The sequence below is a fragment of the Pseudomonas sp. WP18 genome, from assembly GCF_036689585.1.
Taxonomy (GTDB): domain Bacteria; phylum Pseudomonadota; class Gammaproteobacteria; order Pseudomonadales; family Pseudomonadaceae; genus Aquipseudomonas; species Aquipseudomonas chlororaphis_E.
Map to the genome: position 1 here is coordinate 4,049,495 of NZ_CP144758.1, position 56,443 is coordinate 4,105,937.

Here is a 56,443-nt window from a genome sequence, read left to right on the forward strand (position 1 = left end):
ATCGGCGTCGGCCGTACTGTCGACCGTGTGCAAGTGGATCGCCATCGCCGCCGCATAATCGAAGGACCGCAGCACCCCGCTGACGTCCTTGTACGGGCTGTGCTTGCCCCGACGCTCATGCAACGGCCGCGCCGGCTCGCCTTCGAAGTCGATCAGGTAGGCATCGCCCTTGATCACCAGCACCTGCCCCAGGTGCAAGTCGCCATGCACGCGGATACGCAAGCCACCCACCGCCTTGCCTGCCAGCTCCTGGACATGGGCCAGGACGGTTTTTTTGTGCTCCAGCAGGCGTGCGACCATGGCCTGGTCGGTGGGGTTCAATTGGCCTTGGTGCTGCTTGAGCAGGCGCAGGGCATGTTCCACCTGGGCAGCCACATCCTTGCCAATGGCCTGGGCTTCCTTGGCCGTGGTGGTCTGCGCGGTGAAGTCCGGGTCATCGGTCGGCTGGGCCAGCACCTGGTGCATTTCTCCCAGCCGCTGGCCGAGCATGCCGGCGAAGTCCTTCAACTCGCCCAAGGCGTTGTAATGCTGCTCCTGCTCGGACACGGCGTCCGCTAACTCGTCGCGCAGCGCACGCTCCAGGTTGTTCTGGGTCCACTCCCACGCGTCGCCCTGGTTGTTCAGGTAACCCTGGGCGATCATCAGCAGCGCGTCTTCGCCCTCGGCGTCGCGACGTACCACGGAACCGAGCAACGGCGAAATGTTGCTAAAGCCCGCAGCGGTCAGATAGGCGCTCATTTCCAGTTCCGGGTGGACGCCCGAGGCGACCTTGCGGATCAGCTTGAGCACCAGGCTGCCACCGACCACCACAGAACTGTTGGATTGCTCGGCGGACAGGTAGCGCACCTCCGGTTCGTCACCCAGGTTCAAAGCCGCCAGGCCTTCGGTGGGTTCGAAACGCAATTCGCCTTCGGCGCACGGCAGCACCGTACCAGCCTGCATGTTCTGCAACACCGCCCGGATGAAGCTTTCCAAGCTGAAGGCATCGGTGATCAGCCCGACCTGGCGGACCCGCCGAACCCGCGACAATGCCAGTTGTTGCGGCAACGCCGCGCCCACCTGGTCTTCGGCCAGCAGCCCGAACGGCAGTTGATAACGCAGGGTCTGGCCGCCGCTGGTGACGTCGATCTCACTGAGCAGCACCGGATGCTGCGGGTCACCGAAACGCACGCCATAAACGATGTCGACCTTCTCGATGGCGCTGTCCTTGCCGGCGAACCAGCGCCGGTTCTGCAGCCAGCTCGGCAGGATGCTTTGCTCCAACGTGGTGCGCGACGGCGCTTCGAGCAACTCTTCCAGGCGTTTTTTCAGTACCAGGGTGGTGAAGTCCGGCAGGCTCTGGGCCGGCTCGACGTGCCAGCTCGGCATCTGGTTTTCCGCCGCCAGGGCGAACCAGTAAAAACCGTACGGCGCCAGGGTCAGCAGGAAATTCAGCTGGCCGATGGGCGGGAACGCATTACCGCCGAGCATCTCCACCGGCACCATGCCGGCGTAGGCCGACAGGTCCAGTTCGGCCGCCTGGGCACTGCGTGACACGTTGGCCACGCACAGGATGATTTCGTGCTTGCCATCGGGGCCGGTGTATTCGCGGGTGTAGGCCAGGATCCGGCGGTTGCTCGGCGACAGCATCTTCAGGGTGCCACGGCCGAAGGCCTTGGACTGCTTGCGCACCGCCAGCATCCGCCGGGTCCAGTTGAGCAGCGAATGAGGGTCGCCGGCCTGGGTCTCGACGTTGACCGACTGGTAGCCGTACTGCGGGTCCATGATCGGCGGCAGCACCAGGCTGGCCGGGTCGGCGCGGGAGAAGCCGCCGTTGCGGTCGATCGACCACTGCATCGGCGTACGCACGCCGTCGCGGTCGCCCAGGTAGATGTTGTCGCCCATGCCGATCTCATCGCCGTAGTACAAGGTCGGCGTGCCGGGCATCGACAGCAGCAGGCTGTTGAGCAGTTCCACGCGACGCCGGTCGCGCTCCACCAATGGCGCCAGGCGCCGGCGGATGCCCAGGTTGATGCGCGCGCGCCGGTCAGCCGCGTAGTAGTTCCACAGGTAATCGCGCTCCTTGTCGGTGACCATCTCCAGGGTCAGTTCATCGTGGTTGCGCAGGAAAATCGCCCACTGGCAATTGGCCGGGATCTCCGGCGTCTGGCGCAGGATGTCGGTGATGGGGAACCGGTCTTCCTGAGCCAGCGCCATGTACATGCGCGGCATCAGCGGGAAGTGGAACGCCATGTGGCATTCGTCACCGTTCAGGCCCTGGGCATCCACATCGCCGAAATACAACTGAGTGTCTTCGGGCCACTGGTTGGCTTCGGCCAGCAGCATCCTGTCGGGGTAGTTGGCATCGATCTCGGCGCGGATCAACTTCAGCACGTCGTGGGTTTCAGGCAGGTTCTCGTTGTTGGTGCCGTCACGCTCGATCAGGTACGGAATGGCATCCAGGCGCAGGCCGTCGATGCCCATGTCCAGCCAATAGCGCATCACCGACAGTACCGCCTTGATCACCTGCGGGTTGTCGAAGTTGAGGTCCGGCTGATGGGAATAGAAGCGGTGCCAGAAGTACTGGCCGGCCACCGGGTCCCAGGTCCAGTTGGACTTCTCGGTGTCGAGGAAGATGATCCGGGTGCCGTCGTACTTGTGGTCGTCATCGGACCAGACGTAGAAGTCCCGCGCCTTGGAGCCGGGCTTGGCCTTGCGGGCGCGCTGGAACCAAGGATGCTGGTCGGAGGTGTGGTTGATGACCAGCTCGGTGATCACCCGCAGGTTGCGTTTGTGAGCCTCGGCAATGAACCGCCTTGCATCGGCCATGGTGCCGTAGTCGGGGCTCACGCCACGGTACTCGGCAATGTCGTAGCCGTCGTCGCGCCGTGGCGACGGGTAGAACGGCAACAGCCAGATGGTGTTGACGCCCAGGTCGGCGATGTAGTCGAGCTTCTCGATCAGGCCGGGAAAGTCGCCGATTCCGTCATTGTTGGAGTCGAAATAGGACTTCACGTGGACCTGGTAGATCACCGCATCCTTGTACCAGAGCGGGTCTTTGATAAAGGTGGCAGACCGGGGTTTCTTCGCCATTTGCAACTCCTGATCAATTCAATAAAGCCGCTGGGACGGGCTTGCGAGGTCTTTGTGGCGAGGGGATTTATCCCCGCTGGGTTGCGAAGCGACCCCAAAAAAGCTCAATGCAATCTGGCTGACACACCGAGGTGCCTTGCTTTGGGGCTGCTTCGCAACCCAACGGGGATAAATCCCCTCGCCACAGTTAAATCCCACTTGGCTCACAGGCTTGTTTGCCTCAAGACACACTGATGCGCCAGATCCCGAACGGCTGGTACCCTGGGTCGATGCGCATGAACTGGTACTTGCCATACCAGGTCCAGCGATGCCCGTTCATCAAATCCTCGCCCTGGGTCTGGGCATCGTCCGGCAGGCCCATTTCCCACAGCGGCAACTCGAAATTGGCTTCTTGCGGGTTGTGCGGGTCAAGGCTCACCGCCACCAGGATGAAATTGCTGCCGTCGGGCGTGCGCTTGCCGAAATAGAGGATGTTGTCGTTCCACGCGTTGTAGACCGTCAGCCCCAGGTGCGTATGCAGCGCCGGGTTCTGGCGGCGGATGCGGTTGAGCTGGGCGATCTCGGCAATGATGTTGCCCGGCGCGGTGAAGTCCCGGGGGCGGATCTCGTATTTCTCCGAGTCGAGGTATTCCTCCTTGCCCGGTACCGGCGCCGACTCGCACAGTTCGAACCCCGAATACATGCCCCACAAGCCCGAGCCCATGGTCGCCAGGGCGGCACGGATGAGAAAACCGGCGCGCCCGGAGTGATGGAGAAACGCCGGGTTGATGTCCGGGGTATTGACGAAAAAGTTCGGCCGATAGCATTCGCGCAACGGTGACTCATTGAGCTCGGTGAAATAGGCAGCCAGCTCAGCCTTGGTATTGCGCCAGGTGAAATAGGTGTAGCTCTGGGAATAACCGACCTTGCCCAGGCGTGCCATCATCGCCGGGGTAGTGAACGCCTCGGCCAGGAACATCACCTCCGGGTACTGGGCCCGGACATCGGCGATCAGCCATTGCCAGAACGGCAACGGCTTGGTGTGGGGGTTGTCGACGCGGAAAATCTTCACGCCCTCGTTGACCCAACCGACCACGATGTCCCGCAACTCCAGCCACAGGCTGGGAATCGCATCCGCCGCATAGAAGTCGACATTGACGATGTCCTGGTATTTCTTCGGCGGGTTCTCGGCGTATTTGATCGTGCCGTCCGGGCGCCAGCTGAACCAGCCCGGATGCTGCTTGAGCCAGGGGTGGTCCTGGGAACACTGGATGGCGAAGTCGAGAGCGATTTCCAGGCCGTGGTCGGCGGCGGCCGCGACCAACCGACGAAAATCCTCGCGGGTCCCCAGTTGCGGGTGGATCGCCTCGTGCCCGCCCGCCTCGCTGCCGATGGCATAAGGACTGCCCGGGTCCTCGGGGCCTGCGGTGAGGGAGTTATTGGGCCCCTTGCGGAAACTGCGGCCGATGGGATGGATGGGCGGGAAGTACAGCACGTCGAAGCCCATGTCCTGGATCATCGACAGCCGTGAGTGCACGTCGTTGAAAGTGCCGTGGCGCTTGGGGTCATCGGTGATCGAGCGCGGGAACAGCTCGTACCAACTGGCGAACTCGGCCAGCGGACGCTCGACGTCCAGGTGGTATTCGGGGCTGAGGCTCAGGTATGGCCGGTGGTCGGCCTGGGCCATCAGGTCGGCGCTGCGCGGCGCCAAAAACAACGCCACCTGCTCCGCCGGCAACAGGCCGGACAGCTCATCGTGCAGCGCGCTCAACTGGTCGCGCAACTCGCCGTCACTGCGCTCGGCCGCCAGGTGCACATGATTGCGCCCTTCCTGCAGTTCGAGGGCGATGGGCACGCCGGCGCCGTACTTCTTCTCCAGCTCATAACAGAAGCTGGCGTATTGATCGAACCAGGCCTCGATGCAAAACACGTAGCGTCCCTGCTCCGGCACAGTGAACTGGCCGCGCCATCCGTTGTTGCCCAGATCAGTCATGACCTCGCTGTTCCAGCGTTCCGCTTGCAGCGACCGCCAGCGGATGCGCACCGCCAGCTTGTCGTGTCCGTCGGTGAACACCTTGCTGGTCACCGTTACGTCCCGCCCGGCCACGACCTTGGCGGCAAACTGTCCGCCATCGATCGTCGGCATGGTGTTTTCAATCGCAATCCTGGGCAACAAAAGGGCCTGGGACAATGGCAGGTGCGGGTTGTACACAAGGTCGGTCGGCTGTTCAGCAGTCATCGAGCATCGCTCCTTTTACGCCCAATGGACGCGCTTGTGGCGGTAAAGGCCCAACGGGTCCCGTGAAAAAACTCACTTAAACTCCGAACCGAATCGACGGCCAAAAGTTCAGCAAGATTTGGCCCGCGATGCGCTGGGGATAAAACCCGGCGCAAGGGGGTCAACAACCATAAGCACGACTCAAGCCATCTGTATTACGGAGACCCGTCCTGATGAATATTCCGATCCCGGCCGAAACCCCGGACCCCAATATCGACGACCCCACCCTGCCCCCACCGGGGCCTGATCCGGAGCCCATCCCCGAGAAAGACCCGCCGCTGGATCCCCAGCCGCCGTTGGGCGACCCACCCAGCGAGGCGCCCCCGGAACGGGTTTGATGCTCAAGCTTAGTAGGAGACTTGCGAGAGCGAGCCTGCTCGCGATAGCGGTGTAGTCAGTTGAGGTGAACGCTGGCTGGTCGGACGCCTTCGCGAGCAAGCTCGCTCCCACGGGGATGCGTTGGTATCCGTTCCTAGGCTCTGTCTGAAAAGCCTGGATACTCGTTCATGCTGCGTTGAAAACCGGCTCGGAATGCTCATTTACTCCAGTAAAGTCGAGCGCGACCCCGGCCGTTCCTCGCCGGTTTTCGCCTTGCCTGACCTTCGCCTCAAGACTTTTCAAACAGAGCCTAAGGTTGGTCGTCGTTTTCCAGTGCCCGGACAATCAGCGGCATCACACTGAAGATCACCAGCGCCAGTATCGTACTCACCACGGCCGTGGCTTCGCGGCCCAAGCCTGCGGCGACGCCGATGGCCGCGGTCATCCACAGCCCCGCGGCGGTGGTCAGGCCCTTGACATGGCCGACATCGCCCTCGGTGTTCTTCAAGATCGTACCGGCGCCCAAAAAGCCGATGCCGGCCACCACCCCCTGGATGACCCGGCTCATGGCGTCGGCCTGGGAGCCGGACAGTTGCGGCACCAGGACAAACAGCGCAGCGCCCAGCGCCACCAGCATATGCGTGCGCACACCGGCGGCCTTGCCCTTGTGTTCGCGCTCGAAACCCAGGATGCCGCCAAGCAGCGCGGCCATCAGCAGGCGCACCGTGACGCGGGTCATCTGTTCCACATCGGCAATGTCGGCGAATTCCGCTTGCAGGGTCATCCAGATTCGTTGCCACCAGGTTTCCATCGACCACGCTCCTTCCATTCGTTAAACGATGGACCGCAAGCGGCGCCAGAGGTGCGCCCGACCGCTGATCCGGCGCAACGAACCCTGCGTACCGCCAGGCGCCTAACGCACAAGCCCCCAAGAAAGGAGCACCACCATGACTGTGCGAATCGTTGACCAGACCTGTTACTTCGACACCCCCAACGGCCAGGAACAACGCGCCGCTGGCGAACTGACCATCATCACCTGCGAGGAAAAAGCCATGTCGGCGGTCGATCTCAATGGCGCCCGGGTCTACATCACCGAGGCCGAAGCCGATGCCCTGACGGTGGCCGGCGCGGTGGACGGGCGCCAGAACCTCAAGGCGACCGACAGCGGTTCGGTGATCTAGCCAACCTGCCGTACTGCTCCGAGGGGGTCTGCCCGATCCCCGGGGCAGGTACATGTTTGTCAGTTCGCTCCTGCATCAAACTGTCGCAGGGCCTGGCTTCGAGGGCATCTGATCCGGTTTTTATCGATTCACCTGAGTCTGTTATGCAAACAGTTCGATGGTCATAGTGCCCCGGCCAGATAACGGCTGATGAGCGACCGACCATGAGCGATAGAATCCCCGTCCAGTTGATACAGACCTTCGAACCTGCGCCGGCGAAGATAAAGGCCAGGACCACCGACAACCTGATCCACACCCGCAGCTTCACCGGTTTGTTCCGCACCTTGCGCCTGAGCGGCGCGGGCGTGCTGTTCCTGCTGTTCTTCGGCACGGTGTGGCTGGACTGGGGCGGCCGCCAGGCGGTGCTCTGGGATCTTTCCGAAAGCAAATTCCATATTTTCGGCGCGACCTTCTGGCCCCAGGATTTCATCCTGCTGTCGGCGCTGTTGATCATCGCCGCCTTCGGCCTGTTCGCGATCACCGTGTTCGCCGGTCGCGTGTGGTGCGGCTACACCTGCCCGCAGAGCTCCTGGACCTGGATCTTCATGTGGTGCGAGAAAGTCACCGAAGGCGAACGCAACCAGCGGATCAAGCTGCAGGCCGCGCCCTGGGGCCTGAACAAACTCCTGCGCCGTTCGGCCAAGCACACCCTGTGGCTGGCCATCAGCCTGCTCACCGGGTTGACGTTCGTCGGCTATTTCACCCCGATCCGGCCGCTGGCCGAAGCGCTGCTGACCCTGCAGATCGGCGGCGTCAGCCTGTTCTGGGTGCTGTTCTTCACCGCTGCCACCTACCTCAACGCCGGCTGGCTGCGCGAGGCGGTGTGCATGCACATGTGCCCCTACGCGCGCTTTCAGAGCGTGATGTTCGACAAGGACACCCTGACCATTTCCTATGACGCCGCCCGTGGCGAGATCCGCGGGCCGCGCAAGCGCGACGTGAAGCCGGCCAACATCGGCCTGGGTGACTGCATCGATTGCCAGATGTGCGTGCAGGTCTGCCCCACCGGCATCGACATCCGCGACGGCCTGCAAATGGAATGCATCGGCTGCGCAGCCTGCATCGATGCCTGTGACTCGATCATGGACAAGATGGGTTACGCCCGCGGGCTGATCAAATACACCTCCGAGCATCAGTTGCAAGGTGGCAAGACCCATCTGCTGCGGCCACGCCTGATCGGCTACACCGCCGTGCTGCTGGTGATGATCGGTGCACTGGCCGTGGCACTGGTGGAGCGGCCCATGGTGTCCCTGGACGTAAGCAAGGACCGCGGCCTGTTCCGCGAGAACAGCCAGGGCCAGATCGAGAACATCTACAGCCTGAAGATCATCAACAAGACCCAGCAGCGCCAGGCCTACACCCTGTCGCTGCAGGATGGCGAAGGCTTCACCTTGCAGGGCAAGACGCACCTGAGCCTGGCGCCGGGTGAGATCGTCGACGTGCCGGTGTCGGTGGCGATGCTCAGCGAGCGTCCGAGCAGCAGCTCCCAGGAATTGACCTTCAAAGTGACCGACAGCGACGAGCCGCGCACCCACAGCGTGGCCAAGAGCCGTTTTGTCGCGCCGATGAACCGGTGAGGCGATAAGATGCCCGACGCACAGCTCCAGTCTGACCTCGAACCGCTGCACAATGGGCTCGCCATGAAACGCTACGAGAAATTCGCCGACGACATCGCTGAACTGATCCGCTCCGGCATGCTGGGGCCGGGCCAGCGAGTGCCCTCGGTGCGTTACGCCAGCCAGACCTACGGCGTCAGCCCGTCCACGGTGTTCCAGGCGTATTACCTGCTGGAGCGACGCGGCCTGATCCGGGCCCGGCCACGCTCGGGCTACTTCGTCAATGCCCATGCGCCGACGCCGTTTTCCGAGCCGGCGATCAGCAGCCCCGTGCACGAGTCCACCGAAGTCGACGTCAGCGAACTGGTGTTCTCGGTGCTGGAATCGATCAAGGACCCGACCACGGTGCCCTTCGGCTCGGCGTTCCCCAGCCCGACGTTGTTTCCGCTGCATCGGTTGTCGCGCTCGCTGTCCAGTGCCACCCGAGACATGGACCCGCGAGTGGTTGTCACGGACATGTCGCCGGGCAATCCGCAGTTGCGCCGGCAAATCGCCCTGCGCTACATGGTCGGCGGGCTGATGTTGCCGATGGAGGAACTGCTGGTGACCAATGGCGCGCTGGAGGCCCTGAACCTGTGCCTGCAAGCCGTGACCGAGCCCGGCGACCTGGTGGCGATCGAAGCACCGGCGTTCTACGCCAGCCTGCAGGTATTGGAGCGACTCAAGCTCAAGGCAGTGGAAATCCCCGTCCACCCGCGCGACGGCCTTGACCTGGAAGTGCTGGCGCAAACCTTGGAACGCCACCCGATCAAGGCCTGCTGGTGCATGACCAGTTTCCAGAACCCCATGGGCGCAACGCTGCCCGAGGCCCGCAAGCAAGCGCTGGTCGAGTTGCTGCGCCGCCACCAGGTGCCGCTGATCGAAGACGACGTGTACGCCGAACTCTACTATGGCCAACAGGCCCCAAAACCGGCTAAGGCATTCGACACCGAGGGCCTGGTGATGCATTGCGGCTCCTTCGCCAAGAGCCTGGCACCGGGCTATCGCATCGGTTGGGTCGCTGCCGGGCGCTATGCGCAGAAGATCGAACGGCTCAAGCTCATGACCTCCCTGTGCGCCTCGATGCCGGCCCAGGCGGCCATCGCCGACTACCTGCAACACGGTGGCTACGACCGTCACCTGCGCAAGTTGCGTTATGCCCTGGAAGAACAGCAAAGTGCGATGCGCGCCGCCATCGCCCGTTATTTCCCGGCCCAGACCCGCGTCAGCCAGCCGGCGGGCGGCTACTTCCTGTGGCTGGAACTGCCCGAGCAGATGGACTCGCTGAAGCTGTTCCAGATGGCCCTGGCCCAAGGCATCAGCATCGCGCCGGGGCCGATCTTTTCACCGACCCGGCGGTTCAGGAACTGCATTCGCCTGAACTACGGCAGCCCGTGGACCGAGGCGTCGGAAAAGGCCATGGAAACATTGGGGCGGATTATCCGCTCGTTCTGAGATCAGGGTAGCGCCCTTCGCGAGCAAGCTCGCTCCCACAACGGATCGTTATCGCAGACGATCCATGTGGACGCGAGCAGGGTCGCGAAAGCGCCGCAACAGACAGGCTGAGCTCAGCGCCCGCCCCCCAGGTCCACGAACGTCCCGGTGGCGTACGATGCCTTGTCCGACAGCAACCAGATGATCGCTTCGGCCACTTCATCCGGCCGCCCGCCCCTTGCCATGGGGATCGCCGACTCAAGTTTGCTGACCCGGTCCGGGTCGCCGCTGAGGGCATGGAAATCGGTGTAGATGTAGCCTGGCCGCACCGCGTTGACGCGAATGCCTTCGCCGGCCACTTCCTTGGACAGGCCAATGGTGAAGGTGTCCAGGGCGCCCTTGGAGGCCGCGTAGTCGACGTACTCGCTGGGCGAGCCGAGGCGCGCGGCCACCGAGGAGACGTTGACGATGCTCCCGCCCTGCCCGCCATGCCGTGGCGACATGCGCAGCACCGCGTGCTTGGCGCATAGGATCGGCCCCATCACGTTGGTCCGCATGACCTTGAGGATGCGGAACTCGGACATTTCATCGAGGCGAGCCTTCTGGGCGACGGTGCCGGCGTTGTTCACCAGAGCGGTAACGCGGCCCAACTCGGCATCCACCCGGTCGAACAGCGCGATCACTTCGTCCTCGATGCTCACGTCGGCCCGCACGGCAATCGCCTGCACGCCTTTGGCCCGGACCTGTGCGAGCACCTCCAGGGCAGCGCTTTCATCGGACTGGTAGTTGATGCAGATCCGATACCCCAGCTCGGCAGCCAGCAGCGCCGTGGCAGCCCCGATCCCGCGGCCGCCCCCCGTGATGACGATGACTTTATCCACGCTTGCTTCTCCCGTTCCACGGATAGAGGTCCGGCCCAAGAATAGCGTTCACCTCACGCTTTGCACAAACCGTTGCGCTTAGCGAGCCAGGGCGCGCAGGTCCAGGCGTGCGTCCAGCCGTGGCGGGCACCAGTAGTAGCCCCCGGTGATCGGCCGGCTCATGCGATACAGGCCGTCGGTGATGCCGTCCTCCAGGCCACTCATGCGGCGCAATTGCGCCTCGAAGGCATCGAGGGAGAAACCGAACGCCAGGAACATCAGGCCCGCGCGGTCGCCTTCGATCCAGGGCATGGAGCGGCGCACGACGAAAGCCTCGGGCGCGAAGCTCTCCTGGGCAGTGCGCTTGACGTGGGCCGACTCCGGCGCCTCGTCGATTTCTTCGTTGTCGCTCAGGCGCCGGCCCATGATGTTGTCGCGCTCACCGGGCGACATCGCCGCGAAGCCATCCAGGTCGTGCTGCCATTGCTGGATCGCCGCGAAACTGCCCCCGCGCAGGCCGTCTGCCCCTTGGGCCAGGGCGGCCGCGACGGCCGCTTCGTCGTGGGGGTTCTCGGTGCCGTCCTCGTAACCCGTGAGGTCATGGCCGGTCATGTGGCGGAAAGTTTCGTTCATCTGCACCAGGCGCAAGGCCGGGGCCAGCGCCGTCTCGATGGCGCGGCTGCGGTGCAGCAACTCGCCGCGGTCTTCGCCATGCAGCCAGCACCACAGCGCATGCTGGGTGGAGGGGTTGTCGACGCCCACGCCGGCCAGCGCGGGAAAGGCCCGCAAACCTTCGATCTGGGCGCCCAGGGCCTTCACCAGCGGCTCACCAAAGCCGATCACCGCGCGCTCATCCAGCAGCAACACGAGTTTGTCTATCGCAGCCGGCAGTGCCTCGACCGATTCCAGGGCAAAAAACAGATGACGGGCCTGAGGCGGAACAGGGGTGGCGAGAATGCCAGGCTGGTAGTAACTCATGTGAACTCCTTTAGAAAGAGCGCAAGTTTACCCGGCGGCCAGGAATTTGTGTGGTTTGCCATGCATGGCCACTGGCCTGGGATTCGCAGCGATTTCGTAGGATCTTTCCGACGCCCAGGCCAGACAACTCGGAACCACGCCTGGCAACGTCCGGCCACCGATTGCCGAGCCGCGGAAAACGGCCTAGATTGACGCCCCTTCAGGTGCACCCCAGGCACCGGACACCCAAGGAGACGGTCCGACATGCACATGGCCAGATCAACCCTCGCCGGCGCTTTCCTGCTGCTTTGCGGGGCAACCACGGGCTTCGCCCAGGACCGCATTGAAGAGACGGTCAACGCCGCCATCGAGCCCTTGATGAAGCAACAGGACATCGCCGGCATGGCGGTGGCGATCACCCTCGACGGGCAACGTCATTTCTTCAATTATGGCGTGGCCTCCAAGGACACCCGGCAGGCGGTCACCGACCAGACCCTCTTCGAAATCGGCTCGGTCAGCAAGACCTTCACCGCGACGCTCGGCGCCTATGCCCTGGCCCAAGGCAAGCTGTCGCTGTCGGACCCCGCCAGCCGCTTTGCTCCCGAGCTGCGCGGCAGCGCCTTCGACGGCATCAGCCTGCTCAACCTCGCCACCTATAGCGCCGGCGGCCTGCCGCTGCAGTTCCCCCAGGAAGCGGACCACCCGGAGAGGATGTTCGGCTACTTCAAGACCTGGAAACCGCTCTACCCGGCCGGCACCCAACGGCTCTACTCGAACCCCAGCATCGGTTTGTTCGGCTACCTGGCAGCCCGCAGCCTGGGCCAGCCGTTCGAGCAAGCGATGGAGCAGACGCTGATGCCGAAGCTGGGCCTCACGCACAGTTATGTACGGGTACCGCCAGACCAACTGGAGCGCTATGCCCAAGGCTACGCGAAGGATGGCAAGCCCGTGCGGGTCGGGCCGGGGGCGCTGGATGCGCAGGCCTACGGGGTCAAGACCAACTCAGCGGACCTGATTCGTTTCGTCGAGGCCAACCTGCAGCCGGAAAAACTGGACGCCGACCTGCGCCAGGCCATCGCCACCACCCACAGCGGTTTCTACACGATGGGCGGCATGACCCAGGGCCTGGGCTGGGAGTTCTACCCCTACCCGGTGACACTGGACGCACTGCTGGCAGGTAACTCAGTGGAGGTCGCCATGCAGCCGAACAAGGTGCAGCCCCTCGAACCGCCCCGCCCGGCGCCGGACGATGCCTGGATCAACAAGACCGGCTCGACCGGCGGCTTTGGCGCTTACGCGGCGTTCGTGCCGGGCAGGCACATGGGGATCGTGTTGCTGGCGAACAAGAATTATCCGATCGAGGAACGGGTGAAGGTTGCGTATCGGATACTGACGGCGCTGGATAAGCAATGATCGACCGTGGCGAGGGAGCTTGCTCCCTCGCCACAAACAGAAGCCTATGGATCTGTCATCAATCATCCAACGGCTTCGGCGCCGCCGCAGGTTTGCTCGCCTTGCCAGGCTTGGCGCCTTTGGCATCCTTGGCCGGGGCTGCTTCTGGCGCGGGAGGAGGAGGTGTTGGGGCGGCCGCTTCCTTTTCCGCGGCCGGCAGTTTGTCGACAGTGTCGAAAACGTCTTTGAGCTCGATCGCCCCGGAATGCTCAAGCTTCTTTTCCCCGTCCTTGCCCACCAGGATGATCTTGGTCTGGGCACCGGCGCCCAGCTTGAGTGAACGGATCAGGGACATGGTGCTTTGCGGGTCCAGGTCCTTGCCGTCCCGCTGGCCGATGGTGTTGAGCACCGTGTAGAGCACCATGTTGCGCTCTGCAAAACCTTGCTTGCCGGCTGGTTCTTCCAACGCTTTCTTCAGGCTGACCCAGGCCGGGTCTACCGTGCTGGGCGCGATGACGATCAAGGGGCGGGTCCTGCCCACCTCCGCCACCAGGGGTGAGTCGCCATCAGCGGCGAACAGCGGGCTGGCGACGGCCAGCAAGGTAGCGAAGGTCAACGACCGAATGAGCATGCGCCTCTCCTTTTGATATCTACGCTGTACTGATTGCGCATGGCGGCAATTGTTCCGCGAGTCGGCCAATACTGCGCCCGCCTGTGTTGAAGCTTAGGCCAGCGGGTTCATTGCGCAACTGAGTGCGAAGCCGGCATGGACCGGCCAGCATGGACCGCCAGGGAAGAAACCCTGTGGGAGCGAGCCTGCTCGGCAAAGCGGTGTGCCGTGCAGGCACGTGCTCACCGGCAGGCCTCAGAACGCCAGCTTGAACCCGATCATCGCCAGCATCACCGCCAGGCACGGGCGCAGCAGTTCATCGGAGATACGCCCCGACAAATGACTGCCCAGGTAGATCCCCGGCAACGAGCCGACCAGCAGGAAACCGAGGATGTGCCAGTCCATGTTGCCCATGCTCGCATGGCCGAGGCCAGCGACCAGGGTCAGCGGCACGGCGTGGGCGATTTCGGTGCCCACCAGGCGCTTGGTGACCAGGAAGGGATAGAGGATGAACAGCGCGACCGTGCCCAAGGCACCAGCACCGATGGAGGTCAGCGCAACCATGGTGCCCAGGATCAGGCCGGTGATGACGGTCAGCACGTTGAGGCGCGAGCCGGACGGGTTGTAGTGACCGCCAGCGCGGTCGTGGGCGAATTGCAGCAGGCGCTTCTTGAACAGGATCGCCAGGGCCGTGGCGAACAGCACGAAGCCCAGGGCCTGCTTGATCACCGCGTTCATGGCGTCGGGCGAGCTGTGCAGGCTGCTGAGAAACCACAGGGTCAAACCGACCGCCGGCACGCTGCCCAAGGTCAGCCAACCGGTGATGGCCCAGTCGATATTGCGATTTTTGGCGTGGACCAGCACACCGCCCGACTTGGTAATGGCCGCGTACAGCAGGTCAGTGCCCACCGCCGTCGCCGGGTTGATGCCAAACCACAGCAGAATGGGCGTCATCAACGAACCACCGCCGACGCCAGTCATCCCGACGATGAAGCCGACCACCAGGCCCGCTACGACTAAACCGACATTACCGAAATCCATCAAACCCGTCTCAGCGCAACCGCGTGGAAAATCTGGCCGCGAGCATAGCGATTTTTCTTATAACCCCCTATATCGATGTGATCTATCTTTATTCCTTTTTTAACGGTCGCTATTGAACCGGCAGGAAGTTCAGGAACAGCAGGCTCTGGGCATAGTTGAGCCCGATCCGGCGATAGCGCTCGTCCAGCATCTGCGTCAACAGGTCCAACCGCGCGACAATTTTCCCGAACTCCACGGCAAAGCTCAGGTTGCTGCCTTCCTCCGAGATCTCGTTGGAGAACAGCAGCGGCTTGCCGTCCTTGCCTTGGCGCTGGCTCAGGATCCAGGTGGCTTTCTCGATGTTGCGCGCGGCATTGCTGACGAAGCGCGGGTCGATGCTATCGGTCATGTAGAACTCGAGGCGATTGCCATGGGCCGTGACCAGCATGCTGCCGATGGCATAGATGAAGGCCCCGACCCGGTCCCCGAGAAATTCCGGACTCATTGCATAGCTCAACGCCGCCAGATCCTTCTTGCCTCCCAGGGTCGGCAAGGGCTGCTGCTGCTCGATGGCCATGCGCACCTGTTTTTCAGCGGTACGAGCGTCGAGAAAGCCCGACTTGCGCAGTTCGTCGGGGTTGCGCAGGTACAACTTGCTCATCAACAGGTAAAGGCTTTGCAGGTTGTCATGCATCGCCAACGTCGCCATGCGGTCGACGCTGGTCTGCAGGAACTCCTGGGGACGGGTGTTACCCAACTGCGTGACCATGTCCTGGCCTTGCTGGTGGCTGCAGCCGCTGAGCAGGGCCAGCACACTGATCAACACTGCTGCGCTGCGTCGTCGCAACGCACGCATCGAATAAAAAGCACCGGCCATCGAATCTCGGTCTGGGCAGGGGGACGCGGCGGGGGTCGCCGCTTCCAGGCCATGGATAGAGCGACAAAAACCGTAAAAGTGCAGTGGACGGTGCAACACCGTCCTCTGAAGGAAATCTCCCAAACGTCAATTAGTCTTACTTTTTAATTGATAAATCCCAATTTTTGGCTATAAATCCAGTTTCCATCGACAAATAGAAAGACTACTGAACAGCAAAGCCTTCATCGTCGTCCGACCAGTAACGGACTCGACCCGCGTTCAAAACAACAACAAAACAACAGGAAGGAAGGTCAAACCATGCTTGAATCCAGACATCTGCTCACGGCCCTCGGAGTGTCTCTGATGATCGCCACCTCTGCCTCCCAGGCCGCCGGCCTGACTCAACAGCGCGCAGCGTTCGGCAAGACCGACGACGGCACGGCCGTGGAAAAATTCGTGCTTCGCAACAGCCACGGCATGGAAGCCACGGTCATCACCTACGGCGGGATTCTCCAGTCGCTGATCGTGCCGGACAAACACGGCAAGCCCGCCGACGTGGTGCTCGGCTTCGACGATGTGCAGGGTTACCAGAAGAACGGCAACGTCTACTTCGGCGCAACCATCGGCCGCTTTGGCAACCGCCTGGCCGACGGGGCCTTCGAACTGGACGGCAAGCGTTATCAAGTGCCGCAGAACGACCACGGCAACGCGTTGCACGGTGGCCCGCAAGGGTTCGACAAGCGGGTATGGAAAGCCGAACCCCATGAGGGCAAGGATTCGGTGGGCGTGACCCTGACCTACCTGTCGGCGGACGGCGAGATGGGTTTTCCCGGCGCGCTGAAGACCGACGTCACCTACAGCCTCAACGAAAAGAACGAATTGCGCATCGAGTACAAGGCCACCACCGACAAGCCGACGGTGTTGAACCTGACCAACCACAGCTATTTCAACCTGGCCGGTGCCGGCAACGGTGACATCCTGAAACAGGTCGCCACCCTGCACGCAGCCCGCTACACCCCGGTGAACGGCAAGCTGATCCCCACCGGCGAACTGGCCCCCGTGGCCGGCACACCGATGGACTTCACCCAACCCACCGCCATTGGCACCCACATCAAGGCCGATCACCCACAACTCAAGTTCGCCGAACCGAAACAGGGCGGCTTTGACTTCAACTGGGTGCTGGACGCCAAGGGGGACGTGGGCAAACTCGCCGCCGATGCCTACGACCCGCAATCGGGACGCTACTTGCAGCTCTTTACCAGTGAGCCTGGCGTGCAGTTCTACACCGGCAACTTCCTTGATGGCACGATCAAGGGCAAGCAAGGCAAGGTCTACCCGCACTGGGGCGCCTTTACCCTGGAAACCCAGCACTACCCGGATGCGCCCAACCAGCCGAACTTCCCGTCGACGCGCCTTGATCCGGGCCAGACCTACACCCAGACCATGGTGCTGAAGTTCTCCACCAAGTAATCCCCCCGCTCGCCCCCATGGGTCCGGCTCAAGCCGCCAACCTGTGGGAGCGGGCTGGCTCGCGAAAGCGGTGGATCAGCTCGAATCGATTTTGGATGTACCGCCGTCTTCGCGGGCAAGCCCGCTCCCACAGGGAAGAGGCGTTGACCGCAACATTCGCCACCGCCTGAATCACCTTTGTGGGAGCGAACCTGCTCGCGAAGAGGTCGGCGCAGACAGACCGCTTCGCGAGCAGGCTCACTCCCACAGGCCTTGAACCCTTGGTCTATCCTGCTGCCACATGCCTGACGTTCAACCACACAGGAGACAGTCATGAAGACTCTGGAATTGGCCGGCGTATCCGTACCCGTGATCGGCCAAGGCACCTGGCACATGGGCGAGGAACCGTCCCAGCACAAGCAGGAAGTGGCCGCCCTGCGCCTGGGCATCGAACGGGGGATGACCCTGATCGACACCGCGGAAATGTACGCTGAAGGCGGCGCCGAGGCTGTCGTGGGCGAGGCGATCACCGGCCTGCGCGACCAGGTGTTCCTGGTGAGCAAGGTCTACCCCCACAATGCCAGTCGCAAAGGCATTCCTCTGGCCTGCGAACGCAGCTTGCGACGGCTCGACACTGACTACATCGACCTTTATCTGCTGCACTGGCGCGGGCAGTACCCGCTGGAGGAAACCGTCGAGGCTTTCGAGCGCCTGCGCGAGGAAGGCAAGATCGGCCACTGGGGTGTGTCGAACTTCGATGTCGCCGACCTCGAAGAACTGGCTGCGCCGGCCTGCGCCACCAACCAAGTGCTGTACAACCTGCAAGCACGCGGCATCGAATTCGACCTGCTGCCCTGGTGCCAACAGCGCAGCATGCCGATCATGGCCTACTGTCCGGTCGGCCAGGGCGGGCGCCTGCTCAAGGACAACACCCTGCGCCAGATCGCCGAGCGCCACGGCGCGACACCGGCGCAGATCGCGCTGGCCTGGCTCCTGCGCCAGGACAATGTCATTGCCATTCCCAAGGCGGTGCAGCCCGAGCACGTGCGGCTGAACGCCGAAGCGGCCGATCTGCAACTGGCCCCCCAGGACCTCGCGGCCCTGGACCTGACGTTTGCGCAACCCCAGGGCAAGCAGCGGCTGGCGATGGTTTGATTGGCGGGGCAATCGCGAGACACACAATAGCTCTGTGGCGAGGGGATTTATCCCCGATGGGGCGCGTAGCGCCCCCAAAGAACATCGCAGCCACCTACCAAATAGACGAGTGCTGCGCACTCGAACGGGGATAAATCCCCTCGCCACAGGGTCGGCAAACCAATGAACGTTCTCTAGAACAACCCCATCTGCCCACCCACCAACGTCGAGAAGTCATCGTCCACGAACGGCAGGATCGCGTCCGCCACCGGTTGTAGCTGCTTGCTCACGTAGTGGTCGTAATCGATCAGGGCGCTGCGGGCTTCCAGCGGTTCCGGGCCGGCGACGGTGATGACGTAGTTGATCCAGCCACCATTCTGGTATTGCCGCGGGCGGCCCTGGCGCTGGTTGAACTCGTCGGCCAGCCGCGCCGCACGCACGTGGGGCGGCACGTTGCGTTCGTAGTCGTCCAGCGGGCGGCGCAGGCGTTTGCGGTAGACCAGGCGTTCGTCGAACGCGCCGGCCAGGGTCTGGCGCACGTAATCGCGCACGTAATCCTGGTAAGGCTTGCGATGGAAGATGCGCTCATACAACTCCTGCTGGAACTGCCGGGCCAGCAGCGACCAGTCGGTGCGCACGGTCTCCAGCCCCTTGTAGACGATTTCGTCATGGCCGTCGGCGCGGGTCACCAGCCCGGCGTAGCGTTTCTTGCTGCCCTCTTCCGCGCCGCGGATGGTCGGCATCAGGAAGCGCTTGAAGTGGGTTTCGAACTGCAACTCCAAGGCACTCTCCAGCCCGAACTCGTCACGCACCTGCTCGCGCCACCACTGGTTGACGTGTGCCACCAGTTCGCGGCCGATCTTCGCCGCTTCCTCCTGGCCATGGGCGCGCCGCAGCCAGACGAACGTGGAGTCGGTGTCGCCGTAGATCACCACGTGCCCCTGGGCTTCGATCAACTGTCGGGTGCGCTGCATGATCTGGTGGCCGCGCAAGGTGATGGACGAAGCCAGCCGCGGATCGAAGAAGCGACAGCCACTGGAGCCGAGCACGCCATAAAAGGCGTTCATGATGATTTTCAGGGCCTGGGACAGCGGGGCGTTGTGTTCGCGCTTGGCCGTCTCCCGGCCTTCGGCGACCCGCGCCACGATGGCCGGCAGGCAATGCCGGGTGCGGGAGAAGCGTGCTCCGCGAAAGCCCGGCACCGACTCGCGCTCGCCTGGGTGGCGCAGGCCTTCGATCAAGCCCACCGGGTCGATGAGGAAGGTGCGGATGATCGACGGGTACAGGCTCTTGTAGTCCAGCACCAGCACCGATTCGTAGAGCCCCGGTTGTGAATCCATGACAAAACCACCCGGACTGGCCTCAGGCGGGCGTTGTCCCAGGTTGGGCGCGACGAAGCCCTGGCGGTGCATCAGCGGCATGTACAGATGCGTGAAGGCCGCCACCGATCCGCCGCTGCGGTCCGCCGGCAGGCCGGTGACGCTGGCCCGCTCCAGCAGGAATGTCAGCAGTTCGGTCTTGGCGAAAATCCGTGTCACCAGCTCGCAGTCCTTGAGGTTGTAGCGCGCCAGCGCCGGCTTGTCCTCGGCGAACATGCGGTTGATCTCGTCCATGCGCTGGTACGGGTTATCGATCGACTTACCCTCCCCCAACAGCGTCTGGGCGACGTTTTCCAGGCTGAACGAGGGGAAACTCCAGGTGGCCGAACGCAGCGACTCGATGCCGTCGATGATCAGCCGGCCCGCCGCCGAAGCGAAAAAGTGATTATTGCGCGCGCCATGCTCGCGCCATTGCATCTCTTCACCGCCGCGCCCCAGGCGTAACGGCACGGCCAACCGGCGGGCATGTTCATGCAGCACGCGCAGGTCGAACTGCACCACGTTCCAGCCAATGATGGCGTCGGGGTCGAAGCGGGCGAACCACTCGTTGAGTTTCTTGAGCAGCAGCGTGCGCGATTCGCAGTATTCGAGCTGGAAATCCACGCTGCTGTCGTCGCCATTGGGCGGCCCGAGCATGTAGACCTGGCGCTCGCCGCAGCCTTCCAGGGCGATGGAGTACAGATCCCCCTGGGCGGTGGTCTCGATGTCCAGGGACACCAGGCGCAGCGCCGGACGGTAACCGGGCGCCGGTTTCATCTGCGCCTCCAGCAGCAGGCCATCGGCCCCCGGAGTGCCACCGAACCACACCGGCGCGGTGATAAAGCGCTCCATCAGGTAGCGCTCCGGCGGCCGGATGTCGGCCTCGAACACCTCGACACCGGCACGGCGCAGCGTGGTGTCCAGGCGCATCAGTTGGGCGTGTTGCTGGCAATACAGGCCCAGCACCGGGCGGTGCTGGAAATCCAGCAGGTCCAGGGGCCGCAGCTCGATGTCCTTCTCCCCTTGCAACAGGTCCTGGAGCTGGTCGCGCTGGGCCTGCGGCACGAACGCCACCGACGGCTGCACCGGCAGGCGCACGCGCCGGGGGCCGGCATCGGTGGCCAGCCAGAACTCGACTTCGGTGCCGGCCGGGGTGTCGCGCCAATGCCGGGTCAGGACGAAGCCCTGCTGTAGATCCACCACTGCAACCTCGTGTTCTATGTGAGAAGGGATTCTACCTGTGGCGAGAGGATTTATCCCCGTTGGGGTGCGTAGCAGCCCCATAGGTTCTCTCCTGAGACATCAGGGCCAGGCAGTTTTGGGGGGTGCTTCGCACCCCAACGGGGATAAATCCCCTCGCCACAACCGCGCATGACCTTGCTATTGAGGTGATTTCCCGCTTGCTCTGCGCCGCCGGGTCTACGATTCTTTAAGCACACCTGCAAAAACAACCGAGGCCCACCATGAAAACCGTCGCGCAATTGCTCCGGATAAAAGATGAGAAGAACCAGCAAGTGCACACCATCTCACCGGACGACATGGTATTGCAGGCCCTGATGCGCATGGCCGAGAAGAACGTCGGCGCCTTGCTGGTGGTGAAGAACGGGGAAGTGCTGGGGATCATCAGCGAACGTGACTACGCGCGCAAAATGGTCCTGCACGGGCGATCGTCGGTGGGGACCAAGGTCAGCGACATCATGGTATCCCCGGTGATCACCATCGACCCGCACCAGAACGTCGAGACCTGCCTGAGCATCATGACTGAAAAGCACCTGCGCCACTTGCCGGTGGTGGACGACGGCAAGCTCGTCGGCCTGCTGTCCATCGGCGACCTGGTCAAGGAAGCCATCGCCGAACAGGCCGACCTGATCCGACAACTGGAGCAGTACATCCGCGGCGAATGACCGGTCGCAGCAGGGTCAACACGCTGGGAGCGAGCGGGCTCGCTGCCAGCGTCACTGCCACAGCTTGCTGATTGGCCGTTCACTTCTATATTGAAGGGGTTGCCTCTGCCCGAGCCTCTCGATGGCCACCTCCGCCCGACTGATCATCTGTGAGCATTGCGATGCGGTGTACGAGCCGGTGGTCCTCGTGCGGCATCAAAAAGCCTCGTGCGTGCGCTGCCACGCGGTCATCCAGCGCTACAACGGCCTGAGCATCGAGCAACGCCTGGCCCTGACCCTCACGGCCGCGGTGCTGTGGGCGTTCACCAATGTCTATCCGGTCATGAGCATCCGGTTCAAGGGCCTGAGCAACAGCGCCACGCTGTGGGACTCCATCGTCGCCCTGAGCCAAGGGCCGATGACCTTCATCGCCCTGGTGGCCGCCGTCGCAATCATCGTCGCACCGGCCCTGCAATTGGCGCTGCTGCTCTGGGTACTGGGCTACGCCCACGCCAACCGACGGGCGCCCGGCTTCAACCTGTGCATGCGCAGCCTGGAGAGCCTGCGGCCCTGGAGCATGCTCGAAGTGTGCCTGCTGGGTGCCCTGGTGGCGGTGATCAAGCTCGCCGGCTTGCTGGACGTGCTCCCCGGCATCGGCCTGTTTACGCTGGCGGCCTTGAGCCTGCTGATGATCCGCATTGCCGGGCGCGATGTCCGCGACCTGTGGGACAGCCTGTGAACGGCCTGCCGTCGGCCGACCCGCCCAAGGCCGACGACCTGAACCTGTGCCTGTGCCACGGCTGCGGCCTGGCCTGCGACATGAGCGACGAACCCCAGGCCTGCCCACGCTGCGACGCCGACCTGCATCGCCGCAAACCCAACCCCATCACCCGCACCTGGGCCTACATGCTGGCCGCGCTGGTGTTCTATATCCCGGCCAACCTGCTGCCGGTCATGAATACCCAGATGCTCGGCGACGGTGCCGACAGCACCATCATCAGCGGCGTCATCGAGTTCTGGCAAGGCGGCGCCTGGGACATCGCCCTGATCATTTTCATCGCCAGCATCGCGGTGCCGGGCATCAAGTTTGTCGTGCTGACCTTGCTGCTGGTCACCGTCCAGCGCCGCAGCACCTGGGCTCAGGTCCAGCGGGCCAAGCTCTACCGGCTGGTGGAGGTGATCGGCTACTGGTCGATGCTCGATGTGTTGGTGGTGGCCCTGGTGGCCGCGCTGGTCAAGTTCCAGGCCCTGAGCGACATCGAGCCGCGCCCGGGCATTCTGTTTTTCGGCCTGGTGGTGCTGCTCACCATGTTGTCGGCCATGAGTTTCGACCCCCGGCTGATCTGGGACACCCAACCCTGCGAGGAGGCGCTGGATGAAAACGCAAGCCACTGACGGGCAACGGCCCGGGCCAGGACGCGCCAACGTCACCACCCGCCGCTGGACCGTTTCGCTGGTGTGGATCGTGCCGATCATCGCGGTGCTGGTGGGGCTGTCCCTGGTGGTCCACGACTGGCTGCAGGAAGGCCCGACCATCACCATCACCTTCAAGACCGGCCAGGGCCTGACCGCCAACAAGACCGAGGTGAAATATCGCAATGTGGTCATCGGCCAGGTCACCGACGTGCAATTGAGCAACGACCAGAAAAACGTCACCGCCACGGTCAAACTGGCCAAGAACGCCGACACTTTCACCCACGAAGACTCCGTGTTCTGGGTGGTTCGGCCGCGCATCGGCGCCGGCGGGATCTCGGGGATCGACACCTTGCTGTCCGGTGACTTCATCGGCGCCGACGCCGGCCAGTCGAAGGTGCGCGCCAAGTCCTTCACCGGCCTGGAAGCCCCGCCGCCGATCACCTACGGCGAACCGGGCAAACGCTTCACCCTGCACTCCCAGGACCTCGGCTCGCTGGACATCGGCTCGCCGGTGTACCTGCGCAAGATCCCGGTGGGCCAGGTCGTGTCCTACGCACTGGACGCCGAGGGCAAGGGCGTCGACATCGATGTGTTCGTCAACGCGCCCAACGACGCCTACGTCACCGAAAACACCCGGTTCTGGAACGTCAGCGGCGTGGACGTCAACGTCGGCGCCAACGGTTTCGCGGTCAAGACCGAATCCCTCTCGGCCCTGCTGCTGGGCGGCATCGCCTTCCGGGCCCCGGATTACAACCCCAACGACAGCCCGGCCAGCGCGGACAAGACCTTCGAACTGTTCGCCGACCAGCAGAGCGCACTCGCGCCGCCCAACGGCAAGGCGCAATACCTGGCGTTGCGCTTCGATCAGGCGCTGCGCGGCTTACGGGTCGATGCGCCGGTGGAATTCCTCGGTGTGGAGGTCGGCCGGGTGGTGGCGATCAACCTGGATTTCGACGAGAAACAACGCAGCTTTCCGGTCAACGTCGGCGTGGTGATCTACCCGCAACGCCTGGGCAAGGCCCATGAGAAACTGCTCAAGGCCCTCAATCATAACCCCGACGACGAAGCCGCTGGCGCACGCCTGATCGGCAGTTTCGTCGAGCGCGGGCTGCGCGCCCAGGCCCGCAGCGGCAACCTGCTGACCGGGCAGTTGTACATCGCACTGGACTTCTACCCCAAGGCGGAAAAAGTCGCCTTTGACCCCAATGCCCGGCCGGTCCGTATCCCGACCATTCCGGGCAGCCTGCAGCAACTGCAGGAACAGCTCCATTCAATGATGGAACGGATCAACAAGCTGCCGCTGGAGAGCATCGCCAGCAACCTGGACGGCAACCTGGTGGAACTGCGCAAGGGCCTGAAACAGATCAACGGCAAGACCCTGCCTGGCGTGCAAAGCACCTTGCAGGACGTGAGCAAGACCCTGCAATCGGCCAACTCGACCCTCGCCGAGGATTCACCCCAGCGCGAACAACTGACCGAGACCCTCGACGACCTGGGCCGCATGTCGCGCTCGCTACGCGAGTTGTCCGACTACCTGAGCCGCCATCCCGAATCGCTGCTGCGCGGACGCCCCAAGGATGCTCCGGCGCAGAACCTCACGTTGCCGCCAAACGAATGATCACAGGAGCACACCTGATGCCGCTGAAATTCATAGGGCTCGCCATCGCCCTGTTGCTCGTCGCCTGTCGCAGCGATCCTATCCACTACCACACCCTGAGCCCCGCCCAGCCGGCCGGCCCGTCGCGGTCCAACGCGGACATCCAGGTCGAGCAAGTCAGCGTACCGCCCCAGGTGGATCGCACCCAGATGGTCATCCGCCAGGGCAACAGTGCCCTGGCGATCCTGGAAACCGAATGGTGGGGCGCCAGCCTGGCCGATGAACTGCACAGCAGCCTGGACGAACAGTTGAATAATCCCGGCGCGGCCAAGCGTTTGCTGCGCGTGGACGTGAAGCGCTTCGACTCGATTCCCGGTCGCTACGCCCGCATGGATGTGCAATGGCGACTGCGGGGCACGCAGTCCCCCACCCTCACCTGCCGCAGCAGCCTGCAAACGCCGGCGGGTGGCAGCATCGACGCGCTGGTGAGCGCCCATCAGAACAACGTCCGTCAGTTGGTGGGCCTCGTCGAGCAGGCCGCCACGGCAAACGCCTGCCCCTGATTCACTCGGCCCAGTGCAGCGACAACACGGGCGCCACCCGTGGATGGCGGTCGATGCGCGCCAGCAAGCCGTGGAACTCGGGACGAGCACTCAGCATCGCTTCCCGCGTGCCGCTCCAGCGAGTGATCACCGCGGCCAGGACATCCAGGGCTCCCGGTTCGGCACCGCCGAAAAAAGGCCTGGCCGCGAACTGGTCGGCAAACAAGGCCCAGTTGCGATACAGCCGTTGCTGGGTACCTCGGACCAATGACTCGGCGCAGGCGCCATCACCACCGTCCAGCCAGCGCTGTGGAAAATCGATGATGCCGATGGGCGTGTAGCAATTGGCGGCGACATAGACCAGGCCGCGCAGGGTTTGCGGGCGTTCGAGGGGATCGTCAGGCAGCAGCTTCGACGCGGGAAAGCTCAGCCCGAGGTGAATCAGGATCGCGGCCGCCTCGGTCAGCACCGAGCCATCCGGTAATTGCAGGGTGGGCACTTGGACTTGTGGGTTCAATGTCTTGAGCTCGCGCGTTGCCTCGCTGTCCTCGGTCGAATAGGCATCGATCCGGCGAAACGGCACGCCGCACCACTCCAGCGCGATCTCCACCGCCGCCGACCCGGACTGACGGTGACCGAACAACTGATACATGAGGGGTCTCCTGAGGAAGGGGTTATGGGGTAGAGCCCGCCAACTCCGCGGCGTTCCAACCAACACCACTGTTGCGGTATCGAGCTGATCGGCTGCACACCAACGAGCTATCACCGCGGTCGATATCCACCATCATTTCAATGAAGTTCTTATTGACGGTGGTCGGACGCAACAATGGCGCCACACCAACCACTGCACCCCGGAGCACACCCTCATGAAACGCCAAATCATCCTCAGCCTTGCTTTCTCGGTCCTGGCCGCCAACGTATTCGCCGCCACCGCCCAACCTGTTGTCGCCGAAGGCGGCTCTGATCGCCTGATCGAAAAACGCGTCGCCGAAGGTGGCGCCGATCGCCTGCTGGAACGCCGCGTCGCCGAGGGTGGTTCCGATCGCCTGCTGGAACGCCGCGTTGCCGAAGGCGGTGCCGATCGCCTGCTGGAACGCCGTGTCGCCGAAGGTGGCGCCGATCGCCTGCTGGAACGCCGCGTCGCCGAAGGTGGTGCTGATCGCCTGCTGGAACGCCGCGTCGCCGAAGGTGGTTCCGATCGCCTGCTGGAACGCCGTGTCGCCGAAGGTGGTTCCGATCGCCTGATCGAGAACCGCGCATGAAGGAGGCCCATGCAACCCAGGCCCCAGACAATGCAACACCCACCGTGGCGAGGGAGCTTGCTCCCGCTGGGCTGCAACGCAGCCCCCGACAATAACCGCGAGCAAGCACCCTCGCCACGGTCTCTTCTCAAATACCCAAGCCCCGCCATCGACCTCGCGTCATCGCTACCGCCCCGACGCCCGCGCCATACACCGCTGATAACGCTCATCCACCCGCTTGGCAAACCACGCCGTGGTCAACGTGCGTGTGATCTTCGGGCTCTTGAGCACGATCCCCGGCAACACCGCCCGCGGCAACGGCTTGCCTTCCGCGCTTTCGGCCAGCTCGAACACCCGCTTGTAGAGCTTGCTGTCCTCGAACGCCAGGCTGTCCCCCATCTCCAGTTGATCGCGAATGGTCGGGTTGCGCATTCCCAACGACTTGCCCAGCGTGCGTACCGCCAGCTCCGTGCTACCCGGCATGATGGCGTCATGCAGGATCAGATCACCGTCCAGCGCCAGGGAAATGCCCGACGCCCGACTCACCGCATGCTGGAACGCCGCATTGCGACTGGCGTACCACCCGGCATTGAAATCGGCGAAACGGTACAGCGGCTCGGTGTAGCTCACCGGATAGCCCAACAGATGGGCGATGCCGAAATACAGGCCGCCGCGACGGCTGAACACTTCGCGACGAATCGAGCCATCCACCGTGTAGGGATAATTGCGGGCATTGGCCTGGGCAAAGGCGATGCTGACCTGCATCGGCCCACCGGTGTGCACCGGGTTGAAGCCGTCGAACAGCGTCTTGCCCAGCGGCACCATGCCGATGAAATCATCGAAGATCTCGCTCAACGCCTTCTCGCTGCGCACCGCGTTGAGCCGGTCGGCGTAGCTTTTGCCGTTGGGCGAGCGCAGCTCAAGCGCACCGCTGATCAACAGCCTGGGAATGTGCATCTTCGCTGCGCGGCGATCGATCTCTTCCCGGGCGATCTTGCCCAGCCCCGGCACGCTGGGGTCGGCCTGGAAGGTTGATTCCTGCTCGGTCACCGCCAGGACTGCACAGATATTCTGCGTCGTGGTCGAGATCTGCTGGGCCGAGAAGGCCACATAGATGTCATTGGCCCACCCTTCGCGATCCGCGGTCTTTGACGGCAGCAACCGCACGATCTGCCGTTTGACCTCGTCCGGTTGGCGTTCAGGCTCCTGGGCCTGGCGACTGCCGCAACCGGCCAGGGCCAGTAATGCGACAAGGCTGATCATCCATCGAGTGAGTTGCATGTTGCCCCATGAGGTCCGTTGGTCCGCAGCCACCATACGACCAAATGCCGGACGAGGCTACGTTCGCTCACTCGGGGCGACGGGTCGCCACACCCTCCCCTCGGAATCGACCGGTTGCACCCTGGCGGGATGTGCCGACGCCTTCGCGAGCAAGCTCGCTCCCACAGGTGTTTACACTCTGGATCCGTGGTCAGATCCCGCTTGACGCCAGGTCCATCGCAAAATAGGTGAAGATCAGGTCGGCCCCTGCTCGCTTGATCGCCCCCAGGCTTTCACGGACCACCCGGGCTTCGTCGATGGCGCCGGCCTGGGCGGCGAACTTGATCATCGCGTATTCGCCACTGACCTGATAAGCCGACAGCGGCAGGTTCGACGCCTGGCGGATGTCGCGGATGATGTCCAGGTAGGCACCGGCCGGCTTGACCATCAACGCATCGGCCCCTTCCTGCTCATCGAGCAGCGATTCGCGCAGGGCTTCGCGGCGGTTCATCGGGTTCATCTGGTAGCTTTTGCGGTCGCCCTTCAAGGCGCTGCCGCCGGCTTCGCGGAACGGCCCATACAGCGCCGAGGCGAATTTGGTCGAGTAAGCCATGATCGCCGTCTGGCTGAAACCGGCTTCGTCCAGGGCCCTGCGGATGGCCTGGACCTGGCCGTCCATGGCCGCCGACGGGGCGATCACATCGGCGCCGGCGCGGGCCGCTGCCACGGCCTGCTTGCCCAGGTTGACCAAGGTCCGGTCATTGTCCACTTCGTGCCCGTGCAGGACGCCACAATGGCCATGATCGGTGTACTCGCAAAAGCAGGTATCGGACATCACGATCATTTCCGGCACGGCGTCCTTGCAGATGCCGGCCATGCGCGACACCAGGCCACGCTCGCTCCAGGTATCGCTGCCGTCGCCGTCCAGGTGGTGGGAGACGCCAAAGGTCATCACGGCCTTGATGCCGGCCCGGGCGTAGCGTTCGATCTCGCTGGCCAGTTTCGATTCAGGGATGCGCACCACGCCCGGCATGCTCTTGATCGGCACGAAGTCGTCAATTTCCTCTTCGACGAAAATCGGCAGCACCAGGTCGTTCAGAGTGAACTCGGTTTCCTGGAACAGGCTGCGCAAGCTGGCATTGCGACGCAGACGGCGTGGACGTGCTTCGGGGAACTGGCTGGACATGGGACTCCTGGGCAATTGGGGGCTCGATCACAGGGGGCAAAGCTTATGCCCTGGTCGACCCGGGCACAAACGCCGGCTGGAAAACAGAGTGTTACCGGCCGGGCAATAATCGCTCTACAGGGCCAACGTGCCATTGATGCAAATCACCCCAGCACTGCCCGGGCGTCATCAGCCGCTCATTCCGGAATCTTCAGCCCACGAACCACCGCCGGTCGCGCCAGGAAGCGCTCCAATACCCGCGTCACGTTGGGAAAGTGCTGGATGCCCACCAGGTCACCGGCCTCGTAGAAGCCGATCAGATTGCGCACCCATGGAAAGGTCGCGATGTCGGCGATGGTGTAGCGCTCGCCCATGATCCAGTCGCGTCCTTGCAGGCGCCCGTCGAGCACTTTGAGCAGGCGTTTGCTTTCCTCGACGTAACGGTCACGGGGGCGCTTGTCCTCGTAGTCCTTGCCGGCGAACTTGTTGAAGAACCCCAGCTGCCCGAACATCGGCCCGATCCCGCCCATCTGGAACATCAGCCACTGGATCGTCTCGTAGCGCGCCGCCGAGTCCTGGGCCAGCAACTGGCCGCTCTTGTCCGCCAGGTAGATCAGGATCGCCCCCGACTCGAACAGCGCCAGCGGCTTATCCCCCGGCCCGTGGGGGTCGAGAATCGCCGGAATCTTGTTGTTGGGGTTCAGGGACAGGAACTCGGGGGATAACTGATCATTGCTGCCGAAGTCCACTTTATGAGGCTCGTACGGCAGGCCGATCTCTTCGAGCATGATCGAGACTTTCACGCCGTTGGGGGTCGGCAGCGAATAGAGCTGGATCCACTCAGGGTATTGAGCGGGCCATTTGCGGGTGATGGGAAATGGATTCAGGTCAGCCATGGTCGCAGGTTCCGAGAAGAATGGATGAGCGAGGATAATCCAAATCCGGAAAGACCTCATAGGCGTGATCAGCCCCTGCGCTGTTCTTAATTTCGCAACATCCTGTCGCTAATGTTCAGTGCATCGCTGGGAAGGAACCGGCCGCAGGATCGAACCAAAGGGCCTCAATGGACTCTGAGCAATGCCCTTAAGGGAACCGAGGCGGCGTCATGACAAGGAAAACACCCGAGGCCATCCGCCTCGTGGTGCCAGGGTTTGTCAGCCTGACTCAAAGAAGACTGAAGAATCGATCCGATGATGAACCCACTGAATTTCGCCAAGCGCCTGCAGCACCGTTCGTGGCTGCTGCTGCCGACCTTACTGGTGGTCTGCGGCCTGGCGCTGTCGCTGGAGTCCAGCGTCAGTCGCGCCCAGCCAGTCGACGGTGTCCAGACCCTGGTGTTCCTGCGCCATGCCGAAAAACCGGCCGGCGGCCTGGGCCAACTCAATTGCCAGGGCCTCAACCGGGCCATCGACCTGGCCACCCTGCTGCCGGAAAAATTCGGCAAGGCCGACTATGTGTTCGCGGCCAACCCGACCCGCAACGTCGAAGAGGGCGAACTGGATAACTCCTACAGCTACATTCGCCCGCTGATGACCATCAGCCCCAGCGCCATCAAGCTCGGGCTGCCGGTGAACATCAATTATTCGGCCAACGACACCAGTGACCTGGCGGATGAGTTGCTGCACGACAAGTACCACAACGCCACCATCTACACCGCCTGGTCCCATGGCTACCTGCCGGAGCTGATCAACAAGGTCGCCGGCGAGGCCGTCGGCAAGAAGCAGACCATTACCGAAGACTGGGAATCCGGGGATTTCGATTCGTTGTATGTGCTGACCCTGACCTGGCACAACGGCAAGGCCAGCCTCTCCAGCCGGACCTACAAGCAAGGCCTGGATAACGGCCAGGAAACCTGCCCGACCTGAGGCATCAGCCGCGGTGGCGGGGGCGTCAGGTCCTGACCGACGGGAGGACGTTGCTCTCGGCGGGAGTCAGTGCCGCGGGGTATGATGCAGCCATTCTCCCGCTACCCGGATTTTCTCCATGTCTTCATCCTCTGCCGCTGCTCACCGGGGCTGGTCGTTCTGGTGCAAGCCTGCCCTATTCCTGCTGGTGGCCTGCGTCGGCCTCTATTACGTCAAGTGGTCGCCCTACTACCTCAAGGCCTTTGTCGCCGCCGACAACCACAGCATCGGCGGCTCGATCCTCAATGATGCCCAGACCGCGCCGCTGACAGCGGCCCTGGCCTACGCCCAGGTGTACTTCCTGGCCATCTGGAAGGCGGCGGTGCTGGCGGTGATCCTCGGCTCCCTGCTGCAAGTGTTGATCCCCCGTGACTGGTTGCTGCGCCTGTTCGGCCGGGCCGGCTTTGCCTCGACCTTGCGCGGTGGGCTGTTCGCGCTGCCCGGCATGATGTGCTCGTGCTGCGCCGCGCCAGTGGCGGCCGGCCTGCGTCGGCAGAACGTTTCGGTGGGCGCGGCACTGGCCTTCTGGATCGGCAACCCGGTCCTCAACCCGGCGACGCTGGTGTTCATGGGCTTCGTGCTGGGCTGGGGTTTCACCGCCCTGCGTCTGGTGGCCGGTATCGTGCTGGTGTTCGGCGTGTCGATGGTGGCCCAGCGCATTGCCCGCCCCGAGACCCTGCCCGAAGCCGCCGTGGAAGCGGTGGCCGAAGCCAGCACGGTGGATGCGCAGCCGTTCCTGATCCGTTGGGGCCGGACCTTGTGGCAGTTGTTCTGGAGCACCATCCCGATCTACGTGCTGGCGGTGCTGGTGCTGGGCGCGGCGCGGGTCTGGCTGTTCCCCCACGTCGACGGCGCCATGGCCGACAGCCTGGTGTGGCTGGTACCGCTGGCCATTGTCGGCACGCTGTTCGTGATTCCTACCGCGGCGGAAATCCCGATCGTGCAGACCATGATGACCCTCGGCATGGGCACCGGCCCCGCCGTCGCGTTGCTGATGACCCTGCCGAGCATCAGCCTGCCGTCGCTGTTGATGCTGCGCAAGGATTTCGATGCCCGCGTGCTGGTGACCGTGGCGCTGCTGACCATGGTGGTGGGGATTGTTTGCGGGTTGATTGGGGCGGTGGTGCTCTAGCAGGCTGGCACCTGAATGCCGGACAGCCACAAACCCTGTGGGAGCGGGCTTGCTCGCGAAGGCGTCGACACATTCAAAAGAGATGCGAGCTGACACACCGCTTTCGCGAGCAAGCCCGCTCCCACATGGGGTTGCGGTGAAATTCACTGTTGAGGCTGACCCACGCTCGCCGCCCGCTCCCGCAAATACTCCACCACCGCCGCCTGCTCCCCCGAGAACTCGATCCGCAAGCCCTTTTTCTCCCGCTGGTACACGTACATCGGGTCGTAGTACTCACGCAGCAGGCCTTCGATCCAATCCCGATGCAGGTCGACCGCGCCGCTGCGAGCCTGCTCCGCCAGGGCAGCTTCCAGGATGCCCATCAAGCGCCGGTGACGGTCGCCCCCCAGGCGCTTCTGGATGTTGCCCAGGCTCGCCAACAACCGCTCGGCAAACGCTGAGAACCCCTGTTCGCCCTGGACCGCGACGAACTCGGCGCACAGGTTGACGATGTAGTCCCGCAGGATCCGCTCAACCCGCCGCTCTACGCTGTCTTGCAACCAGACCATCGGCACCTGCTGCATGCGCTGGAACAATGACAGGGGCAAGGCGCAACTGCCGATCATGCGGTTCTCATCTTCCAGCACGAAGTGCTCGATGCCCGCCGCGCGCTTTTTCAACACGTCCACCGCCAGGCGGTTCTCGAAATCGATGTTGGACGGCTGCCCAGTGGCGCGCTTGCCGAAACTCGAACCGCGATGGTTGGCATGGCCTTCCAGGTCAAGGCTGTTTTCCAGCTGGGCCAGCACGTCGGTCTTGCCGGTGCCGGTCATGCCCCCCAGCAACACCAGGTCGCACTGGCTGACCGCCTGCTCGACCGTCTCCAGCAGGAACGTGCGCATGGCCTTGTAGCCGCCGGCCACCCTGGGGTACTCGATGCCCGCTTCGTCCTTGAGCCACTGCTGGACGATCTGCGAACGCAAGCCGCCGCGAAAGCAGTACAGAAGACCCTCGCGATGCGTGTGGGCAAACTCGGCCCAGGCCTGGATGCGTTGTGCCTTGGTCTGGCCGGACACCAGCTGATGACCCAGCACGATCGCCGCCTGCTGCCCTTGCTGCTTGTAGCAAGTACCGACGCGTTGCCGCTCGCTGTCGGTCATCAGCGGCAAGTTGACTACGCCGGGGAAGGCCCCCTTGATAAATTCGATGGGCGCCCGGGTGTCCATCATGGGCCGGTCGTTGAGGAAGATGTCGCGGTAATCGGTGATGTCATCGGCCATCATGACACCTCGACCGCGTGGGTCTGTCGCTCGACCAGTTCGCCAATCGGCTCCAGCGCCAGGCCGAGCTCCGCGGCGACCCGCAGAAACTCCGCTTCGCCCTGCGCGGTGACGGCGATCAGCAGCCCGCCACTGGTCTGTGGGTCGCACAAGACCCGCTTGTGCAATTCCTGGACCCGGCCCACCCGGCTGGCGTAGCTGTCGTAGTTGCGCAACGTGCCGCCCGGCACACAGCCCAGGTCGAGGTAATACTCGACGCTCGACAGGCGCGGCACCGCGTCATAGCGGATGCGCGCCGTCACCTGGCTGCCATCGGCCATTTCCACCAGATGCCCGAGCAGGCCGAAGCCGGTGACGTCGGTCATCGCCGTTACGCCATCGAGCTTGCCGAAACGGCTGCCAGGCTTGTTCAGGGTGCACATCCAGTCACGGGCCAGGCCAACGTCGGCGGCCCGCAGCTTGCCCTTCTTTTCAGCGGTGGTGAGGATGCCGATGCCCAGGGGCTTGGTCAGGTACAAGCGGCACCCCGCAGTGGCGGTGTCGTTGCGTTTCATATGGCGCTTTTGCACCAGGCCGGTGACCGCCAGGCCGAAGATCGGCTCCGGTGCATCGATCGAATGCCCGCCCGCCAGGGGAATGCCCGCCTCGTCACACACCGAACGCCCGCCGCGAATCACCTCCCGGGCGATTTCCGGGGCTAGCACGTTCACGGGCCAGCCGAGAATCGCGATAGCCATCAGCGGATCACCGCCCATGGCGTAGATGTCGCTGATGGCATTGGTGGCGGCGATGCGTCCGAAATCGAAAGGGTCATCGACAATCGGCATGAAGAAATCAGTGGTCGAGACGACCCCGCGGGTTTCGTCGATGGCGTATACCGCGGCGTCATCCCTGGACGCATTGCCGACCCACAGGTTGGGGTCGAGGTTCTGCGCACCGCTGCCGGCCAGGATCACTTCCAGTACCTGGGGCGAAATCTTGCAGCCGCAGCCAGCACCGTGGCTGTACTGGGTCAGGCGAATAGGCTCGCTCATGGGCATACCTCTTGTCAGTCAAGGTGACCGAGTCTACCAGCATCCCCCGTGCCCCAGAGCCGCACACGATGAGTGCCAGGCAACAGGGCCTGCCACCCTTTGGTGCCTCTTCAAATGGCGGCACGGTGACCACGGCATGAAGATTGACCAAAAGGCCAGAAAAAACGGCCGTTCCCTTTGTTTTTCAAGCCTGTACGAAAATCTGGTACAGGATATGCAAACGTTTGCGAAGCCAGTCGCTCGCCGCGAAACGACGACGGTTTCTTCAATCACGGAACACGGGCTTCGGCCCGCTCGGACAAGGATTTTCCATGCACCACACTTCCCGGCGTTGCACCTCGCCCGGTCCTTGGGCAGCCTGCCTGCTACTGACCGCCGTTACCGGACTACTCAGCAGCACCACGCTGGCGCAGACGAACGAAACGTCCGCCCAGGGCGAAGCCCTCAGCCCCGAGGCCACCCCGCCGAAAAAAGGCGCCTACCTGTCGGACTGGTACAACCAGGACCTGACGATCATTGGCAGCAAAGACATCAGATTCGGCCCACAACCCACCGACGACGTGTACCTGGAGTACGAATATTTCGGTCGCAAGGGCCCGTTCGAACTGTACGGCTACGTCGACATCCCGAAGCTCTTCACCATCGGCAACAGCCACGACAAAGGCGTGTGGGACCATGGCTCGCCGGTGTTCATGGAGCATGAGCCGCGCATTTCCATCGATACCCTGGCCGGACGTAGCCTGGCCATCGGACCGTTCAAGGAATGGTACGTGGCGTTCGACTGGATCTACGATCACGGCAGCAACAGCGCCAATCGCGCCAACACCTTGTACAGCGGCCTGGGCACCGACATCGACACCCATTCGAGGGTCAACCTGTCGGCTAACCTCTATGCTCGCTACCAATGGGAAAACTACGGCGCCAGCAATGAGTATTCCTGGGACGGCTACCGCGCCCAGCTCAAGTACATCGTGCCGATCAGCCAGTTCAGCAACGGCGCTTCGCTGACCTACATCGGCTTCACCAATTTCGACTTCGGTTCGGACCTGCACAAGGACAACCCGGCGCGCACCGCCAACGCCACGGTCGCCACCAATGTCCTGCTGTACTCGTTCACGCACTTGCGCTTTACCCTGGTGGGCCGCTATTTCCACAACGGGGGCAACTGGCAGGACGGCAGCGAGCTTGATTTTGGCGAAGGCAGCTTCCGCGCCCGATCCGATGGCTGGGGGTATTACGCGGGGGTTGGCTATCAATTCTGATCCGATACCTGCCCACAAAAGCATCTGTTTCGATTCCACGGAGGTCACGAAAGCATGATCAATCGCCTGTGTGTTCCATTCGGCCTGGCAACGGCCGCCCTGTTCAGCACGACCGCCGGAGCAGCCCCGCCGCTGCAGCCCAAGGTCATGCTGATCACGATGTTTGCCCCCGAGGCACAAAACTGGATCGAGCGCCTGGCGCTCAAGGATGAAATCCGCATCCCCGGGCTGTCGGCCGAGTACCCGACGATCCGTTGCAACGCCGAACGGGTCTGTCTGATGATCACCGGCATGGGCCAGACCAACGCCGCCGCCTCGACATTGGCCCTGGCCCTGTCGCCCCGCGTCGACCTGCGCAAGAGTTATTTCCTGGTGGCCGGGATCGCTGGGATCAACCCGCATCACGGCACCCTGGGCACGACCGCCTGGGCCCATTACCTGGTGGAATTTGGCACCCAGTGGGAGCTCGACTCGCGGGACGTGCCCAAGGACTGGCCCACCGGCTACCTGGGCATCAACACCAAGGGTCCCAACGAAAAGCCGCCGCTGGACTACAAGACCGAAGTCTTCGAACTCAACCCCGCGCTGCAAGCCAAGGCCTTTGCCCTCAGCCAGAACGTGAGCCTGACGGAAAGCGAGGCGTCGGCAGCCTGGCGCGTGAAATACCCCTACGCTCCGGCCAACCAGCCACCGGTGGTGACCCGCTGCGACACGCTGGCGGGCAACACCTGGTTTTCCGGGACGCGCCTGAGCGAACGGGCCGAAGTCTGGACCCGCCTGCTCACCGATAACAAAGGCGTGTATTGCACCACCCAGCAGGAAGACAACTCCACCTACGAGGCCTTGTTGCGGGCCAGTCGTGAGGGTCGGGTGGACATCAATCGGCTCGCAGTGCTGCGCGCCGGCTCCGACTTCGATCGACCCGAGCCCGGCGGCAATGAAGTGGACAACCTGCTCAAGTACGCCGACCAGGGCGCGTTCGTCCCCGCCCTGGAAAACCTGTTCCGCACCGGCAACCCGCTGGTGCAGGACATCGTCAAGCACTGGTCGACCTGGGAGCACGGGGTGCCCAGGTCCTGATCCTCGCGCCTGTGGAGGGCGTTGCGACGCGGGCATCGATCCCGGCTAGCCCTCGCAGCCCCGCCGACCTCACTGCGATGGAATTTTCCATTGCCTGGGGGATCACTTGAACATCATCCCAGCGTACCCATCCAGGAGACTGCGATGCCCAATGCCCCTGCCGCCGCCGACAGCACTCACCTTGACTACGGTCTGGACACCCTGTTTGGCCGCGAAACCAAAACCATCGAGTGCCAGCTCGACGTCAAGCGCCTCGACGACGGCGAACCACCCTGGTTCGCGCTGCACGTCAGGCCGCCGCTGCCGGAGGACCTGCACAAGGCTCAGATCGTGGTGTTCAGCGCCGAGGGCCGGCGCATCAGCGGCATCGTCCGACGCACCGAGCGCCTGGCCGACGACAGCCTGCAACTGGACGTCGAACCCGACTGAGGCGCTCAGGCCTGCCGCGCGCTGCTGCGATACATGAACACCAGCGCCAGTGCCAGGCAGACCATGGCCAACATCCGGCTGCCGGACAACTCGATGGCCGGGTTGCCCAGCCAGCCGAAGTTGTCGATCAGCATGCCCATGCCCAGTTGGCCGACGATCACCGCAACTGTCGCGACGGCGGTGCCGACCCTGGGCACCGCCCCTACCATCACCATCATGTAGACCACGCCGAACAGCGCGCCACTGAGTTGCCATTTCGGCACCTCCAGCAAGGTGACCGCGTGGGCCGGCTCGAAAAACACGATCAGCAGGCCAGTGATCACCGCGCCCACGACAAACGTCAGCAAGCTGCTGCGCAACACCCCGACCGTCTGTCCCAGACGACCATTGATGGCGGCCTGCACGCTCAACACCGCCCCCGCCGCGACCACCACCAGCAACAAAAGAACCAGATTCATCATCAACCTCGGGCAATCAGGACAAGGGCCACGACAATCAGTGCCAACGCCAACCAGCGCTCGCCATTGACGCGCTTACGGGTGGCACCGAACCAGCCGAAGTGATCGATCAGCACGCTTTTGCCCACCTGGCCGGAAAGAATCGCGACCATGGTCATGGCAATACCGATGTGAGGCGTGGCGAGCGTGAGCACCACCACGTAGACCGGTCCCAGGAAACCGCCGATCAGTTGCCAGCGCGGCAGTTCACTCAACGCCGGCCCTGGCTGCCGGCCACTGAGCAGCAACAGCAGGAACAGAACCGCCGAGCCCACGCCGAAAATGCTCAAGGTGGCCCACAAATGACCGACCTGAACGCCCAGCGGCCCCAACAGGCCAGCCTCCACCGACAACCCCATGCCCGCCAGAATCACCAGCGGCAGCAACAGCCAGCGCAAGAACGGCCGGGGTTTGGCGGTAGCCGTCACCGATTCGGCCTCGCTGATGGAAGACGCTTGCATAGTCACACCCTGTTCCAGGAAAGAAGGGCCGGCATTATCGGCTGGCATCGCTGTGCGATAAATGGGAGCATCCCGACAACACTTTTGCGTATTACGCACAGAAGGAATCGCCCATGCAGGGGCTTGACGAGCTTGGCTTCAAGGCACTCCGACTCTTTGTCGCAGTGCTCGACCACGGCAGCTTTTCCGAGGTGGCCCGACGCGAAGGCCTGGCGCCCTCCTCCATCTCCCGGCAGGTCCAGCTGATGGAGCAGGCCCTGAACCAGCAACTGCTCTATCGTCACACCCGTGCGGTCTCCCCGACCGAGGCCGGCCGCCTGCTGGGCCACCACGCACGCCTGCTGCTGGTGCAGTTGGAGGAAGCCGAACAGGCCTTGCAGGAGCAACACAGCGAGCCGTCCGGCCTGGTGCGGATCAATGCCCCGGTGGTGTTCGGCCAACGCCACCTCAGCCCTTGGCTGGGACCGCTGTGCGAGCGCTATCCGAAGCTGCAACTGGAGATCCAGCAAACCGACAGCTACGTCGATCCGCTCCAGGAGGGGGCCGACCTGCTGTTTCGCATCGGTCCGCTACACGACTCCGGCATGCAGGCGCGGATCATCGCCGCCCATCGCTTCCAGATCGCCGCCAGCCCGGCCTACCTGGCCCGTCACGGCACGCCCCTCAAGCCCCAGGACCTGGCGCACCACCAATGCCTGGCCTACAAAGGCGTCACCGGCCAGCAGCGTTGGTTTTTCCGCCGCCCCGGCCAGGCGTGGACGCCCTACAGCGTCAAGGGCCCGATCACCGGCAACCACGCCGACACCTTGACCCAGGCCGCCGAGCAGGGCCTGGGGCTGGTGATGTTTCCGTCATGGCTGATCGGTGAAGCGGTGCGCAACGGCACATTGGTGCCGGTGCTGCGCGACTACGAAGCCTCCAACAGCCTCGAACCCCAACAGATCGCCATGCTGTGGCCGGGCAGCCGCCGGTTGTCCGTGAAGGTGCGCACGGTGATCGATTTCTTCTTCGAGTGTTTTGGCGAAGTCCCCTATTGGGACCGCTGACAGGGGCCACGCCCTGAACACGGTGGGCGCGGTTCACTGGCCAGGGGCTGGGTGTTAACGTGGCACTCCGAGAAGCGACAAGGACGACTGCGTGCTGCTGCTCAAACTGCTGGTGATTCCGGGTTTCCTGTTGCTGATTTCCCTGGCCGGTCGACGCTGGGGCCCGAGTGTGGCCGGTTGGCTGTCGGGATTGCCGGTGGTGGTGGGGCCAATTCTGTTGTTCCTGGCCCTGGAACAGGGCGAGGCGTTCGCCGCCCGATCGGCGACGGCGGCGTTGTCGGCCATGTTCGCGATGATTACGTTTTGCGTGGTGTACGCCCAGGTTGCCCAGCGCCGGGGTTGGCCTTGGGCGCTGGGCATTGCATTGGCGGCCTGGGCCTTGGTGGCACTGGTGCTGTCCTGGCTGCCGGCCTCGCTGCCATTGGCAAGCCTGTTGGCGGCAGTGGCTTTGCTGGCGGCGCCTTATCTGTTCCCGGCGGTCCGGCCCGTGATGCAGAGGCCAACGCGCACGTCCGACAAACTGTTGCTGCGCATGATCGCCGGCGCGTTGCTGACCCTCGCGGTGACGTGGTTGGCCAGCACCGTGGGCGAACGCTGGAGCGGGTTGCTGGCGGTGTTTCCGCTGCTGGGCAGTGTCATGGCGGTGTTTTCCCAGCAAACCCGCGGGCCGGCGTTCACGGCTGCGTTGCTGCGAGCCACGGCCACCGGCATGTATTGCTTCGCCGCGTTCTGCCTGACCGTGGCCCTGACCCTGCCGATGCTGGGCCTGCCGGCCTTTGCCCTTGGCGTTGCCGTCTCGGCGGTCATGCTTCTGGTGACCCGACGCCTGTTGGTGCGCACGCCTCCATCGGCCTGCGTAGCCGCACCGAAATGACCGACGTGCCTGACGTTGCGCTGGAGTCAGGTGCGATGCCCATGGGATGATCGCCGCTCAAGCGCGACCACCTGTGGAGAGTGTCAATGTCAATGCCGAGTCAATACGCTGCCGCCCTGCTGCTGGCGGTCATCGCCAGCCTGGCCGCAGTACCTGCCCAGGCCGCCCAACCCAAATCCACCGGCGAGGCACCGGCGCAGAAGGTCTCGATGCTGTCCGGAAAGTTCGTCTTCACCTTGCCCAAGGGCTTCACGGCAACGCCACTGCCCGCCGGCGAAGCAGCCCAGGGCACCGCTGGCGCGACAGGGACGATGTACAGCAACGCCACCAGCCGGACGGTGGTGATCGCTGCTGAAAACACCATTGCCGATGGTACGTCCGTGAAGGATAACGATGGCGCGTTTCTCGACACGACCATGGCCGGCTTCGCTGCCCAGCGCACCCAGGCCCTGCCGGACGCCAAGATCCTCAGCGAAAAAAGCCTGACCCAGAAAGGCAGCGGCCTGGGGTTGCGCCAACTCGACACCCGCGCCACCCAGGGCGGCGGGCCGACCCTCGACACCACCTTGCTGGGCGCTTCCGGCACGCGCATGGCGGTGGTGCAGATCATCTCCCGCGCTAGTGACAAGGCCGGTCATGAGGCGCTGGTGAAACGGATCGCCAGTGGGCAGTGATGGGGCTGTGATTCCAGGAGACCGCGTCGCTCCGATCGCGAGCAGGCTCGCTCCCACAGGGGGATGGTGTACGGCGCGGAAGTGAAGCCCACCCCGATTAAAATGTGGGAGCGGGCTTGCTCGCGAAGACAATGGCACATTCAGTATTGATGCAAGCTGACACGACGCATTCGCGGGCAAGCCCGCTCCCACAGGGGCTTGTTTCGGCCGAAGTATCGAAGCCCACCCCGATCAAACTGTGGGAGAAGGCCTGCTCGCGATGGCATCGCCACATCCAACCGGGTTTTCTAGGGATTGAGCCGTTCCAACCACGCCCGTAAGTCCTGCACTTCCTGCGCACTGATGTTGTGACCAAGCCCAAGGTAGGCATGGAATTCCGGTTCCAGCGCCAGGGTCTTCAGGAAGGAATCGGCCTCGGTGCCGTCATGGTAGGGAATGATCGGGTCTACCGTGCCATGGCCGATGAACACTGCCAGCGCCCGTCGCGACTCGTCAGGGGTCAGTTCGGAGCGCAGCACTGAGAGCACCCGCCCGCCCATCGCGGCAATGCCACCGACGGCCTCGGGGTGCCGCAGGGCCACTTCATAGCTCATCATCGCCCCCTGGCTGAACCCCACCAGGTAGACATTGCTCGCATCGGTGGGGTACTTGGCTCGGGCCTTTTCGATGAAGTCCAACAGTAACTGGCCGCTGGCCTTCAGGTCCGAGGCGTCACCGTCGTAGGCGCCCTCGCCGGCCTTGGCAAACCATTGGTAGTGCCCCGGCTCCATGGTTTTCGGTGCGCGCACCGAGAGGTAGTTATAGTGCTGGGGCAGCTCGTCCTTGAGTGCGAACAGGTCCTGTTCGTTGCTGCCGGAGCCGTGCAGGAAGATCACCAGCGGTCGGTTGCGGGCCTGCTCATCGGCCTGGGCCAGGTAGTTGAGCGGCAAGTCCGTTTGCAGTGACGGTTGCGCCTGCAACCCGGACGAAACCAGCAACAGAAACAGGGTGAGCGCTTTATACATCGGTCTTCCTCCATCGTTCGATAACCCCACGGCAGACACCGTGCCGGCGGTAGACAGCGGTTATCGGCGGTTGCTCAATTCTATCCGGCACTGCGCTATGATCAGCGGCGACCATCGACAAGCGAGTCAGACAGTGCGCTCATTACCACGGATTGGTATCGGCCTCAGGGCCCCTCATTATCAAGCGTTCCTCGACGGCCATCCCGCCGTTGACTGGCTTGAGGTGCATACGGAGAACTACCTGGGGCCAGGCGGCAAAGACCTGCATATTCTTCAACGCCTGGCGCAACGATATCCCATCAGCCTGCACGGTGTCGGCCTGGGGATCGGCTCGGTGCATGGTTTTTCCAGCGCCCATGTCGAACGCATACGACACCTGGCGGCTCAGGTGCATCCGTTTCTGGTTTCCGAGCACTTGAGCTGGGGGGCGATTGAAGGCCGGTGCCTCAACGACCTGCTGCCGCTCCCTTTGGTTGAAGCCTCGCTGGAGCTGGTCTGTGATCGGGTCGACCAGGTCCAGGATGCATTGGGCCAACAGTTGTTGCTGGAAAACATTTCCACCAGCCTGCGCTACCACGGCGATACCCTGGGCGAAGCCCAGTTCCTCGCCGAAGTGGTGAAACGCACCGGCAGCGCGGTGCTGCTCGACCTCAATAACCTTTACGTCAACCAGTGCAACCACGGCGAATGCGCACTCGCCGCCCTGGAAGCCCTGGATGAATCGGCTGTCCGCGAATTTCACCTGGCAGGCCACAGCCAGGAAGAGGAATTGCTGATCGACGATCACGGCAGCGCGGTGGCGGAGCCGGTCTGGTCGCTGTATCGCAGCGCATTGCGCCGGTTTGGCCCGGTCCCGGTACTGGTTGAATGGGACACCCGCCTGCCGCCCCTGGGCGAACTGCTCGACCAAGTCGAGATCGCGCGCACGATCGCCCGGGAGGTGTTGCATGACACGTGAAGAGCTGGCGGCGCTGCAACTCGGCTTTACCCAGGCGCTGGATGATTGTTCATCGCCCCCGGCCCTTCCACCGGGATGGTTAGAGACCGCAAGCGCGGGCAATCAGCGACGCTTCGCGCGTTATCGCAGCGGGCTCTGGCGGCACCAGGAACAGTCGTTGGCCTTGACCTATCCCGTCATCAAGGCGCTGGTGGGCGATCCGTTCTTTCGCTCGCTCGCCTACGAGTATGGGCGGCGCTACCCATCGCAGCATCCCGACCTGGGCATGTTCGGCGAGCGTCTGCCGAGCTTCCTCGAACACTATGGCCCCGTAGCGCCCTACCCTTACTTTGCGGCGGTGGCGTCGTTGGAATGGGTCATTCATCTGGCCGCTGCCGCCCGCGACGCCACACCACTTGGTCCCCACGCACTGGCCGCAATGAACAGCGCTGAGCTGGACAGCCAAAGGTTCACCCTGCCGCCGAGCTGCAGGTTGCTGCCCTGCGAATGGCCGGTGGTCGCGATATGGTCCGCCCATCGCCGGCAGGGCCAGCCTCTACCCTCAGTGAACCGCCACGCCTGCACCGCCCTCGTCTATCGAAACGGCTGGAATGTCGAAGCACGCGAGGTCGAACCCTGGGAAGCCGCCGCGCTGGAGCGTTTGGCGCAAGGCGCGACCCTGGGCGAAGCGTTGCTCGCCGCCCAGGCGTGTTACGGCGCGCAGGGTCAGGCGCACCTTGTCGACAGCGCGGCCCTGCTCACCCGCTGGTTGAACGATGGCTTGCTGACTGCCGTTCCCTGAGCCCTGCCCACGCACCTGTATCGGTCAAAGATGTCTCCATGAACCCGTCCTGTTGGGGCCCAGGCCCCTATTGTAAAAGGACGCGCAAATCCTGTTACATCTTGAAACATCTTATAAGCTTATATCGATTAGACATATCCTGACCGTGGACTACAAATAGAAAGCACCTTGCAAACTCGCACTAAAGCAATACATTTGATTTCGCGGTGAAGATACGACAGACCCATGGCTGTTTCGATAAACGAACAAGCGATGCAGTCGGTCAGGAACGGATTCCGAACAAGTTGCCCGAGGCGACCTGTACAAAAAGGGAGCGGTAAATGTATCGAACCAGTTACTCGAACGAATCAACTTTGCGCAAACGGCGCCAACGTATTGCAACCTTCCGCCTTGTCACTCCTGATTTCCTGCAAACACGATGCCGGCACGCCGTGCTGATCAAGTTTGCTTGTCGCAGTACTGTCAAACCCGATTGAACATCGATATTGCGCCGAACGTTGAATATGTATATCCAGACGGACAGCCGTACGGCCCGTTCGCGTGCGCGATGGGCTTATAAAAATAAATGACTGTATAAAAACCTTGACCGGGAACTTGCGTGATGAATCTAAAGGATATTCTGGTAGCCACTGCGTTGGCCTCCATCAGCAGTGCTTCGCTGGCCGAGGTAGCTGCTAAGCCGGCAGAAACCGAGGTGTGCTACGGCGTAGCCAAGGCAGGCCACAACGATTGTTCCGACAGCAGTTGCCTGCACGACTGCTCGGAGATGAGCAAGGTCGACAACGATCCACGCGAGTGGGTCGCTGTGCCCAAAGGCACCTGCACACAGATGGGGGGCGTCGTCAAAGCCCAGCCAGACGCCTGCCCATTCGACGAACCGGCTGTCTCCGCAGCCGTTGACGTCGGGGCCGGGGAACGGCTCTTCAACGGGGGCGACCACACCCGCGGCATCGTCGCCTGCTCTACCTGCCATGGCACGGCTGGCGCGTCTGAAAACGCCGAGTACCCCAAACTGGCGGGACAATTTGCCAAGTATGTGGAGACGCAACTGCGCGCCTTCCGTGATGCCTCGCGTCCATCACCGGTCATGGTGACGGTAGCCAAGTCCCTCAGTGACCAGGACATCGCCAATGTGGCGCAGTACCTGGTGCAATCTTCCGCGACCCCGTCTTCAACCCCGGCACAGCCTCAACCAAACGTTGTTGCGGCCTCGACGGCAGTCATTCATCAAGAAGCGAAATCGGGCACCGTGCCTAATTAAAACGATCGCTCATCTTCAATAACCCTTTCAGGCGCCCCTGAGTAGCGTAGATCATTACGCACTCGATAACAGCGCTTGGCCTGGTTATGTCCGAGGCAAAAAAATTGCAATCAGCTTTATGCAATACGAACACTTTCGCCTTTAAAAAAGTGCTGAAAAATAAATAAAACGGCACCTTGATTCGAAATAAATATTAAGTATTGTCAGTCTATGGACGCCGCCACTTGAAAGGGACGACAACAAATGTCAAGTAACATTGTGGATTATGACTTTGCTGACTTTCAACTAAAGTCATTGATTGCCCATTCTTCCCAGGGCCAGCGTCTGACACCCTTGTTATCGCTGCGCTATGCTTTTCGAAGTGATGAGTTCTGGCGCGACCTGGATCATTGGAAAGATATTGACGCCGAGTTGTTCCTCAATCATCTGTGGCAAGAAAAAAATGCCATTACCAGCGTCGGCGCACTGGGTGCATTGATCAAGAACAGGATCAGTGCCGCGTTCCTGAAAGACCTTGAAGAAGGTCATCGGATGGCGCCGATGTCTATCCGACTGACGCCTTACATCCTCTCGCTGATCGACTGGGACAACCCCTACCTGGACCCGTTGCGGCGCCAGTTTCTGCCGCTGGCCTCGGAGATCTGTGTCGATCATCCCATGGTGAAACTCGACCCCATGGGCGAACAGAACGACTCTCCGGCCCCGGGGCTGACCCATCGCTACCCCGATCGCGTGTTGTTCCTGGCCACCAACGTATGCCCGGTCTATTGCCGCTATTGCACCCGCAGCTACGCGGTGGGGCTGGACACCGATGCGGTGACCAAGACGAAGATCAACGCCCCCGGCGAGCGCTGGGAACCGGCCTTGCGCTACATAGAAGCCAACGCCAGCGTCGAGGACGTGGTGATCTCGGGCGGCGATGCCTATCGACTCAAGGCCCGGCAGATCACCGAGATCGGTGAACGACTGCTGGACGCTCCCCACGTACGGCGTATGCGTTTCGCCACGAAGGGGCTGGCTGTATTGCCGATGAAGATCCAGAGCGATCACGACTGGACCGATGCCATCTCACGCTTGTCGGACCGGGCGAGGAAGATGCACAAGTCGATTGCGATACACACGCACTTCAACCATCCGAACGAAATAACGGCGATCACCGCCAAGGCCCTGGGAATGCTCTATGAGCGTGGCGTCGAGGTCAGGAACCAGGCCGTCATCCTCAAAGGCGTCAATGACAACCCGCAGACCATGCACCGTCTGAACGAATGCCTCGCCTACTTGAACGTGCGTCCCTATTACTGCTTTCAGGGGGACATGATTCGTGGCGTCGAAGCACTCAGAACGAGCCTTGGCGATTCGATCGCCCTGGAGAAATCCACCCGTGGCCTGATTGCCGGGCACAACACCCCGCACTTCATCGTGGATCTGCCCGGCGGCGGCGGCAAGCGCGATATCCATAGCTTCGACTACTACGACCCCTACCTGGGTATCGCCGCCTATCGCGCGCCAGCCGTGAAGAAAGACCAGATTTTTCTCTACTGCGACCCGCTCCACACCCTCACCGCGGATGCCCAAGCGCTCTGGACGAATCCGGCGACGCGGACACAACTGCTCGACGATGTCCTGAAATCCGTCAAATAAATGTTCAACCACCGTGAATGGAAGCATAGAAATGAGCGAAACCAACAAGATTGACTGGATCCACCACACGTCCTACGTCCACGCCATCGAGCAGTCCAAATCGACTGGCAAGCCGATCCTGATTTATTTCCATAGCCAATCCTGCGGTGGTTGTAACCGCTTGGTGGACAGTGTTTTCAACGACACCCAGCTTATCGGCGCGGTCAATGACTCAACGATTCCGGTATGGGTTGAAGTGGAAAACTCCAAACCCGATCCACGCATTTCCGAGTTGGTGGGAAGCCACATCTTCATCATGTCGCCGGTTCTGCAACTGATTTCCAGCGACGGGGACATCTACCATAAATTCCTCGGTGCTCCGCTCCATACGCGACTCGACCTCGGGTACTGCCGCGTGCATCACGATGTCGAAGGTGACATCGACGCCAGCGAAACCGCTTCTCAACTGTCGGTCGGCCTGGCCAAGCAGGCCATGGCCAGCTTCAACTACTCCATCGCCGAATCGAAGTTGCGAAAAGCGCTGAACGCCAGCAATACGGCCAGCGTGGCGGTGCGCGAAGCGGCTTATTGGCTGCCTATCGTGCAGGCCCGCGGACAGTATCCTGAAGACAGCGTGTCTGAAGACGGTATCGCGCAGACCGCCATTGCCCGCGAAGTCCGGCGCTTCTGCAATACGCTGATCCAGGTGCCGGACCATGAGTTGATGGTCGACTGGCCGGGCGTCCAGGGCGAAGGTGGCTGGGCCCATTACACCGACTGCCTGCGTGAGTTGTGCCTGGGCATCTACCAGATGCTGCTGGATGTCGCGACCGATGCGGCGCAGAAACGCGCGGCACAAGGCCGCAGCCTGACTCGTGCGCAAATGATCATCCGCGATTGGCAGGTGTCCTTCCGGGACCTGCAGGCCAGCCTCATTGGCCTGAAGGGTCCAGAGTACGATCAGCAGCACCTGCATCAGAACTACACCCTCGGCAAGCAGCGGACGATCCGCAACAACATCGTCCACTGCGTGATGGCCGAGTTCTGGGCTCACTCCCCTGCGATCCGTTCCACCCTGGAAGCCAGCCGGACGGGCATCCGCCACTCTGAAAACGTCAGCCCGGCGCTGGTCAACTGGAAGATCCATGGCCCGGCGCCCTATAACTTCGGCAGTATCCAGTCGTTGCTGACCCTCTGGGAAAAACGCCACCAGCAATTGGTGGAAGAGTTCTCGGGGATCACCGACGCCGAACTCGACGCCTCGCTGAACTGGTGGGAAGACTCGCCTGTCTCGGTGAAATTCCGTCTTTGCCGCTTGGGCTGGCACTTCCACGATCATGCCGCGGTTGTCGAAACCATCTGCCAGCGCATCGGCCATGAGCGCTCGGAAACCGAACTGCTCGCCAAGCTCCTGTTCAACGCACTGGGCCGCGCCGAGGGTGAAATGGTCGGCCTGTCGCGAGACGAGCAACAAGCGCTTTTCGCCAGCGCCGCCCATCAGCTGAAAACCCGCAGCGATGAGCTGGCCCGCGTCTACGAGGGCTACCTGAACAAGCGCGCCGACGCCGCCTACGCCACCACGCAGGCTCAGCCAGTGGCCGCGGCCGTGTAATGAAAAAATGCGGCGCGCCCTGCGCGCCGCTTCGAGGATAGAAAGCGTGATGAATATTCTGCAGCAGATGTTTGGCGACCAGACCGAGGTGTTCCTCGACACATGCTGGCCCAAGCGCTCATACGTCGCCGACGGTGCCATGAGCCGCTTTACGCAATTGTCGGCCCTGGAAGAATTCCAGGACATCCGCGCGTTGTTCAAGGCCCTGCCAGGGCCCGTCGACCTGCTCTTTCCAGGTGGCAAGCGTATTACCGTGGCCAGGTCCGCCGATGCCCTGGCGCCGTACAACGATGGCGCCGCGATGGTTTACATAAAGGATCTGGAAGCGCTGCCCGCGATCTCCCTGGCCTGCGATGAACTGGCCAAGACACTCGACATCCCGCGGCACTATGTGAGCTGCGAGGCGTTCGCGGCCAACCATGGCGTGGAAGTGGCGACGCACTTCGATCATGAAACCAACTTCATGATCCAGATCAAAGGCGAAAAGACCTGGAGGTTTGCCGAAAACACTTCGCTGCCGGACCCCATCTACCCGTTTTTCCCGAATAACCCGAACCGCTTCTACCAGCAAGGCACGCATCCCTACACCGGCGCACAACTGCCGCGGACAATGCCCGAGGGCCACGAGGAGCGGCTGGTCAAGCCCGGGACCACGACCTTCATGCCCCGGGGCTACTGGCATGCCACGGTCGCCCATGAAGAGTCCTTTTCCATCGGCTTCGTGATCAACCCGCCAACGGTGGCCGACATCATTACCTATGCCCTGCTGGAGCATTTACACGGGAATGAACGCCTCAGGGCCCACCCGCTCGACACGCTGTCGGAGCCTGCACTCGCGCGCATCCTGGGCGACATTCAGAGCGGCCTGGACGAGGTCGGGAAGTTGTCCAGGACATTGCCGGCACAAACCCTGCTGCAACGCTACAAGCAATCGAGAAAAGGGAACATTCGCACACTCACTGCCCTATGACCGCGTTCTTGATTGGAATCCGTACCATGCGCACTGCACACGCTCTGTTTGTAGGGATCACGGCGTTGATGCTCGTCAACGTGATCGATGGGCTCAAGGAAGTGTATTTCGGGATCCTGCTGCAAAGGCTCGACAGTATCATCGCGACATTCGTGTTGTTCGCCGTCGCCTGGCCGGTGTTCTTTTTCGGCTACATGGCCCGGAAACGCTCGACGCCTGCCCTGCTTGCCAGCCCTGCAAAAAAGGCTTCCGTGCGCCGGTGCCTGGTGATGTTGAACATCAGTTCCGCCGCGCTCTGGATATCCTTTCTGCTGGCATTGAAATGGGTGGAGCCGGCCATCGTCAGTGCGCTGGTGGGCGGGGTCGGGATCATTTCGACGCTGGTGCTGAACAAGCTGTTGCGCCCCACGGCGATCATGATCCCGGCCGACTATATCGCCGCGCTTGTCATCGCACTGGCCAGTGTCTACCTGGGGTGGGTCTCGATGGACGGACGCACCGCCGTCAAGGATGAGGTCGACAGCAACCAGGTGCTGCTGGGCTACCTGATGATGCTGGTGTGCGGTGTCGCCATGGCCTTGACCAGCATTCTTTCGAAGGTCGTCGCGGATCATGGGGCGTCGAGCCACTATCTCTACGCCCATCGGTTCTACCTGTTGCTGGCGGTGACCGGCGTCTACACCTGTTTGAACCTGAGCAAGGTCGGCGCCGTCATCGATCATCTCGATGCCTTGGTCCTGTTGGCCTTCGTCGGCGTGATCCTGCCGTTGCTCTTGCTGCAAGAAGGCATAAAGCGCTGCGAACCCGTGACCACCGAAGCCATCCTCGCGGCCGCCCCGTTGTTCACCATCATTTTTCAAACCGTTGATTCGAGACTGGCCTTTTCAGCGTTCAGTTTCGCCGGCGTGGCCCTCATCTGCCTGGCCGCGACCTACAACGGCTATTCCCACCTGAGTCGCCTTTCAGTCGAAGGAGTTAGAACATGAAATACGCGGTGATCGTCGATGCCTACTCGACCGGGGCAAGCCTGGCGGACGAACTCAAGTTGTATGGCATAACCTGCATCCATGTGCAGACATCCGCCGAAATACTCGAATATGACGTGGACAGCTACAGGCCGGGGGATTTCCAGCAGCGATTCGTCGCGACGCAGGACCTCAAGGCGCTGACGGATGCCTTGGCCGAATTCGACCCGATGTTCATCATTCCCGGATGCGAGTCCGGCGTGGAGCTGGCCGACCAGCTCAGCGAACTGATGGGCACGCCTGGCAATGGCACGGCGCTGTCAGCCTGCCGCCGGGACAAATGGCACATGGCCAAGCGGCTGCATCAGATGGGCATCCCGGCGGCCCGGGTCGCCTTGATCCATCAGATGAGTGAGGTCGAGACGGCGATCGAGACGATCGACGGTTGGCCCGTGGTCATCAAGCCGGTCAACAGCGCCGGGGCGGACGGTATCCATTTCTGCTACGAGACCGCGCAGGTGCGTCACGCGGTGGACAAGGAGCTGGGGTGCCTCAACGAAATGGGGCTCATCAACGACACGCTGCTGGCGATGGAGTACCTGGCTGGCCAACAGTACCTGGTGCAGGCGGTGTCCCGAGACGGTGAACATTTTGTCTTCGAGATCTGGCGCGACACTCGCAAGCCGGTGCCAGGGGCCGGGGTGGTCAACGACCGTGAGGTGCTGATCGACCTGCTCTCGGAGGAAGCGGCCCCCATCATCGCCTACGTTCACCAATGCCTGGATGCATTCGGCGTCGACATCGGCCCTTCGTTCCTGGAAGTGATGGTAACGAACAACGGTCCGATGCTGATCGAGTGGGCAGCCCGGATGATGGGAACCCAGGAGCTCAGCGCGATGACGCGCGTGCGCGGCGTCAATGCCGTCAATCTCTGCGCGGCCTGCTATGCCGATCCCGAGGTGTTCCATTCGATGCTGGAGAAAGTCAACCGGTCGAACGCGACGTGCGAAGTCATCGGGATGATCAACAGCGTTTCCGGCCAGGTGATCCATCATCGTTGGCTTGACGAACTGAGCGCCAGGCCAAGTTTCTTCAAGATGATCAGGGCCCCGGAAATTGGCGCCAGCGTTGCGCCTACCATCGGGATCTCGACCAACTACGGCTTCATCTATCTGGTTCACGAAGACCCTGCGGTCACCTACGCCGACTACCTGTGGATCCGGCAAAAAGAGGCCGAGGACACCGGTTTCTTCGACGTGCAACTCAGCCAGGCAGCGGTCGCACAAGCCTGCTGACCTTGATCGGGATGGAGCAAGACTCAATGAAGCTATACGTGGATCATCAATGCACGTCGCCCTTTGCCATGTGCGCGTTCGTAGCGCTCAAGGAGTGCCGGTTCGATTTCGACCTGCACTACCTCGACCTTTCCCAAGGCGATCACCAGCGACCGCCATTCACCGGGATCTCGCTCACCCACCGCGTGCCGACGCTGGTGGATGGGGCGTTTTCGCTGGCTGAATCGTCCGCCATCGCCGAGTACCTGAACGACACTGCGCCGCAGGCCCGGCTGTTTCCGGTTGACGTTCAAGCCCGAGCCCAAGCCCGGCAAGTCCAGGCCTGGCTGAGAAGCGACTTCTTCAACCTGCGCGGCAACCGGCCCACCGAGACCATCTTCATCGCACCGTCAAAGGAACCGCTGGGGCCATTGGCGGTGGCCGATGCCCGGCGACTGGTCGAGACCTTGTCCCATAGCCTGCGGGACGGCAAGGCGTTTCTTTTCAACGAGTGGTGCATCGCCGACGTCGACGCCGCCGGCATGTTGAACAGGCTCATCTACAACGGCGATCCGGTTCCCCAGACGTTGAAGGATTATGCGCTGCGGGCCTGGGATCGCGAGAGTGTCCATCATTGGCTGGATCTCGACCGACAGGGCAATACGACTTCCTCCGGGCGCTGAACCGGATGGCCAGGGGCGTCGATGCCCCCTCAACGCAAGAGTTGGAAAATGGAACTATTCAATACCCTGGGAAGGACCGTCGTCCCCTTCACGCCGATCGTTGAAAACCAGGTAGGCCTGTATGCCTGCGGCCCCACGGTCTACCACTATGCGCACATCGGGAACATGCGCACGTACATCTTCGAGGATGTGCTGGCCAAGACCCTGCGTCATCGCGGCTGGACGGTCAAGCACGTCATGAACATCACCGATGTCGGGCACCTGCAATCCGACGCCGACGCCGGCGACGACAAATTGATGGTGGGTGCCGCTCGCGAGAACAAGACCCCTTGGCAGATTGCTCAATTCTACGAAGACGCCTTTTTTCGCCACTGCGACCTGTTGAATATCACCCGCCCGGACGTGGTGTGCCGGGCGACGCAGCATATCCCTGAAATCATCGCGCTGATCGAACGCCTGCTGGAAAAAGGCGTGGCCTATGCAAGCGCCGGGAATGTCTATTTCAGCGTGGAAAAATTCCCGGCCTATCACGAACTCGGGCAACTGGTGCTGGACGAGCAACGCGCCACCGAACGCGTCAGTCACGACCCGTTGAAGCGCTCGCAAGCGGACTTCGCCTTATGGTTTTCGACCTCGAAGTTTCCGGGCCAGATCATGAAGTGGGAATCTCCCTGGGGCCTGGGATTTCCCGGCTGGCACATCGAGTGCTCGGCCATGGCCAGCAAGTACCTGGGTGACAGGATCGATATCCATTGCGGCGGTATCGATCATATCAACGTCCACCATTCCAACGAGATCGCGCAATCGGAATGCTGCTTCGGTCACCGCTGGGTCAACTACTGGTTCCACTGCGAGTTCCTCAATGTGGAGACAGAGAAAATGTCCAAGTCCAGCGGGGAATTCCTCACGGTGGACTCGCTGGTGGACAAAGGCTACGACCCCTGCGCGTTCCGCTTGCTGGTGCTGGGCTCGCATTATCGCAGCGCCCTGGCTTTTTCATGGGAAGCACTGGATGACGTCGCCACGGCCTTGCAGAAAGCTCGGCGACGGATCAGCAGCGCCCTGGAAAACAGCGGCCCTGTCGGCGAGGCTTTTTCGGCCAGGCATGCCGCGTCCTATCGAAGGTTCTTCGCTGCGCTGGAAAAGGACCTGCACACCCCCAGCGCCATGGCCGAGTTCTGGTGGGTGATCAAGTCCAGTGAGCTGACTGAATCGGAACGCATCGACCTGCTGCGCAGTTTCAACGCGGTGCTGGACATCGGTTTGTTCGACGCCCAGGCCACCCGCCTGACATCGGAACAAAGCCAATTGATCGCCGCGCGTAACGTGGCCCGTAACGAAAGGAACTGGGCGGAATCGGATCGGATCAGGGACTTGCTGCTGGCCCAGGGCATCAACCTCAGCGACTTGAAAGCCTGAACAGCCTCAGTCGCCATCACGAAGGATCGACATGTTGGATATCGAGCGTATCAGGCAACAGTTTCCGGTGTTCTCCCTGGCCTCGGCGCGCGACAGCGTGTTTCTCGACAGCGCCGCCGGCACCCAGATGTGCAAGCGTGCCCTTGCGGCCAGCGTCGAGGCCGCGATTGAACACAACGCCAACCTGGGCGGCCATTTCTCGACATCGGTCATGGCACAAGACGCCATCGACCAGGCTCGGTGCGCAGCCGCCGCACTGGTCAATGCCTACTGTGCCGAGGAAATCGTGTTCGGCCAGAACATGACGACGCTGACGTTCCATCTCTCACGTTGCCTGGGGCGAAGCCTTGGCAAAGGTGATGAGATTGTCCTGACCCAGTCCGACCATGAAGCCAATATTTCGCCCTGGCTCGAATTGGCCAAAGACCTGGAACTGAACGTTCGCTGGCTGCCGTTCGATCCCCTTGCCTACGGTTTCAGCATTGCCGACATGGACTCGATCATCACGGATCGGACCAAGGTCGTCGCGTTGAGCTATGCGAACAACGTCACCGGCACGATCAATGATGTCGCCGCGGTGGCCGCCCTGGCCAGGCGCAAAGGCGCGCTGGTCTATGTCGATGCGGTTCAGTTCGCGCCCCATGGTGTGATCGATGTGCAGGCCCTGCAGTGTGACTTCCTGGTGTATTCCTCGCACAAGCTCCACGGCCCCCATCACGCAATCCTCTGGGGCCGCCTGGCCTTGCTCGAAAGGCTCATGCCCTACAAACCCCGGCCCACGGCCGATAAGCCACCCTATAAATTCGAAACCGGGAGCAAGAGCCGCGAGGCCATCGCCGGAATCCTCGGTGCCATCGAACACCTGGCCTGGATCGGGCGCGAGTTTGGTGCGTGCGGCGAGCAGACGGGCAAGCGGCAGCAGATTGTCGCGGGGATGCACGCCATCATCGAATACGAGCAACGGCTGGTGCAGTCAGCCCTGGAGGGGTTGGGCAGCTTCAAAGGCGTTCATATCCACGGCTACCACGCAGCCCAGGCACGGGAACGCCGGGTGCCGACCGTGGCCTTTACCCTGGCGTCGACACCCAGCGAGATGATTTCCCGGTACATGGCCGAACAAGGCATTCGTCTCTGGCATGGTCATCACTTCAGCCCGCAGACCGTTCGTGCCCTGGGTGTTGACGAGCATGACGGCGTGGCCAGGATCAGCCTGGCGCATTACACCTCTCAAGACGACGTTCAACGTTTCCTGTCGGCCATGGATGACCTCGTTCGAATGCGGCGCTGAGCAAGCGCCCGGCCAGCCGGGGGGCCCGTATCAGCAATCGCAGCGCACAGCCTGGTCCGCCACTCGCTCCACCAGGCCGGTCAGGCGAAACCCTTCATCGAGCCAGCCCATGACGCCGCCGATCATTTCCTTGACCGGGTAACCCAAGGTCGCCAGGCGAACCGCCGCCTTGTTCGCCCCGTTGCAATGCGGGCCGGCGCAATACACCACGAACAGCGTGGCCTTGGGGTACGCCGCCAAAGCCTGGGCGGTGAGCGTGCGGGTCGGCAGGTTGATCGCCCCGGGCACATGCCCGCGCTCGTAGGCCGACGGTCCGCGGACGTCCACCAGGACAAAGTCGAGCTCGCCGGCCTGCTGGCTGGCGTGGACGTCGGAACAATCGGTTTCGAACGACAGGCGCCGGCGGAAATGCTCCAGGGCGATATCGGACGGGGCGGCAGGCACTTCGCGAACCAGGCTAGTCATCGTGTGTACTCCAAGGTGATGAGGGCATGGACAGACTTTATCCGCCCCTGGGTTACCGCTACAGTGGCGCATACGACACTCTCTGGGAATTTTCCGACAAATGCAGCCTACCTCCGGCCTGGTCGCGATCCTTGCCTACGACGGCTTGTGCACCTTCGAATTCGGCGTCGCCGTCGAGATTTTCGGGCTGGAACGTCCCGAGTTCGAGTTTCCCTGGTACGTGCACCGGATCGTCGCGGTGGATGACGGCCCGATGCGTGCCATGGGCGGCTTCCAGATCCTGGCCGATGGCGGCATGGAACTGCTCGACACGGCCCGGACCATTGTCGTGCCCGGTTGGCGCAGCCGCAGCGAACCGCCGTCCGAAGCGTTGCTGGAGGCGCTGCGCCGGGCCCACGCCCGTGGCGCGCGGCTGCTGTCGATCTGTTCGGGGGCGTTCGTCCTGGCGGCGGCCGGGCTGCTCGATGGACTCGGCGCCACCACTCACTGGCGCTACACCGACGAACTGGCCGAGCGCTTCCCCGCCATCCGGGTGGACCCGGACGTGTTGTACGTGGATTCCGGCCAGGTCATCACCTCGGCCGGCAGCGCCGCCGGCATCGATGCCTGCCTGCACTTGGTGGCGCGGGACTATGGCGTCCAGGTCGCCAACACGGTGGCGCGGCGCTTGGTGATGTCACCGCAAAGGACCGGCGGACAGGCGCAGTTCATTCCTTCGCCGGTCAGTCGCACGCCTCGCAGCGACCTGTCGAGCGTCATGCAATGGGCCCGCGAGCGCCTGCACGAACCCCTCGGCGTGCGCGAACTGGCCAGCCAGGCGGCCATGAGCGAACGCACCTTCCTGCGCCATTTCACCCAGGCTTGCGGCGTGTCGCCCAAGGCCTGGCTGCAACACGAACGCCTGGCCCGCGCCCGCGAGCTGCTGGAAAGCACCGAAGACAACACCGACAACATCGCCCAGTTGTGTGGCTACCGTTCGGTGGAAAGCTTTCGCGTGGCGTTTCGCAGCGTGGTCGGGTTGGCGCCTTCGGTGTACCGGGAGCGGTTTGGGCGGGGATGAATGCAGTGGATTAGCAACAGTACCCGCACAAACACTGGGCAGCTTCAGGGCTTGCGCAACAAATAAGTATCCATGATCCAGCCATGCGCGTTGCGCGCGGCCTTGCGGGTGCGTTCGATGTCGTCGGCCACCTCCCCCAGCCGCCCCTCGATCAGGATTTCATCCGGCGTCCCAACATAAGCGCCCCAGTAGACCTGCGTCTGCGGATCGCTCACTTGGCGATACGCGTCCTCGGCATCGAGCATCACCACCACGCTAGCGGCGTCGCTCACCTGCCCAGCCGCCAGGCGCCGCCCGGTGGTGATCTCCAGCGCGCCGCCAATGCTGTTCAGCGGCACGCGATGGCGAGCCGCAAGGGCCTGGACACTGCTGATGCCGGGGATCACTTCGAACTCGAAGGCACAACGGCCCGCGTCGAGGATCGACTGCAGGATGCGCACGGTGCTGTCGTACAGTGAAGGGTCGCCCCACACCAGAAAGCCACCGCACTGCCCGTCGGACAACTCATCATTGATCAGCCGTTCGAAGGTGGCCTGTTTCGCGCGGTTGAGGTCTTCAACGCTGGTCGGATAGTCCACCTCGCCACGCTGGCGCTCGGGACTGTCGGCGGTGACGAAGCGGTATGGGTGATCGACGATGTAGCGCCGGCAGATCTCATGGCGCAAATCCAGCAGTGTGCCCTTGGCCGGGCCCTTGTCCATGAGAAAGAACACGTCCACCCGGTTCAGGGCTTTGACGGCCTGCATGGTCAGGTGATCCGGATCGCCGGCACCGATGCCGATGACCAATAGCTGC

At 62.7% G+C, this 56,443-nt stretch carries 53 protein-coding genes (2 of these 53 cut by a window edge); 33 read left to right on the forward strand and 20 right to left on the reverse strand.

What is annotated here, in order from left to right; translation table 11 throughout:
• Together treS and V5F23_RS17820 are read right to left on the reverse strand one after the other, a co-directional pair.
• Positions 1–3,072 carry the 5' portion of a maltose alpha-D-glucosyltransferase gene (treS, locus tag V5F23_RS17815; protein WP_212802794.1) on the reverse strand. The gene continues 273 nt to the left of window position 1, outside the view, so only the first 3,072 of its 3,345 coding nucleotides appear in the window; it begins with the start codon at positions 3,070–3,072; its stop codon lies off the left edge, out of view.
• Between the two features lie 220 nt (positions 3,073–3,292).
• The gene (locus V5F23_RS17820; protein WP_042732983.1) at positions 3,293–5,290 is read right to left on the reverse strand and encodes an alpha-1,4-glucan--maltose-1-phosphate maltosyltransferase; all 1,998 of its coding nucleotides are present in this window, start codon (positions 5,288–5,290) and stop codon (positions 3,293–3,295) included.
• Between the two features lie 212 nt (positions 5,291–5,502).
• Between V5F23_RS17820 and V5F23_RS17825 the strand changes: the two genes are divergently transcribed.
• A complete protein-coding gene (locus V5F23_RS17825) occupies positions 5,503–5,667 on the forward strand; it encodes a hypothetical protein (protein WP_013692690.1) in 165 nt (54 codons plus the stop codon).
• A gap of 290 nt (positions 5,668–5,957) precedes the next feature.
• On the opposite strand, the gene V5F23_RS17830 is transcribed toward V5F23_RS17825, so the two are convergent.
• Positions 5,958–6,458 (reverse strand): MgtC/SapB family protein, encoded by a 501-nt coding sequence (locus tag V5F23_RS17830; protein WP_047739142.1) that lies wholly within the window; start codon positions 6,456–6,458, stop codon positions 5,958–5,960.
• Between the two features lie 136 nt (positions 6,459–6,594).
• Between V5F23_RS17830 and V5F23_RS17835 the strand changes: the two genes are divergently transcribed.
• From V5F23_RS17835 to mapR, 3 genes are all read left to right on the forward strand, one after another.
• The gene (locus V5F23_RS17835) at positions 6,595–6,828 is read left to right on the forward strand and encodes a DUF3203 family protein (protein WP_042728718.1); all 234 of its coding nucleotides are present in this window, start codon (positions 6,595–6,597) and stop codon (positions 6,826–6,828) included.
• Positions 6,829–7,031: 203 nt separating this feature from the next.
• Positions 7,032–8,444, forward strand: a complete 1,413-nt coding sequence (ccoG, locus tag V5F23_RS17840; RefSeq protein WP_042728719.1) for a cytochrome c oxidase accessory protein CcoG — start codon at positions 7,032–7,034, stop codon at positions 8,442–8,444.
• Between the two features lie 63 nt (positions 8,445–8,507).
• Positions 8,508–9,917: a GntR family transcriptional regulator MpaR gene (gene mapR, locus V5F23_RS17845; protein ID WP_042728744.1), complete on the forward strand. Its 1,410-nt coding sequence runs from the start codon at positions 8,508–8,510 to the stop codon at positions 9,915–9,917.
• Between the two features lie 113 nt (positions 9,918–10,030).
• On the opposite strand, the gene V5F23_RS17850 is transcribed toward mapR, so the two are convergent.
• Both V5F23_RS17850 and V5F23_RS17855 read right to left on the reverse strand, forming a co-directional pair.
• Positions 10,031–10,777: an SDR family oxidoreductase gene (locus V5F23_RS17850; RefSeq protein WP_042728720.1), complete on the reverse strand. Its 747-nt coding sequence runs from the start codon at positions 10,775–10,777 to the stop codon at positions 10,031–10,033.
• 78 nt (positions 10,778–10,855) lie between these two features.
• Entirely contained in the window at positions 10,856–11,734 is an 879-nt protein-coding gene (locus tag V5F23_RS17855) for a Dyp-type peroxidase (protein WP_042728721.1), read from the reverse strand.
• Between the two features lie 243 nt (positions 11,735–11,977).
• On the opposite strand from V5F23_RS17855, the gene ampC reads away from it, so the two are divergent.
• A complete protein-coding gene (gene ampC / locus V5F23_RS17860; protein ID WP_042728722.1) occupies positions 11,978–13,126 on the forward strand; it encodes a class C beta-lactamase in 1,149 nt (382 codons plus the stop codon).
• 58 nt (positions 13,127–13,184) lie between these two features.
• On the opposite strand, the gene V5F23_RS17865 is transcribed toward ampC, so the two are convergent.
• The 3 genes from V5F23_RS17865 to V5F23_RS17875 all read right to left on the reverse strand — a co-directional run bounded on the left by V5F23_RS17865 (position 13,185) and on the right by V5F23_RS17875 (position 15,591).
• On the reverse strand, positions 13,185–13,736 hold the full coding sequence (locus tag V5F23_RS17865) for a DUF4174 domain-containing protein (protein ID WP_042728723.1): 552 nt from the start codon (positions 13,734–13,736) through the stop codon (positions 13,185–13,187).
• Positions 13,737–13,970: 234 nt separating this feature from the next.
• Complete coding sequence (locus V5F23_RS17870; RefSeq protein WP_042728724.1) at positions 13,971–14,756, reverse strand: sulfite exporter TauE/SafE family protein; 786 nt, start codon at positions 14,754–14,756, stop codon at positions 13,971–13,973.
• 109 nt (positions 14,757–14,865) lie between these two features.
• Positions 14,866–15,591 carry a hypothetical protein gene (locus tag V5F23_RS17875; protein ID WP_338498958.1) on the reverse strand — a complete coding sequence of 242 codons (726 nt, stop codon included), beginning with the start codon at positions 15,589–15,591 and terminating at the stop codon, positions 14,866–14,868.
• Between the two features lie 318 nt (positions 15,592–15,909).
• On the opposite strand from V5F23_RS17875, the gene V5F23_RS17880 reads away from it, so the two are divergent.
• Positions 15,910–17,061 (forward strand): aldose epimerase family protein, encoded by a 1,152-nt coding sequence (locus tag V5F23_RS17880; protein ID WP_042728725.1) that lies wholly within the window; start codon positions 15,910–15,912, stop codon positions 17,059–17,061.
• A gap of 312 nt (positions 17,062–17,373) precedes the next feature.
• Positions 17,374–18,195 (forward strand): aldo/keto reductase, encoded by an 822-nt coding sequence (locus tag V5F23_RS17885; RefSeq protein ID WP_042728726.1) that lies wholly within the window; start codon positions 17,374–17,376, stop codon positions 18,193–18,195.
• Between the two features lie 173 nt (positions 18,196–18,368).
• Here the strand turns inward: V5F23_RS17885 and V5F23_RS17890 are convergent, their stop codons facing one another.
• Positions 18,369–20,732: a DNA polymerase II gene (locus V5F23_RS17890; protein WP_338495897.1), complete on the reverse strand. Its 2,364-nt coding sequence runs from the start codon at positions 20,730–20,732 to the stop codon at positions 18,369–18,371.
• Between the two features lie 263 nt (positions 20,733–20,995).
• Here V5F23_RS17890 and V5F23_RS17895 point away from each other — a divergent pair, with 263 nt between their 5' ends.
• From V5F23_RS17895 to V5F23_RS17915, 5 genes are all read left to right on the forward strand, one after another.
• Positions 20,996–21,436, forward strand: a complete 441-nt coding sequence (locus V5F23_RS17895; RefSeq protein ID WP_042728728.1) for a CBS domain-containing protein — start codon at positions 20,996–20,998, stop codon at positions 21,434–21,436.
• A gap of 121 nt (positions 21,437–21,557) precedes the next feature.
• Entirely contained in the window at positions 21,558–22,154 is a 597-nt protein-coding gene (locus V5F23_RS17900; protein WP_338495899.1) for a paraquat-inducible protein A, read from the forward strand.
• On the forward strand, positions 22,151–22,810 hold the full coding sequence (locus V5F23_RS17905; RefSeq protein WP_338495900.1) for a paraquat-inducible protein A: 660 nt from the start codon (positions 22,151–22,153) through the stop codon (positions 22,808–22,810). Before V5F23_RS17900 ends, V5F23_RS17905 begins: the two co-directional genes overlap by 4 nt.
• Positions 22,791–24,449, forward strand: a complete 1,659-nt coding sequence (locus tag V5F23_RS17910; protein WP_338495902.1) for an MlaD family protein — start codon at positions 22,791–22,793, stop codon at positions 24,447–24,449. The genes V5F23_RS17905 and V5F23_RS17910 overlap by 20 nt, the downstream gene beginning before the upstream one ends.
• Positions 24,450–24,466: 17 nt before the next feature.
• On the forward strand, positions 24,467–24,991 hold the full coding sequence (locus V5F23_RS17915; protein WP_338495904.1) for a PqiC family protein: 525 nt from the start codon (positions 24,467–24,469) through the stop codon (positions 24,989–24,991).
• Position 24,992: 1 nt separating this feature from the next.
• Here the strand turns inward: V5F23_RS17915 and V5F23_RS17920 are convergent, their stop codons facing one another.
• On the reverse strand, positions 24,993–25,622 hold the full coding sequence (locus V5F23_RS17920) for a glutathione S-transferase family protein (protein WP_047739149.1): 630 nt from the start codon (positions 25,620–25,622) through the stop codon (positions 24,993–24,995).
• Positions 25,623–25,836: 214 nt separating this feature from the next.
• On the opposite strand from V5F23_RS17920, the gene V5F23_RS17925 reads away from it, so the two are divergent.
• Positions 25,837–26,232 (forward strand): hypothetical protein, encoded by a 396-nt coding sequence (locus V5F23_RS17925; protein ID WP_047739150.1) that lies wholly within the window; start codon positions 25,837–25,839, stop codon positions 26,230–26,232.
• Between the two features lie 165 nt (positions 26,233–26,397).
• On the opposite strand, the gene V5F23_RS17930 is transcribed toward V5F23_RS17925, so the two are convergent.
• From V5F23_RS17930 to V5F23_RS17940, 3 genes are all read right to left on the reverse strand, one after another.
• Entirely contained in the window at positions 26,398–27,492 is a 1,095-nt protein-coding gene (locus V5F23_RS17930; RefSeq protein ID WP_338495906.1) for a DUF1615 domain-containing protein, read from the reverse strand.
• Positions 27,493–27,682: 190 nt separating this feature from the next.
• A complete protein-coding gene (gene hemB / locus V5F23_RS17935; protein ID WP_042728735.1) occupies positions 27,683–28,657 on the reverse strand; it encodes a porphobilinogen synthase in 975 nt (324 codons plus the stop codon).
• A 176-nt stretch (positions 28,658–28,833) separates the two neighbouring features.
• The gene (locus V5F23_RS17940; RefSeq protein ID WP_042728736.1) at positions 28,834–29,532 is read right to left on the reverse strand and encodes a glutathione binding-like protein; all 699 of its coding nucleotides are present in this window, start codon (positions 29,530–29,532) and stop codon (positions 28,834–28,836) included.
• Between the two features lie 294 nt (positions 29,533–29,826).
• Here V5F23_RS17940 and V5F23_RS17945 point away from each other — a divergent pair, with 294 nt between their 5' ends.
• A complete protein-coding gene (locus tag V5F23_RS17945) occupies positions 29,827–30,501 on the forward strand; it encodes a hypothetical protein (protein WP_042728737.1) in 675 nt (224 codons plus the stop codon).
• A gap of 118 nt (positions 30,502–30,619) precedes the next feature.
• On the forward strand, positions 30,620–31,672 hold the full coding sequence (locus V5F23_RS17950) for a permease (RefSeq protein ID WP_042728738.1): 1,053 nt from the start codon (positions 30,620–30,622) through the stop codon (positions 31,670–31,672).
• 143 nt (positions 31,673–31,815) lie between these two features.
• Here V5F23_RS17950 and mnmH read toward each other — a convergent pair whose 3' ends face one another.
• Together mnmH and selD are read right to left on the reverse strand one after the other, a co-directional pair.
• Positions 31,816–32,931: a tRNA 2-selenouridine(34) synthase MnmH gene (mnmH, locus tag V5F23_RS17955; protein ID WP_042728746.1), complete on the reverse strand. Its 1,116-nt coding sequence runs from the start codon at positions 32,929–32,931 to the stop codon at positions 31,816–31,818.
• On the reverse strand, positions 32,931–33,965 hold the full coding sequence (gene selD, locus V5F23_RS17960; protein ID WP_042728739.1) for a selenide, water dikinase SelD: 1,035 nt from the start codon (positions 33,963–33,965) through the stop codon (positions 32,931–32,933). The genes mnmH and selD overlap by 1 nt, the downstream gene beginning before the upstream one ends.
• A gap of 311 nt (positions 33,966–34,276) precedes the next feature.
• On the opposite strand from selD, the gene V5F23_RS17965 reads away from it, so the two are divergent.
• The 3 genes from V5F23_RS17965 to V5F23_RS17975 all read left to right on the forward strand — a co-directional run bounded on the left by V5F23_RS17965 (position 34,277) and on the right by V5F23_RS17975 (position 36,736).
• The gene (locus tag V5F23_RS17965) at positions 34,277–35,227 is read left to right on the forward strand and encodes a nucleoside-specific channel-forming protein Tsx (RefSeq protein ID WP_338495909.1); all 951 of its coding nucleotides are present in this window, start codon (positions 34,277–34,279) and stop codon (positions 35,225–35,227) included.
• A 54-nt stretch (positions 35,228–35,281) separates the two neighbouring features.
• A complete protein-coding gene (locus tag V5F23_RS17970) occupies positions 35,282–36,307 on the forward strand; it encodes a purine nucleoside permease (protein ID WP_338495912.1) in 1,026 nt (341 codons plus the stop codon).
• 144 nt (positions 36,308–36,451) lie between these two features.
• A complete protein-coding gene (locus V5F23_RS17975) occupies positions 36,452–36,736 on the forward strand; it encodes a hypothetical protein (protein ID WP_047739155.1) in 285 nt (94 codons plus the stop codon).
• A gap of 5 nt (positions 36,737–36,741) precedes the next feature.
• Here V5F23_RS17975 and V5F23_RS17980 read toward each other — a convergent pair whose 3' ends face one another.
• Entirely contained in the window at positions 36,742–37,194 is a 453-nt protein-coding gene (locus tag V5F23_RS17980) for a DMT family transporter (protein ID WP_047739156.1), read from the reverse strand.
• A gap of 2 nt (positions 37,195–37,196) precedes the next feature.
• A complete protein-coding gene (locus V5F23_RS17985; protein ID WP_042729706.1) occupies positions 37,197–37,694 on the reverse strand; it encodes a DMT family transporter in 498 nt (165 codons plus the stop codon).
• A gap of 113 nt (positions 37,695–37,807) precedes the next feature.
• On the opposite strand from V5F23_RS17985, the gene V5F23_RS17990 reads away from it, so the two are divergent.
• The 3 genes from V5F23_RS17990 to V5F23_RS18000 all read left to right on the forward strand — a co-directional run bounded on the left by V5F23_RS17990 (position 37,808) and on the right by V5F23_RS18000 (position 40,288).
• The gene (locus V5F23_RS17990) at positions 37,808–38,740 is read left to right on the forward strand and encodes a LysR family transcriptional regulator (protein ID WP_053149853.1); all 933 of its coding nucleotides are present in this window, start codon (positions 37,808–37,810) and stop codon (positions 38,738–38,740) included.
• Between the two features lie 91 nt (positions 38,741–38,831).
• Positions 38,832–39,614, forward strand: a complete 783-nt coding sequence (locus V5F23_RS17995; RefSeq protein WP_212802801.1) for a hypothetical protein — start codon at positions 38,832–38,834, stop codon at positions 39,612–39,614.
• Between the two features lie 86 nt (positions 39,615–39,700).
• Positions 39,701–40,288, forward strand: a complete 588-nt coding sequence (locus V5F23_RS18000) for a hypothetical protein (protein ID WP_042729703.1) — start codon at positions 39,701–39,703, stop codon at positions 40,286–40,288.
• 287 nt (positions 40,289–40,575) lie between these two features.
• Here V5F23_RS18000 and V5F23_RS18005 read toward each other — a convergent pair whose 3' ends face one another.
• Positions 40,576–41,292, reverse strand: a complete 717-nt coding sequence (locus V5F23_RS18005) for an alpha/beta fold hydrolase (RefSeq protein ID WP_212802803.1) — start codon at positions 41,290–41,292, stop codon at positions 40,576–40,578.
• A 133-nt stretch (positions 41,293–41,425) separates the two neighbouring features.
• On the opposite strand from V5F23_RS18005, the gene V5F23_RS18010 reads away from it, so the two are divergent.
• From V5F23_RS18010 to V5F23_RS18060, 11 genes are all read left to right on the forward strand, one after another.
• Entirely contained in the window at positions 41,426–42,250 is an 825-nt protein-coding gene (locus tag V5F23_RS18010) for a DUF692 domain-containing protein (protein ID WP_123579871.1), read from the forward strand.
• Positions 42,240–43,031 carry a DNA-binding domain-containing protein gene (locus tag V5F23_RS18015; RefSeq protein ID WP_052497374.1) on the forward strand — a complete coding sequence of 264 codons (792 nt, stop codon included), beginning with the start codon at positions 42,240–42,242 and terminating at the stop codon, positions 43,029–43,031. The genes V5F23_RS18010 and V5F23_RS18015 overlap by 11 nt, the downstream gene beginning before the upstream one ends.
• 601 nt (positions 43,032–43,632) lie before the next feature.
• A complete protein-coding gene (locus V5F23_RS18020; protein ID WP_338495921.1) occupies positions 43,633–44,292 on the forward strand; it encodes a DUF2282 domain-containing protein in 660 nt (219 codons plus the stop codon).
• Between the two features lie 243 nt (positions 44,293–44,535).
• Positions 44,536–45,933: a KamA family radical SAM protein gene (locus tag V5F23_RS18025; protein WP_338495922.1), complete on the forward strand. Its 1,398-nt coding sequence runs from the start codon at positions 44,536–44,538 to the stop codon at positions 45,931–45,933.
• A gap of 31 nt (positions 45,934–45,964) precedes the next feature.
• Positions 45,965–47,524 (forward strand): thioredoxin family protein, encoded by a 1,560-nt coding sequence (locus V5F23_RS18030; protein ID WP_047739160.1) that lies wholly within the window; start codon positions 45,965–45,967, stop codon positions 47,522–47,524.
• Between the two features lie 49 nt (positions 47,525–47,573).
• Positions 47,574–48,494, forward strand: coding sequence for a cupin domain-containing protein (locus V5F23_RS18035; protein WP_338495924.1), 921 nt, complete (start codon positions 47,574–47,576; stop codon positions 48,492–48,494).
• A 26-nt stretch (positions 48,495–48,520) separates the two neighbouring features.
• The gene (locus V5F23_RS18040) at positions 48,521–49,480 is read left to right on the forward strand and encodes a hypothetical protein (protein ID WP_338495925.1); all 960 of its coding nucleotides are present in this window, start codon (positions 48,521–48,523) and stop codon (positions 49,478–49,480) included.
• Positions 49,477–50,754: an ATP-grasp domain-containing protein gene (locus V5F23_RS18045; protein WP_042729696.1), complete on the forward strand. Its 1,278-nt coding sequence runs from the start codon at positions 49,477–49,479 to the stop codon at positions 50,752–50,754. The genes V5F23_RS18040 and V5F23_RS18045 overlap by 4 nt, the downstream gene beginning before the upstream one ends.
• A gap of 26 nt (positions 50,755–50,780) precedes the next feature.
• Positions 50,781–51,416, forward strand: a complete 636-nt coding sequence (yfcF, locus tag V5F23_RS18050) for a glutathione transferase (RefSeq protein WP_338495927.1) — start codon at positions 50,781–50,783, stop codon at positions 51,414–51,416.
• 48 nt (positions 51,417–51,464) lie between these two features.
• Positions 51,465–52,835, forward strand: a complete 1,371-nt coding sequence (gene cysS / locus V5F23_RS18055) for a cysteine--tRNA ligase (protein WP_338495929.1) — start codon at positions 51,465–51,467, stop codon at positions 52,833–52,835.
• A 31-nt stretch (positions 52,836–52,866) separates the two neighbouring features.
• Positions 52,867–54,123 (forward strand): cysteine desulfurase-like protein, encoded by a 1,257-nt coding sequence (locus V5F23_RS18060; RefSeq protein WP_338495932.1) that lies wholly within the window; start codon positions 52,867–52,869, stop codon positions 54,121–54,123.
• A 30-nt stretch (positions 54,124–54,153) separates the two neighbouring features.
• Here V5F23_RS18060 and V5F23_RS18065 read toward each other — a convergent pair whose 3' ends face one another.
• The gene (locus V5F23_RS18065; RefSeq protein ID WP_042729692.1) at positions 54,154–54,588 is read right to left on the reverse strand and encodes a rhodanese-like domain-containing protein; all 435 of its coding nucleotides are present in this window, start codon (positions 54,586–54,588) and stop codon (positions 54,154–54,156) included.
• 100 nt (positions 54,589–54,688) lie between these two features.
• On the opposite strand from V5F23_RS18065, the gene ftrA reads away from it, so the two are divergent.
• Positions 54,689–55,648, forward strand: a complete 960-nt coding sequence (gene ftrA, locus V5F23_RS18070; protein WP_042729691.1) for a transcriptional regulator FtrA — start codon at positions 54,689–54,691, stop codon at positions 55,646–55,648.
• Between the two features lie 44 nt (positions 55,649–55,692).
• Here the strand turns inward: ftrA and cobF are convergent, their stop codons facing one another.
• Positions 55,693–56,443: the 3' portion of a precorrin-6A synthase (deacetylating) gene (gene cobF, locus V5F23_RS18075; protein WP_042729690.1), read on the reverse strand. 5 nt of this gene lie beyond the right edge of the window; 751 of the gene's 756 nt are visible here — the last part of the coding sequence; its start codon lies beyond the right edge, outside the window — the gene reads right to left on this strand; its stop codon occupies positions 55,693–55,695.

What these genes read in the sequence shown, in the direction of transcription:
- V5F23_RS17820 (WP_042732983.1), bottom strand. Translation starts at nt 5,290, where the DNA reads ATGACTGCTGAACAGCCGACCGACCTTGTGTACAACCCGCACCTGCCA.
- V5F23_RS17825 (WP_013692690.1), top strand. Translation starts at nt 5,503, where the DNA reads ATGAATATTCCGATCCCGGCCGAAACCCCGGACCCCAATATCGACGAC.
- V5F23_RS17830 (WP_047739142.1), bottom strand. Translation starts at nt 6,458, where the DNA reads ATGGAAACCTGGTGGCAACGAATCTGGATGACCCTGCAAGCGGAATTC.
- V5F23_RS17835 (WP_042728718.1), top strand. Translation starts at nt 6,595, where the DNA reads ATGACTGTGCGAATCGTTGACCAGACCTGTTACTTCGACACCCCCAAC.
- ccoG (WP_042728719.1), top strand. Translation starts at nt 7,032, where the DNA reads ATGAGCGATAGAATCCCCGTCCAGTTGATACAGACCTTCGAACCTGCG.
- mapR (WP_042728744.1), top strand. Translation starts at nt 8,508, where the DNA reads ATGAAACGCTACGAGAAATTCGCCGACGACATCGCTGAACTGATCCGC.
- V5F23_RS17855 (WP_042728721.1), bottom strand. Translation starts at nt 11,734, where the DNA reads ATGAGTTACTACCAGCCTGGCATTCTCGCCACCCCTGTTCCGCCTCAG.
- ampC (WP_042728722.1), top strand. Translation starts at nt 11,978, where the DNA reads ATGCACATGGCCAGATCAACCCTCGCCGGCGCTTTCCTGCTGCTTTGC.
- V5F23_RS17865 (WP_042728723.1), bottom strand. Translation starts at nt 13,736, where the DNA reads ATGCTCATTCGGTCGTTGACCTTCGCTACCTTGCTGGCCGTCGCCAGC.
- V5F23_RS17870 (WP_042728724.1), bottom strand. Translation starts at nt 14,756, where the DNA reads ATGGATTTCGGTAATGTCGGTTTAGTCGTAGCGGGCCTGGTGGTCGGC.
- V5F23_RS17875 (WP_338498958.1), bottom strand. Translation starts at nt 15,591, where the DNA reads ATGCGTGCGTTGCGACGACGCAGCGCAGCAGTGTTGATCAGTGTGCTG.
- V5F23_RS17880 (WP_042728725.1), top strand. Translation starts at nt 15,910, where the DNA reads ATGCTTGAATCCAGACATCTGCTCACGGCCCTCGGAGTGTCTCTGATG.
- V5F23_RS17885 (WP_042728726.1), top strand. Translation starts at nt 17,374, where the DNA reads ATGAAGACTCTGGAATTGGCCGGCGTATCCGTACCCGTGATCGGCCAA.
- V5F23_RS17895 (WP_042728728.1), top strand. Translation starts at nt 20,996, where the DNA reads ATGAAAACCGTCGCGCAATTGCTCCGGATAAAAGATGAGAAGAACCAG.
- V5F23_RS17900 (WP_338495899.1), top strand. Translation starts at nt 21,558, where the DNA reads ATGGCCACCTCCGCCCGACTGATCATCTGTGAGCATTGCGATGCGGTG.
- V5F23_RS17910 (WP_338495902.1), top strand. Translation starts at nt 22,791, where the DNA reads ATGAAAACGCAAGCCACTGACGGGCAACGGCCCGGGCCAGGACGCGCC.
- V5F23_RS17915 (WP_338495904.1), top strand. Translation starts at nt 24,467, where the DNA reads ATGCCGCTGAAATTCATAGGGCTCGCCATCGCCCTGTTGCTCGTCGCC.
- V5F23_RS17920 (WP_047739149.1), bottom strand. Translation starts at nt 25,622, where the DNA reads ATGTATCAGTTGTTCGGTCACCGTCAGTCCGGGTCGGCGGCGGTGGAG.
- V5F23_RS17925 (WP_047739150.1), top strand. Translation starts at nt 25,837, where the DNA reads ATGAAACGCCAAATCATCCTCAGCCTTGCTTTCTCGGTCCTGGCCGCC.
- V5F23_RS17930 (WP_338495906.1), bottom strand. Translation starts at nt 27,492, where the DNA reads ATGCAACTCACTCGATGGATGATCAGCCTTGTCGCATTACTGGCCCTG.
- hemB (WP_042728735.1), bottom strand. Translation starts at nt 28,657, where the DNA reads ATGTCCAGCCAGTTCCCCGAAGCACGTCCACGCCGTCTGCGTCGCAAT.
- V5F23_RS17940 (WP_042728736.1), bottom strand. Translation starts at nt 29,532, where the DNA reads ATGGCTGACCTGAATCCATTTCCCATCACCCGCAAATGGCCCGCTCAA.
- V5F23_RS17945 (WP_042728737.1), top strand. Translation starts at nt 29,827, where the DNA reads ATGATGAACCCACTGAATTTCGCCAAGCGCCTGCAGCACCGTTCGTGG.
- V5F23_RS17950 (WP_042728738.1), top strand. Translation starts at nt 30,620, where the DNA reads ATGTCTTCATCCTCTGCCGCTGCTCACCGGGGCTGGTCGTTCTGGTGC.
- mnmH (WP_042728746.1), bottom strand. Translation starts at nt 32,931, where the DNA reads ATGGCCGATGACATCACCGATTACCGCGACATCTTCCTCAACGACCGG.
- selD (WP_042728739.1), bottom strand. Translation starts at nt 33,965, where the DNA reads ATGAGCGAGCCTATTCGCCTGACCCAGTACAGCCACGGTGCTGGCTGC.
- V5F23_RS17965 (WP_338495909.1), top strand. Translation starts at nt 34,277, where the DNA reads ATGCACCACACTTCCCGGCGTTGCACCTCGCCCGGTCCTTGGGCAGCC.
- V5F23_RS17970 (WP_338495912.1), top strand. Translation starts at nt 35,282, where the DNA reads ATGATCAATCGCCTGTGTGTTCCATTCGGCCTGGCAACGGCCGCCCTG.
- V5F23_RS17975 (WP_047739155.1), top strand. Translation starts at nt 36,452, where the DNA reads ATGCCCAATGCCCCTGCCGCCGCCGACAGCACTCACCTTGACTACGGT.
- V5F23_RS17980 (WP_047739156.1), bottom strand. Translation starts at nt 37,194, where the DNA reads ATGAATCTGGTTCTTTTGTTGCTGGTGGTGGTCGCGGCGGGGGCGGTG.
- V5F23_RS17985 (WP_042729706.1), bottom strand. Translation starts at nt 37,694, where the DNA reads ATGCAAGCGTCTTCCATCAGCGAGGCCGAATCGGTGACGGCTACCGCC.
- V5F23_RS17990 (WP_053149853.1), top strand. Translation starts at nt 37,808, where the DNA reads ATGCAGGGGCTTGACGAGCTTGGCTTCAAGGCACTCCGACTCTTTGTC.
- V5F23_RS18000 (WP_042729703.1), top strand. Translation starts at nt 39,701, where the DNA reads ATGTCAATGCCGAGTCAATACGCTGCCGCCCTGCTGCTGGCGGTCATC.
- V5F23_RS18005 (WP_212802803.1), bottom strand. Translation starts at nt 41,292, where the DNA reads ATGTATAAAGCGCTCACCCTGTTTCTGTTGCTGGTTTCGTCCGGGTTG.
- V5F23_RS18015 (WP_052497374.1), top strand. Translation starts at nt 42,240, where the DNA reads ATGACACGTGAAGAGCTGGCGGCGCTGCAACTCGGCTTTACCCAGGCG.
- V5F23_RS18020 (WP_338495921.1), top strand. Translation starts at nt 43,633, where the DNA reads ATGAATCTAAAGGATATTCTGGTAGCCACTGCGTTGGCCTCCATCAGC.
- V5F23_RS18025 (WP_338495922.1), top strand. Translation starts at nt 44,536, where the DNA reads ATGTCAAGTAACATTGTGGATTATGACTTTGCTGACTTTCAACTAAAG.
- V5F23_RS18030 (WP_047739160.1), top strand. Translation starts at nt 45,965, where the DNA reads ATGAGCGAAACCAACAAGATTGACTGGATCCACCACACGTCCTACGTC.
- V5F23_RS18035 (WP_338495924.1), top strand. Translation starts at nt 47,574, where the DNA reads ATGAATATTCTGCAGCAGATGTTTGGCGACCAGACCGAGGTGTTCCTC.
- V5F23_RS18040 (WP_338495925.1), top strand. Translation starts at nt 48,521, where the DNA reads ATGCGCACTGCACACGCTCTGTTTGTAGGGATCACGGCGTTGATGCTC.
- V5F23_RS18045 (WP_042729696.1), top strand. Translation starts at nt 49,477, where the DNA reads ATGAAATACGCGGTGATCGTCGATGCCTACTCGACCGGGGCAAGCCTG.
- yfcF (WP_338495927.1), top strand. Translation starts at nt 50,781, where the DNA reads ATGAAGCTATACGTGGATCATCAATGCACGTCGCCCTTTGCCATGTGC.
- cysS (WP_338495929.1), top strand. Translation starts at nt 51,465, where the DNA reads ATGGAACTATTCAATACCCTGGGAAGGACCGTCGTCCCCTTCACGCCG.
- V5F23_RS18060 (WP_338495932.1), top strand. Translation starts at nt 52,867, where the DNA reads ATGTTGGATATCGAGCGTATCAGGCAACAGTTTCCGGTGTTCTCCCTG.
- V5F23_RS18065 (WP_042729692.1), bottom strand. Translation starts at nt 54,588, where the DNA reads ATGACTAGCCTGGTTCGCGAAGTGCCTGCCGCCCCGTCCGATATCGCC.
- ftrA (WP_042729691.1), top strand. Translation starts at nt 54,689, where the DNA reads ATGCAGCCTACCTCCGGCCTGGTCGCGATCCTTGCCTACGACGGCTTG.